Raw genomic sequence first — 57,671 nt, 5'->3', positions numbered from 1 at the left:
TTAAAACATAGAGGTGCCAGGTAAATCACTGTCTGATGGAATGGTTAAATTACATAAAATTTTACAGTCGTATACAAGTTTTGATATAGTGATAGCATGCTGTTGTGGAGGAATGCTAATTTTTATCTGCAAAGCACGCAACTTTGAGGTTCCTGCCAAGTACAATTCGTATATAAGCGGGAACCGGACGTATTGTGCAGGAGGGGTGCACGTTATGACGGATACCCAGTTAATTCGTGAAGTCAAGAATGGTAATGTAGGGCGATACAACGAGTTGATGCATCGATACGAGCGTAAGATCCTCGTCTTTATTTATCATATGCTGAGGAATTCCCAGCAGCAATTATTAGCAGAAGATTTATGTAACGAGACGTTCTACAAAGCATACCGCAGCCTTCATTCATTCCGTGAAGTGGAAGCCACGTTCTCCACCTGGCTCTATACGATTGCACGCAACACCGTTCTAAGCGAGCTTCGCAAACATAAAGTAGTGAAAATTTCTCTTGAGAATTGCGGACATACCCCTCAAACTTCCTTTGAATCTTTGCCGGAGCAAATGATCATACGCAGTGAGAAGGTTTCGATGGTGCGCATTGCTATTAACAGACTGCCTGAGAAACAAAGGTCTGCCTTAATTCTGCGTGAATATGATCAGCTTGAATACCAGGAAATCGCTGTGATTCTTGGACAAACGGTTAGTTCGGTCAAATCTTTGTTGTTTCGCGCAAGGGCGAGTGTTAAGATTCAGCTTGAGCCGTATTATGCAGAAAAGTGGCTGGATACGAGGGGATGAACGGGCTATGAGATGTCATTACGTGAGGGCATGGCTCGCAGGCGGTGCTGAGGGTTTCATAGACAATCCCAAAAGCAGGGCCGTAAAGCGACATGCAAAAAAATGTTCCAGTTGCGCCGATGATTTGCGCGTATGGAAAGAGGCTGGCGAACTTATCCGCTTGGTACTTAGGGAAGAAGCGCCCCAGCCTCCCCATAACATCGCAGAAGCGGTTATGAAGAGAATAAGCAAGCAGAATACCCCGTTACACCGGGGTAATGACCCCCTCCAGGAACGGAGCGAGGAACTGGACGAAACGCAGTTTTTTTTGCTATGCTGATTCTTGTTTGCGCTTTCGGACTAAGAGAGATTGTTTTGGGGGGATATTGAACATGACAATGGTTGGTTTAATCCGGCATGGCAGTACCGAATGGAATCTTCAGGGCCGAACACAAGGTGCGCTGGATACGGATTTGACGGAGGAAGGCAGAGAACAGGCCAGACAGCTTGGCAGAAGATTAAAGGCCGAGCCCTGGGATTTTCTCATCTCCAGTGATCTCCGCCGGGCGCGCGAGAGTGCGGAATTAATAAGCGCGCTATCCGGTATTCCTTTGATTAGAACAGATTCAAGACTGCGTGAGAAAAGCTTCGGCCAGCTCGAAGGAACGACGCTTCAGGATCGGATCGGGCGATGGGGGCCGCAGTGGTCCGATCTGGATCACGGCGGGGAGACAGATGAGCAGGTCAGGGACCGCTGGATGGCCTTCTCCGAGGATTTGTTTGCCGAATTTCCCGACAGCCGAATTCTCCTTGTTAGCCATGGCGGTTTTATTGGACGTGCCTTGGAGACAATGAATCTGGAGCGCGCGGATGAGCCGCTGACAAACGCTTCTCTGACTCTTGTGAAAAAAGGCGGACAGCTGTGGGAATGTTCATTATATAACTGTACAGTCCACCTGAAATGATTCGAAATCAAGACACCGGCATAACTGCTTTCCAGCAGTTATGCTTTTTTTTGTGGCTAAACGTTTAAAATAGGTGATTTTTCCCATACTGATTACTACAAATGGCAAGCTGCACAGCATATGAAAGCTCGGAATAGTGATTATGTCAGACGGAAACCAAGAGAGAGGAGGTGCGCACTTGAATTTGGCCGATATGCTCAGCTATGCAGACATTCATGATCTGAACCGGATCGCGGACACTTATGCTTGCGACTGCAACATGCATTCCAAGAATGAGCTGATCCAGTCTATTCTGAACACAGTGGGCAAAAGAGAGGTATTCGAGCAGCGGATAGAAGATTTGACGATGGAAGATGTCCGGTTTTTGAATACGCTTTTGTTTGACGAACGGGGTTCCTTCAGCCTGGAAGAACTTGTCGCACGCGTCCAGCAGGCGAAATTTCTGAAAGAAGACAAAGAAGCTTCGAATCCCCGGGACACCATCGCTAAGTTCAAAAAGCATGGCTGGCTGTTTCACGGCTTTTCGCAGCAGACGAAATATTTGTTTCAGGTTCCCCATGACTTGAAGCGGCGTTTCGGCGATGTGCTGACGAGAAATTACAAGAGCCGCCTCTCTTACTCAAGCAATCCGCATGCCTACAGAGATGAGCAGACCCTGCTAGGAGGAGATGTCCTTCATTTGCTCCGGTTTGTCCGGGATCAAGAGGTACTCCTGACTCACGACGATACGATGTACAAGAGGCAGCTTGCCCAGCTGCTTGATGGGATGGCTGTGAACGAGGAACCTGTAGGCAAAACGGCTTGGAGGTTCGGATATGGGCGTAAATTCAAAGAATATCCGAACCGGTTTTCTCTGATCTACGACTATTGTTACTTTCAAGGGCTGCTTCAGGAACAGAGCGGGGTTCTGAGGATTACGGAGAGCGGGGCCGGGGTAGCGGCAGGGGGACTCCGGGCTGACCCGGCCGAGCTGTACCGCTTCTGGCTCCGTCTATACAAAGGCCCCATCTACAACCTGCAGCCGATCGTACAGTGGATCTCCCGTCTGGCAGTAGACTGGGTTAGTACAGCCTCCATGGCAGAAGTCCTGTGTCCGCTGATCCGGCCATTCTATTATGACACCCCGGAGTCTATCTTCGAGCAGAGGATTATCCGGATGATGATGCATCTGGGACTACTTGCAATAGGCGAAGAGGACACAGCGGGTCAAGTCATCCGCATGACTACACAGGGAAGATTAATTATTGCCGGCAACAAAGTTGCTGATGAAGATGCTATTGAATTGTAACGATGTCGCTTAAGCCGCTTGTATCTGCTCGCCTATGGCGAGACGGCGTTGACGATCTCCTGTGCTGCTACTATGATGAGGACAACAAAGTGAACAAGGAGTGAACCTCGCTATGCTGCATCCTTATCAAGGTATTCTGCCCGTTGTAGCACCAACCGTTTATATCGCCCCAGGCGCACAAATAATAGGAAACGTTAGGGTCGGAACTGATTCTAGCATTTGGTTCAATACGGTTCTGAGAGGAGATTTAGCTCCAATCATCATCGGAAACAGATGTAATATTCAGGACGGCTGTATCGGTCATGTGAATACAGATCAACCTCTGATTGTGGAGGACGATGTATCTGTAGGACACGGAGCCATCATTCACGGGTGCCGCTTAGGCAAAGGCACATTAATCGGAATGGGGGCGATAGTACTAAACGGTGCCGACATCGGTGAATATGCTTTAGTAGGGGCAGGTTCTCTCGTAACAGAAGATACGATTCTTCCTCCATATACTTTGTCGCTTGGTACTCCGGCCAGAGTCGTCAGGGAATTAACTGCACGAGATCTTGAAAGGATGAAACGGACGACAGACAATTATGTGATCAAAGGAAAAGAGTATCGGCTGGAACCGGGGAAATAACAATCCTATCGCTGCTCTTATCTGGTGCGGACGATACTTGGAGGTAGATCCCTATGGGAAGAATGAATGTTTCTAATGAGGCGCTGCTAGGTCTGGTTGCGGAAATGGTTATGGATGACGCTATACGGACATATAAAGAAAAGAATCTCTATCAGCAGATTGATAGTGCTCTTGCCGAAGGAGACGAAGCCTCATTTCTAGCGCTGACTGCCGAGCTTAAATCCATCCAGTCCCCAGGTTAACGCACTTTTATGCTTTTCGCGCCAAGGGTTTACTCGCCTATCTGAATGACCCGCTTAGCTGCTTACACTTAAACTCCCGATGTACAGAAGTTGTTCATCCGTCAAGATGAACCGCTGTGCAGCCGGGGGTTGTTTTTGTTGATCTCTTGCATAGAGATCTGCTGGGCCTGAAAGTGAGGCCTGTTAGTACGGGGTGAAAGTACGGCTGAAAGTGCGGGGCTCGGTGAAATTTTTTTCTTGTCAGACAAGACAACCAAAAAATGCCCGGATGTGTTAAAGTAACACTAGCGCACGATGAGGAGTGAATGATGAATGAAATTCAGCGAAATTACGGAGAAAGAATGGCCGGGACTTCAGCTTTATCTGGACACCTGCATCCTTCCGGTAACCGGAATGACCGGCATGGAGCAGCCTTGGGAAGCGGGAGATGCCCTGGAGCGTCTGCGCGATGTTCTCGACGGCATTGAATTCCCTTATAAAGGAAGAGTGGTCACCTATCCGGCTCTGCATTACTGTGAAGGCAATGAATCCGGCAGAGCGTATATAGAACAAGTTTGCAGAGGGCTGCGCAGCGCCGGATTTGCTTATGTCGTCGTGGTTACGGCTAAGCCTGAGATAGCGGAGCTTGTCCTGCAGGAGGCGGATTTGCTTTTGTCCGTTCCGGAAGAGGCTCTGCGAGAGCAGGGGCGGGAAGCAAAGCGGATCGCCGGCGAGAAGATTACGCAGCTGTGGATGTCCAAAAAATAATTTCGGATCTTTCGTTATTTTTCGAAAAAATGGCAAAGATAAAAATGTTGAGGGTTTTCCATCACGGGAATGTGACAATTTCGTTAAATTTGCCAAAAAAGTGAACTTTCCACCAAGAAGACCAGGCGTCTTCGTTCTTGACGCCCTACAGGTCGTAGGATATTATTAGAAATGTCCTAGTCTATGAAGTGTAAGATAATGTCGAACGACACGTGATATAGGTTCGCTTTGTCATGCCGACAAAACGAATTGCTTAGGGGGGTAGCACGCGAAATGAGTGAACGCAACAATTCAAATGAGCACCACGGAAAGAAGCCCAAAGTACGGACTGAAATGTCCCGCCGGCAGTTTCTTTCGTATACGCTCGGCGGCACAACCGCTTTCATGGCGGCTGGTATGTTGGCACCGATGATTAGATTCGCCGTGGATCCAGCTCTGAAACACAAGGGCGAAGCCGATTGGGTGAAGGTAGTCGAAGAAGCGAAAGTAACCAACGAGCCCCAGTCGTTTGCGGTACAAGTCCATCAAGTTGACGGTTGGTATGAGAGTGAAGTCGAATTGACCGCTTGGATCAGTAAAGGAACCGACGGGAAAATTTTCGCCCTGAATCCGACCTGCAAGCACTTGGGCTGTACGGTCAACTGGAACACGAATCCGCAGTACAAAAACCAGTATTTCTGCCCATGTCACGGTGCGCATTACACAGCAGACGGCAAGAATCTGGCCGTAGCTCCAGCACCACTGGACGAGTACAAGGTAAAAGTCGAGAACGGCTTCGTGTATTTGGGTCAGCTGGGAGCTAATACAAGGGGATAAGGGAGGGCGTAACGTTCAGATGTTTAAAAATATGTACAACTGGATCGACGAACGTCTAGATATCACGCCGATCTGGAGAGATGTAGCGGACCATGAAGTTCCGGAACACGTCAACCCGGCTCACCATTTTTCCGCGTTTGTTTATTGCTTCGGCGGATTGACGTTCTTTATTACCGTTATTCAAATTCTGTCAGGTATGTTCCTGACGATGTACTACACACCGGATATTATCAACGCCTATGCCAGTGTAGACTATCTTCAGCATCAGGTTGCCTTCGGTGTTATCGTACGCGGTATGCATCACTGGGGTGCTTCACTTGTAATCGTTATGATGCTTCTACATACGCTTCGCGTGTTCTTCACGGGTTCTTATAAAGCTCCTCGTGAAATGAACTGGGTAGTCGGCATGTTAATTTTCTTCGTAATGCTCGGTCTCGGTCTGACGGGATATCTGCTTCCTTGGGATAACAAAGCATACTATGCGACCCAGGTTACGATCAAAATTGCTGCATCCGTTCCAGTAGCAGGTCCTTACATCCAATCGCTCATGCAAGGTGGAGACATTGTAGGTGCGCAGACGCTGACGAGATTCTTCGCGCTTCACGTGTTCTTCCTGCCAGCGGCTCTCCTAGCATTACTGGCCGGACACTTCTTGATGATTCGCAGGCAGGGAATTTCCGGACCGCTATAAAATGAAAGGAGGGCATTGAAGTGGCGCATGACCAAAAAAATGGTAAAGTTGATAAAGTCGTTTATGTAGGCGACTCTCGCGTTCGTAAAACTGTAAAAAATAATGTTCCACCCGATTATTCGGCTTACCCGGGTAAATCCGAGGCCTTCATCCCTAACTTTCTTTTGAAGGAATGGATGGTTGCCGTTGTATTCTTGGTCGGAGTATTATGTCTCGTAATTTCCGAACCGGCTCCGCTGGGTTATCCCGCAGATCCGAAAAACACCGCTTTCATTCCAATGCCGGACTGGTACTTCCTGTTTATGTACCAACTCCTGAAATACCCGTATACATCTGAGAATTACGTTGTATTGGGAACTCTGGTTATTCCGGGCCTGATGTTCGGCGGTCTGCTCCTGGCTCCATTCCTGGATACAGGCAAAGAACGCCGCTTCTACAGACGCCCAATCGCTTCTTCTCTTGCTCTTCTTACCCTGATCGCATGTGTATACCTTACAGTGACTTCCTGGCACCATTACCAAGAAGAGCTGAAGGCTTCCGGTACGGTTCCGGAGCATATCAAGCGTGAAGAAGAAATGAAAGAGAAGAAAGCCGCAGGGCAGCCGGCCGGCGGCGGTACCTCTGCACCGAAAGCCGCAGGTATCGTAGCTGCCGATGATCCGGCTGCCGAAATTTACAAGAAAGCTACTTGTATTTCTTGTCATGGCGGCGATCTGAAAGGTGTTCCTTCCAGTGGATTCCCTGCGCTTCGCGGTGTGGGCGATAAGCACGACAAGGATCAAATCATGGACATCATCAAGAATGGCCAAGGCAAAATGGCAGCCCAGTACAACGATAACATCGCCAAAGGGTTGACCGACGATGATATGAATAAACTGGCTGACTGGCTTGCGAAACAGAAGAAAGCCGAATAAGATGTCTAAGAACCTGACCGTACGCAGACGGTCAGGTTTTTTTGTAAGGAAAAGAAAGGGCCGTAAACCCATATGGAATATCAAGGGAGGTCATCATCAGACATGAGCCAATCAATCTTATGGTACCGGGGAATGGCTCTGCTTACCAGCCGTCCGGTTCTGTGGTTATTATTCGCCGTTAATGCACTTGGTACCGTATACGGCTATTACTGGTACAAAGGACAACTAGAAGAAACGTACTTGTATGAACCCTTGTGGTATCTGCCATTTGTTCCGGACAGTCCGACAGCAAGCCTGTTCTTTACGTTAACCTTGATTTATTTGCTGGTTGCAGATAGGAACAAGGGGCTGGGACTAGGTAAGCGGTCTGTTCTACGGGGTTTCGTCGAAGCATTCGGACTTATTACTTCCGTCAAGTACGGAATTTGGGCCGTGGCTATGATTTGGTCCGGCTATGCTATGGGGGATACGATTGTATGGCAGGATTGGATGCTTACGCTTTCGCATCTAGGCATGGCGCTTGAAGTGCTGTTATTTGCGGCCTATACAACCTATTCGGTTTCTTCCATTGTACTTGTTGCCATCTGGATTTATGCAAATGACTGGATGGATTATGAACAAGGCATTTTTCCGAGGTTGTCCGAAGTGCTGCTTCCGCATTTGGATAGTATTCAATGGTTTACTATCGGTTTAAGCACTATATCCATTGCCATCGCATTCTCTGTACTCCAATTTCAAAAACACCGCAGATCCAGGGTCTAAATGTGGACATCCCTCCATAAGATGTGTTAGGAGGGATGTCCACATGTTGTTTTATTCCGCTAAGCGGATCATTGGGTTATGTGTATGGGTTGCGATTCTTACAGCAGTGATTGGCTGCTCTCCTGCAAGCAGGGAGGCCCTGCCCGCGGCAACTGTGTCTCCGAGTCAAACCCAAGCAGCCGAATCCCTTAATCAGGAGGCTGAAGAACTGTACAAGCTTACCGAGCAGGGGAAGACGGATGAAGCGAGAATACGGCTCGAGCACCTGGGTGAGCAAGCGACTAAGCTTACCTATGACGGGGCGATTACCATAGAAGGTTTGCATGCCTTAACGGAAACCATTTCTAAGGCTAAACGTACGTTTGCAGCGACTGATTTCTCACAAGACGAGGCTCTGCTTGCTTCCGCCAAGATCAGACTAGCCGCAGATGCCTTAACCCACCGCAATCAGCCTATGTGGCTCCAATACTACAAGCTGGTTAAAGATGACTTGGAACGGCTTGAATCCAATATCCGAGCTGGCAAAAAACTTGAATCCTTGCTTGACTACAGCAAGCTGTACCGGCATTATTCGACAATCCGGCCTGCAATCCTGATTAACCGCTCTCCGGCCGATGTCAACAAGATGGATTCACTGCTCGTTTTTTTGAAAAAAGGATTAGCTGAAGACCAGTTAGACAAGGCTGCGCTTCAGACCGCAATGGAGCATGCGCATAAAACCATCGACGGACTATTCGGCCGTTCTGAACGGGAAGCCTTCCTTCCACTGCCGGACACACAAGATCCCATTATATGGTCGATAGGAATCGGAACCTTCATAATCGGGATACTCTTATTCGCAGGATGGAGAATGTTCCGGTTAAAACCTGGTTATGAACGTATAAACCATAAAAAAAGGGAGGGCTTCTAATGGACTTTGAAGCCTTCCCCAAGTACTTCATGAACTTCCCCGATAATGATGAATGCGGCCGGATCGGTCTTGCGTATTAATTCCTTCAGTCGGCTCATCTGCTGCCGATACACGACGCAATAGACGACTTCCTTGGCTTGCTGAGAAAAGGCTCCTTTGGCTGGAAACAATGTGACACCGCGATCCAGTTCCTCCGAGATCATTCTGGAAATTTTCTCGGGCTCGTTCGTGATGATGGTAAAGGCTTTGGCCGAATGAGCGCCTTCCGTGATGTAATCAATCATTTTGGAACCGATAAATACGCTGACAAGGGAATACAAGATCTTTTCCTTAGGTATGTATAGCAGAGAGGTGCCGATTACAATGAGGTCAATCAACAGAATCATTTGGCCTACACTCCAGCCTTTCCACTTGTTGCCCAGCTGGGCGAGGATATCAGAACCGCCTGTCGTACCCCCGAAGCGGAATACGATTCCGAGTCCAAGACCGATGGTGAAACCGGCATAAAGGGCGGCGAGCAAGTAATCCTGTTTGGTGATAAAAGGAACAAGCCAGCCTTTTCCGATCATAACCTCCATGACCCACAGGAAGAAAGAGACGGAGAGCGACCCGAAGATGGTGTAGACCATAGCTTTGGAACCGAAACTGCGCCATCCCAGATAGAACAGGGGGACGTTCAAGACGAGTGTAGTTATGGACGGAGGCAGGCCCAAAGCGTAATGCAGCAGCAGGGAAACACCGGTTACTCCCCCCTCCATCAATTCATTGGGGATGACAAAGTAATGGACGCCAAATGCGAAGATAGCGGTCCCTAAGGCGATTGGCAAAAAATGCTTAAAAGAAGCAAGTATGCTTTCCCTAAAGGCCATAGATGGCTCCTCCTTCCGAGGGGTTTATTTCTATTGTATTCTTTTTATTCGGGAAAATCTGTAAAAAATAAGGTTGTATCTCCTGGAAGGTGCGCAAAGACCAAACTGGTATAAAAAAACAGGCCAGGTTGAGTAACTAGGCCTGCATTAACCTTTAAAAGGGATCGTTCTTCTTCCTGTATAAGTACGTTTACCCTTAACGGCAGTGATTCTTACACAAGATTTAATAAAAATTTTTCTTGCGGGTTTTACCCATTAGGCCAGTTAAGCCAAGAACACCGAGAAATCCCATCCAATCCAGCTTACGGCTTCCCTTCTGGGCCGACGGAGAGATTTTGCTGTCAAATTGCATCATGTTAACATTATTGGGCTTGGCCGGAGGATAGCTTCCCGGTTTGGGGGTCGCAGCCGGCAAGGGGTCAGCCCGATTCGTACGGATACCTCCAGGTGAAAATTCAGCCGGATCGTAAGGGCCGTTTGAACCGCCTATACCGGAATGAATGGTTTGGGAGCCGTAGGAAGAGCGGTCTTGAACATAGGCAGCGGAGTTTCCTGCTGAACTGCTGTACCCAGTGCCGGCCGCTTGAACCGGTGCCGTAGAGAGTATTCCACAGCCAATAAGGGCCGCTGCGACCAAACTGAATAACCGTTTCATTAAGAACACCTCCTGTTGTGCGATTTTCTCTTCATTGGTTTACCCTGCGTCATGAATGTCATGCAAGGAAAAGTCCTCTAAAACAGGGTTTAGACAGGTTTGGCGAAAGAGCTTCAAGGTGGCAAGATATAGAAACTGAAATTGCAATACAAACGAGTCTATAATAAGATGTTGATTAGATTGAAGTCTGGTGTCAGAAAGAAGGGGTAGCTATGACAGAACGTTCGCTGAAGGACATGCAGCAGGAAGTGGACGCATACATATCGCAATTTAAAGAAGGTTATTTCTCTCCACTCGCCATGCTTGCCCGTATGTCTGAGGAAGTCGGTGAGCTTGCGCGTGAAGTTAATCACGAATTTGGAGAAAAGCCTAAAAAATCTTCCGAAGAAGATAATTCCATCGAGCTTGAGCTCGGTGATATTTTGTTTATTACCATTTGCTTTGCAAATTCACTGGGAATCGATTTAACAGAAGCCCATCATAAAGTCATGCATAAGTTTAATACACGAGATGCCGACAGGTGGACGAAAGTGAACACCGATTCGGAATAGATCTCATATGCTGTACCATCCCCCGAAGTATACGGTTTAGAAGGAGGGTGGGAAGATGGATGGGGAAATTCAAATCCAGAAGGCGTATGAGTCTATTCTCAGTAATGACTTCGAAGGAGCGATCGAATGGTTCGAGAAGGCCATCGAGGCGGAGCCGGATAACGCTTCTTATCATTATAAGCTATCGTTTACTTATGCCAGAAATATCAAAATCTCTAAAGCCCTTCAGCATGCGGAGACCGCTTCAACACTTGAACCTGATAATGAGACCTATCTGTATCATTTGACAACGCTGAAAGCGAAAGCACTGGTAGCGGAGGCTGATAAATACCTCCAGCAGACGGTTGAACAGTTTCAAACTGCCGTTGCTTTGTTGAAGCAGGCGGCTGCGCTTGACCCCCTTAGTGTGGAAGCGCAGGTCGGGCTTGCAGCCGCATACGCCGGAATAGACGATTATTCGTCTGCTCTTGTGGCTGTAAAGGAAGCACTGCGGTTAAATCCGCAGCATGAGCTGGCCGCGGCGATGCTGAAGCAGTACCGCAAGCGGCTGCGTTAACTTCGTAGAACAAGAACTCTGCCTAAGATAGAAAGGATTGGATAAATAATGGAACCAATTAAAGTAGCTGTAGCTGGCGCAAGTGGGAGAATGGGACGTGAAGTTGTCAAAATGGTACTTAGCGACCCGAAATTGAAGCTGGTAGCTGCCGTTGACCGGTCATCCGGACCGGTAGATGCCGGCACATTAGTCGGACAGGCGCCATGCGGGATTAAGATGTCCAACGATCTGGAAATGGCCCTGATCGAGTCCAAAGCCGATGTCCTCGTCGATTTTACAGCTCCGCAGAGTGCGGCAGCCAATACGTCATTGGCCATCCGCCATGGCGTCCGTCCGGTTATCGGAACCACCGGTTTCACCCCTCAGGAAATTAAAGATCTGGATTCGGAGTGTCAGGCAAAAAACATCGGCGGTCTGATCGCGCCTAATTTCTCCATCGGTGCCATTCTCATGATGAAATTCGCTGCTCAGGCGGCTAAATATTATCCACACTTAGAAATTATTGAGTATCATGGTGATCAGAAGCTGGACGCTCCCTCGGGAACGTCAGTTAAAACCGCTGAAATGATTTCAGAGATCCGAGAAGAGATAAGACAGGGTAATCCCAATGAGGAAGAAAAACTCGAGGGAGCAAGAGGCGCTTATTATAACGGCTTCCGCATCCACAGTGTGCGCTTGCCGGGTGTTTTTGCCCAGCAGGAAGTGATTATGGGCGCCCACGGCGAATCTTTGAAGATCCGTCATGATTCCTACGAAAGATCGGCTTACATGCCTGGAGTAAATACGGCCATTCTTAAGGTTATGACCTACAGCGGCATGATCTATGGTTTTGAGCATTTTATTGATTAAACAAACAGTTGCCTGCATGACATACATATAGACAGCCTCAAGGAGGCAGGGAAGGGAGAAGCGACAATGATGAATATTGCGCTAATCGCACACGACCGGAAAAAAGATGAAATGGTTAATTTCATAATTGCCTATGAATCTGCTTTTACCGGACACAAGCTTTATGCAACAGGGACGACCGGACAGCGGATTATGGACAGTACGAGCTTGGTCATTCACCGGTTTATGTCCGGTCCGCTTGGCGGAGATCAACAAATTGGTGCTCTCGTGGCACAGAATGAAATGGATCTGATCATCTTTCTCCGCGATCCTCTGATGGCTCAGCCTCATGAGCCGGATATCACCGCTCTTCTTCGGCTTTGTGATGTGATGGGTATTCCTCTTGCGACCAATGTGGCGACGGCTGAGCTGCTGGTGCGGGCTTTGCAAAGGGGAGATTTTGCCTGGAGAGAGCTTGTCCACAAGTACAAGCCGGGGGAGGCTTAATGGAAACGGTCGATATTCTCGTATTTGGCGCCCATGCAGATGATGCAGAAATCGGGATGTCCGGTACGATTCTAAAACATACACGTGCCGGCATAACCGTCGGCTTGTGTGATTTAACACGTTCGGAGATGTCTTCGAACGGAACGGTTGATAATAGACTCGTGGAAGCCGATAAAGCGGCCGACGTACTCGGGGTGTCTCTTCGGAGCAATTTGGGGTTACCTGACCGGGGGCTGTCCGCAACCAGTAAAGACCAGATAGATGCAGTGACGCAAGAAATTCGGCTCCGTAAGCCGCGAATCGTGTTCGCTCCTTATTGGGAAGACCGCCATCCGGATCACATTGCCTGCTCACGGATCGTACAGGAAGCGGTATTTAATGCCAAATTGCGCAGATACCTTCCGGACACCGAAGCGGTTCAAGTCGAAAGTCTTTATTTTTATTTTATAAACGATACAGCGGATCCGGATCTTGTGGTGGATATTTCGGAAGTGTACGCGGGCAAAATACATGCGCTGGAAGCTTACAAATCTCAGTTCACAGCTCCTGAAATCGGCAAAGATATCGTCGCTACACCAATCAATCAGAATTATTTGCAGCGGGTAGAGGCCAGGGATGCTCTGCTCGGCCAGAAACGAATGTACACCTATGCAGAAGGGTTTATGTCTAAACTGCCTTACTCCGTCGATTACTTTCTGCCCAAGAAAGGAAATGAAATATGAAGGACAAGCTCAAAATAGGGATTACCTGCTACCCGACACTTGGGGGCTCCGGTGTAGTGGCGACCGAACTTGGCAAATTACTGGCTGAAAAAGGCCACGAAGTGCATTTCATTACGCACAGCATGCCGTTTAGACTGGGGAAGTTCCACCGCAACATTTATTATCACGAGGTTGAAGTCAGTGATTATTATGTTTTCCGGTATCCCCCGTATGACTTATCCCTGGCCAGTAAGCTGGCTCAGGTGGCTCAAATGCAAGGCCTGGATCTGCTTCATGTGCATTATGCAATTCCGCATGCAGTCTGCGCGCTTCTTGCCAAACAGATGGTGGGTTCTCAGCTTAAAGTCGTGACTACACTTCATGGTACCGATATAACAGTACTGGCACAAGACCATTCCATAAGTGATCTGATCCGTTATGCGATCAACGAGAGTGACGCTGTGACTGCTGTTTCCAACGATCTGATCGAGGAAACCAGGGAAACTCTCGATATTTCCAGAGAGATCGATCTTACATATAATTTTGTAGATAAGCGGGTTTATTATCCGCGAAGCGTAGAGACGCTCCGTAAAGAATTTGCGCGCGATGATGAGAAAATTCTGCTCCACATCTCAAATTTCCGTCCCGTTAAAAGGGTTCTAGATGTGGTCGATGTATTTGAGCGGGTGAGCAAGGATGTGCCAAGCCGGCTCTTATTTGTGGGAGAAGGTCCTGAACTCTCCAAGGTCATCAGTCATGTGAAAGAGCTGGGATTATCCGACCGGGTTACGTTTTGCGGCAAGCAGGATGATGTTGCGCAGCTGATTTCATTGGGTGATGTGATGCTTCTCCCTTCTGAGAAAGAAAGCTTCGGTCTGGTGGCCCTGGAAGCGATGGCTTGCGGCGTGCCGACTGTCGGCTCTCAGGCAGGGGGAATTCCTGAACTTATTACGCACGGTGAAACCGGATTTCTGACTGAAATCGGGGATACGGAGCGGATGGCGGAGCATGTCAGAGAACTTTTGACGAATGATCAGCTCTATGAACAAATGTCCGCAGCATGTCTGAACCGTGCGCGCACAACGTTCTGTAATGACCGGATCACGATGCAATACGAGGAAATCTATTACCGGGTTCTCGGAAGAGAGATTCCCGAATCCCACCGGATTGAGAAAGCGCAGTGTGAGGTTGATTAGCATCTCTTTCGGTTACGCAAGGGTGAACCATAAATGGCAGATAACCTTCAGGAAATGATGAACGAAGGGCGAGAAGTGCTGACCGAGCTGCAAAAAGCAGGGCATCAGGCTTATTTTGTGGGCGGATTTGTAAGAGACTTGACGCTCGGACGCTCCATCAAAGACATAGATATTGCGACCTCAGCCCTTCCGGAAGAGGTGATCGCTTGTTTTCGGCGAACCGTGCCGACCGGGCTGCAGCATGGAACCGTAACGGTAATTGCGGGAAAGCACACCTTTGAAGTCACGACATTCCGTAAGGAAGGGGAATATGAGGCCTTCCGCAGGCCTTCCGGGGTCGAGTATATCGATGACTTGCAGGAAGATCTGAAACGAAGGGATTTCACCATCAATGCGATGGCGATGAATGCGGACGGGACGCTGATAGACCCGTTCGGCGGCCGGCAAGATCTGGCGGGCAGCCTGCTGCGCTGCGTCGGAGAAGCGGCTGAACGCTTCGGTGAAGATGCTCTGCGCATGCTGCGCTGTATCCGCTTCGCCGCGCAATACGGCCTCCAGATTGAGGAGGCCACATGGACTGCGCTGCTCGTACAGATTCCGCTCCTGAAGCATATCGCGATGGAGCGGGTGCGCGCGGAGCTGCAGCGCATGATCGGCGGCGCGGACCCGTCACGCGCTGCGCGGCTGCTGCTGGCGAGCGGCTGGTGGCGGTATGCCAAGACGCCGCTCGCGCTGCCTTATGCGGCTTGGGCGGATGAGACCGCAAGCGCCGCAGTTGCCCATCTGTCCACTCTTCAGGAAGAAGAGGACAGATGGGCGGTCCTGCTGCTGCTCATCGGCTCGCAGCAGCAAGAGGCTGTCAGAGCGGAGCTGCGCGCTCTGACGTTCCCCGGCGAGGATATTGCGCGCATCGCGCATATCCTCGCGGTACACGCGCTTCTGCTCCGCGGGGGCGATGCAGAAGCGGCAGAGCGGCCGGAGGATGCGGCCGCTCCGGAAGCGCGCGCGGCGCGCTTCAAGCGTGCCGTGCTGCGTCACGGCACGGAGGCCGTGCGCGGCTGGCTGCGCGCGGCGGGACTGCTGCACCTGGCTTGGGTGCAGCGGGAGGCCGCGGGCGGGGGCCAGGCAGCCCGGGCCGGCGAGGCGGCTTATCCGGCCGATGCTGGCGCCGGATCGCCTGGCAGCGAGGAACGCTCGGCAGGTTCCTCAACGGAACTAGACGAACATGCGGGTACCCGGAGCCGCATGGATATTCCCGTTCATTCAGCGGGTTTAACCGGTATGATCGAAGGCTGTAACGATGTTACGGAACTGGGGCTGTCCGTACAACCGGCTCCAGGTCGCGATACATGCGATATGGGCGGGCTAACGGAGCCTGCCGCTGCTGCCGCTCTCACCGGTGAAGAAATCGCTTATGCGGCTCAGGCGGCTAAGCTGGGGGATCTCTTCTGTTTCATCCAGGAAGGTGCAGCGGAATATCTCTTGAACGGTGAGCGGTGGATAGCGGACATGCCGGTATACGGAGTCAAAGATCTGGCTGTCGGAGGAAGCGAACTCATGGAAGCCGCGGGGCGTAAAGCAGGCCCTTGGCTGGGAGAAGTATTGAATTCCCTTACGGAGCGGGTTGCGCTCGGCGAACTGAATAATAACAGGGAAGCGCTGCTGAAAGCGGCTTTTCCTGACGCATAGAATGTGAGTTGAAAAAACCATGTCGGTACGCAAGCAAATTTTGGAGCTGTTTCGTCTTAATCGAGGCTCTTATTTGTCAGGTGAAGATATCAGTCGTGAATTGGGGTGCAGCCGTACGGCGGTCTGGAAGCACATTGAAGGGCTTCGTCAGGAGGGGTATCGTTTCGATGCCGTCACGCGCAAAGGATACTGCCTGATTGAGGAGCCGGAGCGCATCGAGGAGAAAGCCATTGAAGAAGCGCTGCAGACTTCCTTTATGGGCAAGAACATTGTGCTTCTAGACGAAGTAGAGTCAACCATGAACGAAGCGCACAGGCTGGTGGCTGAGGGGGCGAATGAGGGGACCCTGGTTATCGCAGAAGAACAGACCTCAGGCCGCGGCAGGATGGGGAAGAAGTGGCACTCTCCCAAAGGAAAGGGCATTTGGATGAGTCTGATTCTCAAACCCCGGGTTCCCGTTTATTTTGTCCCTCAGCTGACGCTTCTGACCGCGGTCGCTTTGTGCAGAGCTGTCCGGCGTGAAACCGGCATTGATATCGGAATCAAATGGCCCAATGATCTACTCGTGCGGGGCAAGAAAGTAAGCGGCATTCTGCTGGAGATGAGCGGGGAAGATGAACGTCTTAAATATGTGATTGTAGGGACTGGGATTACAGCTAATTTAACCGAAGAGGATATACCGGAAGAACTTACTGCCGTTGCCACTTCTTTAGCCATCGAAGCAGGAACGCCTGTCAAGAGAGAAACGTTGATCGCTGCTTTTCTGAACGAACTGGAGACTCTGTATCAATTGTATATGGAAAACGGATTTGCCCCGATTCGCACGATGTGGGAGGCTATGAGTGTTACTCTGCACAACCAAGTCCGCGTCAAGACTGCACAGGGCGTCATCGAAGGCAGAGCGGAATCGCTGGACGAAAGCGGAGCTCTAGTCGTGCGGCAATTGGATGGTGAGAAGGTGCGGGTATACAGCGGCGACGTGGATATCCGTTAAAGCCACCTGTTCAAATGCAGCCGGATTTGGTATACTGTCACCGTAAGGCGGTATCTTATAGAACTGCACTTGCGTTGGTTAACCCGTCACATAATTGCATAAAGTACGTTTGTGTTTTCTGATTCTGCTCTGAGCCTGAAGGACCGAGACAGAAGGATCACGATTGACGATTCTTTGACTATGCGCCCTTTCGGTTATTTTGCCGAAGGGGTTTTTGATGCGCAGAACCGGTTTAACTGGCTTGGACGGAATGGCACGGTTTTATTTTGTTCCACATACTACAAGAAAGCGTGGGATTTATATGGCGCAAGAGCGCAAACCGGTGACAACGGTCAAGCTGCAAAAAATGAAAGCAAGTAACGAACCGATCGCGATGGTTACCGCATACGACTTTTTATCCGCCCGGTTGGCGGACGAAGCAGGTGTGGATATGATTCTGGTCGGAGATTCGTTAGGGAATGTGATACAGGGACAGGAATCGACTCTGCCCGTCACACTCGATGAAATCATCTATCATACGAAAATGGTAACACGCGCGGTCAAATCAGCTTTTGTTATAGCGGATATGCCGTTTATGACTTACCATGGCAGTTTGGATCATACGCTTCATAATGCTGGACGTATCATGCGCGAAGGACTGGCTAAGGGTATCAAACTTGAAGGCGGGGAAGAACTCGCTCCAGCCGTCAAAGCGCTGACACTGGCTGGCGTTCCGGTCATAGGGCATCTGGGTCTTACTCCCCAGTCTGTCCATGTGATCGGGGGCTACCGCGTACAAGGTAAAAATTCGGAACAGGCTAGGAAGATGCTCAAAGACGCCAAAGCATTGCAGGAAGCGGGTGCAATTGCGGTCGTTCTTGAGTTGATTACGGAAGAGCTCGCGGAATGGATCACGAATCAGTTGTCGATTCCTACGATTGGGATTGGTGCAGGCGCTTCCTGTGACGGACAGGTGCTTGTCTTCCATGATATGCTGGCCTATGACCCGGATGACCGCCGCAAGAAATTCGTTAAGGTATATGCTGAGGTAGGGCGGGCCATTCGGGATGGGTTCGGAGACTATGTGAATGATGTGAAAAGCCGTAAATTCCCTTCGGAGTCGCACGGGTTTAAGGGCGATAATGAGGTTCTACAATATTTGTACGGGTCGACATTGAAATAAAGGCAGACGCAAGGTCTAAAGGAGAGAATTACGTTGGAAGTTATTCAAAGCATCGCTCTGCTCAGGAGCAAGCTGGAAGAGAAGAGAGCAAACCTGGGAACGGGACTGAAAGCTCCCGTCGGTCTGGTACCGACGATGGGCTACCTTCATGAGGGACATGTCAGCCTGTTGAACGCTGCCCGTGAAGCTTCAGAAATCGTCGTATTAAGCATTTTCGTTAATCCCTTGCAATTCGGGCCTAATGAAGATCTCGACCGTTACCCGCGGGACACGGAGCGCGATTTGAAGGTGGCGGAAGCGGCGGGTGTGGACTTTGTCTTTTTGCCGCAGGTGGAAGAAATGTATCCGGGTTCCCGATCCAGCCGCACGAAAGTATCCGTTTCGGAGATAACTTCAGTGCTTTGCGGAGCTTCGCGGCCCGTGCATTTTGACGGCGTGACCACCGTTGTCGCCAAGCTGCTGAACATTGTGCAGCCGGACAAAGCTTTCTTCGGCTTGAAGGACGCTCAGCAGGTCGCTGTCATCAGCCAGATGGTGAATGACCTGAACATGCCTGTAGACATTGTAGCCTGCCCTATCCTGCGTGAGGAGGACGGACTTGCCCTCAGCTCCCGCAATGTATTCTTATCCCCTGAGGAGCGTGAACAAGCTCTTGTGCTCAGCCGCTCTTTGAATCTTGCCAAGACCTGGGTGATGGAACATCCTTCTTTCGCTGTAGAAGATCTCCGGAAAATGATTCAGGACTTTATTACAGCCCATTCTTCATTGGCTGAAATCGACTATGTCGAAGTGCTGACCTATCCGCAGCTGGACAAAATCGATACAGTCTCTTCAGGCGAAACCGTTACGCTAATCGCAGCTCTGGCCGTCAAATTCGGCTCGACTCGTTTGATTGATAACCTTATCTTATCTTTGGGGAAGTGATCTGTCATGTTCAGAACTATGATGAAAGCTAAACTGCACCGCGCTACCGTGACGGAAGCGAATTTAAATTATATTGGAAGCATTACGATTGATGAAGACCTGCTGGATGCCGTCGACATGCTCCCGAATGAGAAGGTCCAGATTGTGAACAACAATAACGGTGCCCGCCTGGAAACCTACATTATTCCGGGACCCCGCGGCTCTGGCGTGATTTGTCTCAATGGAGCTGCAGCCCGTCTTGTACAGACGGGGGATACCGTTATTATTGTCTCTTATGCCATGATGACTGAAGAAGAAGCACGCCGCCATAAACCGGCCGTGGCCATTATGGGTCCGAACAATAAGATTGCTGAACTGTTAAAAGAGGAAATGCATTCAACCGTTCTGTAACGGCTGGTACCTTGCATGAAAAGACCTTCGGCAACGCAGAATGAGTGTACGACAGCAAAGCCGAAGGTGGGATGTGCATTGTTCAAACACTTATTCGCCACAATGAATGACGTTCTGGATGATATTCTCCGGCAGCTGCCGAGTGCCTCGGGCGCTTTGAGGGCCGAGCTCCAGCAAGAGCTGCAGGCTCTCAAAGCGATAAGCGATGACTGCATTGAGCAGTGGCTATTGTTTGAAGAAAAACTGGGACTGACGCTGGTATTTCCGGATGAACCGCAACCGGAACCGCCGGCGCCTCTGGAACATCCGGTTTCTGCTCCTGCAAAAGAACCCGTCCCGGTTGAAGGGAAATCGGCGCAGGAGTTTATCCGCGGCCAGGGCTATTACAAGCTGCTCATGTATGATCAGGCTATTCATGAGTTCGAGATGCTTGTTAACCGTGAGCCTGATTTTCTTCTTGCGCGGGCTTATCTGGCCATGGGCTATTTGCGCAAAGGGAACACAGCGGAATCGGCCCGGCACTTTAGTCTGCTTGTGGATTTGACCGAGAATGCTCAGATGAAGGCTTTGTCTTACAATGCTATGGGCTGCATCCAGTTTCAGAACCGCAATCTGGAACAGGCGCTGGAATATTTTAAGAAAGCCTATCATGCCGATCCGGAATGTCTTGAACTTTTATCCGCTACAGATGATTAGGGCTGCCGGGGGCTTCATAAGGAGATAAAAGATCGTTTTCCCTCCGACCGCTCAATTGTGGTATGATAAGAGAGAAGCTGGGAAAGGGAGAAGGCTTGAACTTATGAAATTTGCTGTTTTGGATTTTGAAACGACAGGAACCGGTCCTGCAGATGAACTGATACAAGTAGGGCTGGTTATTATAGATGATATGGAAGTAACCGACAGGTATACTTCCCTGGTAAATCCAGGGGTTAGTATACCTTCTTCGATTACGGAACTAACAGGCATTACCGATGAAATGGTGAAACATGCACCGAAGCTGGATGAGATTATGGGTGAAATGTATCCCTTCTTATTCGATTGTGTGCTGGTCGCTCATCATGCTGCCTTCGATTTGGGTTTTCTTCAGCGTGCGCTTCGCAAAACAGGCTATCCTGACTTCAGCGGCCGGGTGCTGGACACGATCGATATGCTCCGGATTATGTATCCTTCCCTGCCGACTTATCAGCTTGGAATGGTGGCAGGGGCTTTCGGGATCGCACATGAGCGTCCTCACCAGGCGGACAGCGATGCCGATGTAACAGCGGAAATTTGGATCCGGAGTGTTAACAGGCTATTTTCTTTGCCGCTCTTAACGGTACAAAGGCTGGCGCATCTGCTTCCGGCGGAGAACAGTGATCTGGGCTGGTTTCTTTCAGAAACCGCGCGTTACAAAGAGCATCAGACACCGCTGGACCAAGATGCCCACCAATACTTCCGGCAGTTTGCTTTGAACGTGGAGGATTGGGGAGATGAGCCTCCTGTACGTGATGAGAGCGACGTTCTGGAGCTAAGTCCGGATTTTGATGAAGTGTATGAAGAGGTCAAAACCGCTCTGCAGAAGAAATTCGAGCATTTTGAAAGCCGCGAAGCCCAGGAAATGATGATTCACGAAATAGAATCCGCCTTTGAGGAAGACCGGCATTTAATGATTGAGGCCGGTACCGGCACAGGTAAATCGCTGGGATATTTAATTCCTTCCCTGTACTACGGGATTAAGAATGACGAGAAAGTGGTTGTCAGTACTCATACTATTAATTTACAGGAACAGCTTCGGGAACGGGACGTTCCGCTGCTGCACGATATTTTTCCGATCGGTTTCCGTGCCTCCGTCTTGAAAGGCCGCAGTCATTATCTGTGCTTACGCAAGTTTGAGAACCAGATCAATACAATGGATTTTGATCCGGGCAAAGAAGACGCCATTACCGCCGCTCAGATGGTGGTATGGCTAAGCGAGACCAAAACAGGCGATGAGGAAGAGCTGCACTTCGGCAACAAGGGAGCGGCATTCTGGCACACGGTTTCCAGTGATGCCGAATCGTGCCAGAACCGGCAGTGCCCATGGTTCAAGAAATGCTTTTACCATCGTGCACGGCATGAAGCCAACAATTCTGACGTCGTGATTACGAACCATTCCCTGCTGTTTACGGACATGAAGGCGGAGAACCGGGTTCTACCCGCCTACAAGAGGCTCGTGCTGGATGAGGCTCACCATTTTGAAGAGGTCGCCAGCAAGCATCTCGGTAAAGATCTGCATCACCTTGGGCTGACGAACTGGCTGCTGTTCTTATTCAAGGACAGCAAGAACGGACAGCTTCCAATGCTCCGCACCAAGCTGCAGCGATATAACGATGATTACCGGGCAGCCACCTGGATGAGCGGGATCGATCATCTGTATCCCAAGCTGATCACGATTAAGGAAGAATGGGACTTCTTATGCGAGAGGTTATATGAACTTTTGCAGACGAATGCGGAGCCGGGACAAATCGACCCCGGGCAGCTCGTTATGCGTCTCAAGAAAGATTCGCTGCCTTCCAACTGGAAGGACCTGATGGCGCTGGAAGATAATTTGTACCTCCATCTGCAAGAGGTTCATAAATCGATCGATTCGATGGTCCAGGATATGAAGGAAGTTCAGGAGGAATACGATCTCCAGAGCTTTGTTACGGATCTCAGCGGCGTCGGCAAAGAACTTCAGAATATTAAAGAAACTTTACGTTTCTTTATGAAACAGTCGGACGACCAGTTCGTTTACTGGATAGAAGCGGGAACTTACAGTAAGAGCCGATCCATCAGTCTCATCAGCGTTCCGATGGATGTAAGTCCGCTGATCCGGGAACATTTTTTCGAGAATAAAGACAGTGTCATTATGACCTCTGCGACCTTGTCGGTTAATAAGTCATTCCAGTACTCGCTGGATCAGTTTGGTCTGAAACAGCCTGCCGAGCCGAATGAAGAGTCAGGCAAGGCTAAGCTGCGCACCGTTCTGCTGCCTTCGCCGTTTCAATACCGTCAGCAGGCGCTCGTCTGTATTCCCAGAGGGTTTCCTGTAATCAAGGGCCGAAGCGGCGAGGAGGAGTTCCTGCAGGCTCTGACAGACTCCTTGACGGAAGTCGCGATAGCGACCAAAGGTCGGATGCTGATCCTGTTCACGTCTAACCGTATGCTGAAGCAAGCCCATGCCGTCCTCAAGAGCAATTTGAAGCCTCATGGCATTCATGTGCTCGGACAAGGGGTGGACAGCGGCAATCGGAGCAAGCTGACGCGTTTGTTCCAGGACCACGGAGCCTGCGTATTGCTAGGAACGAATTCGTTCTGGGAGGGTGTCGATATACCGGGAGACGCTTTAACCTGCCTGGCTATTGTCCGGCTGCCTTTCCAGCCGCCGAACCATCCCCTTGTTGAAGCGAAGAGCGAGAATTTGAAGAGACTCAATCAGAATCCGTTCATGAAGCTGTCGGTACCACAGGCGGTTATTCGCTTTAAACAGGGGTTCGGACGACTTGTCCGCCGCTCATCCGATAAAGGAATTGTTCTTATTTACGATACCCGTGTCATCGAAACACAATACGGCAAACATTTCCTCTATTCACTGCCGGGACCCAAAATCGAGCATATGCCGGTTGAGGCTATAGTACCGCGAATTCAGGAATGGATGGGAGAGAACACGGTTGAAGTCAATTAAAATATCCGAGGCAGTCGTTAAACGGCTGCCGATTTACCTGCGGTTTCTAAATGAACTCGCTATGAAGAACGTACTCACCGTTTCTTCACAGGATTTGGGACAGAAACTAAACCTGAACCCCGCACAGATCCGCAAAGATTTGGCCTATTTCGGGGAGTTCGGCAAGAAGGGAATCGGCTATGACGTCAATTATTTAATTGAGAAAATCCGTCAAATTCTTAAGCTGGACAGGCAGCTTCCGGTTGCCCTTGTCGGAGCAGGTAATTTAGGCAGAGCGTTGTGCAATTACAATATCTATCTACGCGATCAGATGAAAATCGTCGCTATCTTTGATGTTTCGGCCGACAAAATAAATCAGACGATTAACAATATGAACGTCCAGCCTATGGAACATCTGGCCGAGACTATCCGCGCAATGAAGATCCGCATCGGGATTATTACCGTACCGGCTGCGGAAGCTCAGAATGTAGCCAATGAATTCGTTAAAGCGGGAATCGAAGCGATTCTAAACTTTGCTCCCTCCATTCTGAAAGTCCCGCCAGAAATTCGTGTGCATCATGCGGATTTTACAGCAGAGCTTCAGAGCCTCGCCTATTACCTGGCGGACGATTCGGAAGCGCAGGAAGAACATTAACGCAGGATGCATACAAAAAACCGCCGTACAGCCCTTCTTCGGGGCTATACGGCGGTTTTTTGCAGCACGAGCTGCTTGTTTCTTATAGAAATAACTTAAACATCACGGTATAGATCAGGTAGGACAATACGACACTGATTGGAATCGTAATGACCCAGGTGATCAGCATCTTCGTAACGGTTCCCCATTTCACTTCGTGAAAACGAAGCACCGAGCCTGTTCCGATAATGGAGGATGAAATGACATGTGTCGTCGAAAGAGGCATCCCCATTAAAGTAGATGACTGGATTACGATTGAAGAGGTCAAATCAGAAGCAAATCCGTTAATCGGCTCGATTTTGGTCAGGTTTCTGCTGACGGTTTTGATAATCTTATAACCGCCGATAGAGGTGCCAAGTCCCATTGCGGTAGCCGCGGCGATTTTTACCCATAAAGGAACGTCCGTGCCTGTATGTACATCTGCTGCTACCAGACCGAACACGATAATTCCCATTGCTTTCTGGGCATCGTTGCCTCCATGAGAGAAAGACAGGAGTGCAGCCGAGATGATCTGGAAAAATTTGAAGACCCGGTTTAGCTTGGAACGCGATTTATTGCCTGTCCAGATGACAATATACTTGATTAACAGCATGATCAGGAAACCGGCAACAAAGGCTGCAATGGGCGACAAAATCAGAATAAGGACGATTTTGCCGATTCCTCCCCATTTCAGAGCTTCGATACCAGCACCCGCCATAACAGCTCCGATCAACGATCCGATCAGCGTATGGGAGGAAGAGGACGGGATGGCATAATACCATGTAAGCAGATTCCAGAATATCGCAGACAATAAGGCCGCTATAACCATATACTCTCCGTGTGGGAGGTCGTTCGGTTCAGCGATTCCGCTGCCGATGGTTTTGGCTACGCCGGTTGACAGAACTGCTCCGACAAAGTTAAGGATTGCCGCCATAATGATGGCCGTCCTCGGGCTTAGTGCACGGGTCGAAATGGACGTTGCCACAGCATTGGCCGTGTCATGAAAGCCGTTAATAAAGTCGAATGCAAGTGCTAGAAATACAATTGCAATCAGTGTAATGATTACTGAAGTGGTCATGAAAAAAATCCTCCTAAGCGTTTACGGGGGCTGGGCTTACGAGTAGCGCAGCACGACGCTTTCCAAAATGTTGGCGACGTCTTCACAAGCATCGGTGGTTTCTTCAAGACGTTCATATAGTTCTTTGAGCTTGAAATCTTCGTAAGGATCGCTCTTTTTCAAGAAAATTTCCCGGATTCCTTCACGCATCAGACGGTCCGCTTCATTCTCAAGCGAATTGATTTCAAGTGTATGTTGGGGAATCTGCATGTATTTTTTCTTGGAAAGCAATTTAAAGGCATCCAGCATATGTTGACAGCTGGATACAATGACAGCGGAGAATTCCTGCATAACTATATCGGTTTGTCCGATATTGAGGTAATCGAAACGAGCGGCAGTCGCTTCGATTCCATCGAGAACGTCATCGAGCTTGGATGCAAGCTCCATAATATCTTCACGATCGATCGGAGTGATGAACACTTTATTCAGTTCTTTAAAGATTTCATGGGTGATTTGATCACCTTTACTTTCAATTTCTTTGATCGACTGAAAAAAGTCTGCCGGAATCTTGTCTCCCATCATCGCGTTTCTGAACATCTGGGATGCATGGAGTGTATTTTCTGCCGCTCGGATGAGCAGGTTTAAAAAATCGACCTCTCCTTTTCTACTGCTAAAAAGCGATGCCATTACGGTTCCTCCTATAATTTCAAATGTAAAGATTCCGTGAAGTTAAGTATAATGTGTGTAGAAAATTGTAGCTTAAACTCACAAACTTAAAAATATCATAATATTTCCCCAGAAATCAATGACTGAGTAGTCGAATTTTCGAACCTGGGGCCCTGCTTGATTTTAGATAGGTGACGTTGTACATTGAAAACATAAGAATAACTGCCTATTTCGGCAGTTTAAACGGAAATGAGGATACTTTGTGAAAAAAACAATTATTATTAACGGGACTTTCGTTACCGGAAGGACCGAAGAGAACGTTTTGGAAGGCTGTATGGTAATCGAAGGAAATCGACTTACATATATAGGAAAAGAAATTCCGGAACCTCTTGAGAATTATGACGAAATTATCCGTGGCGAGCGTAAATTATACATGCCGGGCCTCGTAAATACTCATGGACATGCAGCGATGACTCTTCTTCGCGGATATGGGGACGACCTAGCCCTCCAGGTGTGGCTCGAAGAGAAGATGTGGCCGATGGAGGCGAAATTCGGACCTGCTGGTGTGCGCAGCGGAACGCTCCTCGCCATTCTTGAAATGATCAAAGGCGGAACGACGACATTTGTCGACATGTATGATCATATGAATGAAGTCGCGCAGGCGGTATCCGTTTCCGGGATGAGAGCCTGCCTGACCCGTGGTGTCATCGGACTGTGTCCCGAAGATATCCAGGAGTTCAAGCTGAAGGAAGCGATCGCATTCGCCAAAGACTGGAATGGAGCAGCCGGCGGCAGAATTACAACCATGATGGCCCCTCACGCCCCTTACACTTGTCCGCCGGACTATATCGAGCGTTTCGTACAGGCTGCCCATGATCTGGACCTGCCTATTCATACGCACATGTCCGAAACGAAGAGAGAAGTAGAGGCCAATGTGGAGCAGTACGGACTCAGACCCGTGCAGCATCTCGAGAAGCTGGGTGTCTTTACGCGGCCTACGCTGGTTGCGCACGGCGTTCACCTGACGGATGAAGAAATCGCAATCCTGGCAAAGTACAATGTCGGGGTGTCCCATAACCCGGGCAGTAATTTGAAGCTGGCGAGCGGTGTAGCAAGAGTTCCGGAGATGCTTCGTGCCGGGATTCAGGTCTCGCTCGGTACAGACGGCGCCGCAAGCAATAACAACTTGGATATGTTTGAAGAAATGCGTCTGGCGGCCCTTATTCATAAAGGGGTTTCCGGTGATCCCCTGGCCGTTCCGGCTGCCGAGGCTTTCCGCATGGGAACTTCAATGGGAGCGAGCTCGATCTGGCTTGACGATATCGGAACGCTCGAAGCCGGGATGAAAGCTGATTTTATCGCACTGGATCTGGACCAGCCGCATTTGCTCCCTCGTACAGACTATGTTTCCCATATTGTATACTCCGCATCCGCTCATGATGTTGTAGACGTATATGTGGACGGACAATGTATTGTCCGGGGCCGGGAATGCCTGACGCTGGATGAGGAGAAAATCAAGCGTGAGTTTGAAGACACCTTCACCCGACTGACCAAAGGCTGATCTTGCTGCGCAATAGAAAGGAAGGGATGAAGTGCTGAGGAAAGGGATATGGATCGGCTTGTTTGTTCTTCTGACAACAGGCTTTCTGGTGAACCGGTTTTATGTCAGTGTCCAGACCGACTATTGGCAGACGAACACCAAAGCCGTACAGACTGCACTGGCCAGTACTAACTTGGGTCAGGCAGAGAGAGTAGAGGCTTTCCACGGTTCACGTTCTTACCAGATTATCTATGGAAAAGACAAACAAGGCAGCGGCATGGTCGTATGGGTTCCTATAAAGGAAGACAAGTCGGAGCCGGCCGCTCAAGAACTTCATGTGGAAATGACGGATGGAGCCGTGACGGAAGAAGCGATTACCAGCGCCCTGCTGCAGAAGAACCCTAAGCTTGATATTATGCGTGTCAACGCAGGAGAATATAAAAACGAATACGTTTGGGAAGTTTTCTATAAAGACGAGAATGACCGGCATTACTATGATTATTACAATTTCAGAACCGGCAGTTATATTGACACTTTCAAGCTCAGCCTTCAATAGGCTGAGCTTTTGTCAATTCGTTAATTTGTCAACAATTCCAGCTCTTTTTTTGCTCATTGATTCTGGGATATGATATACTTCTTGTATAGCATTTGCTAAATACTAGTGATATAGAAAGGGGGGGCGTAAGTTTGCGCAAAATACGTCTCTTGCCCATCCTGTTAAGTGTCGTTGTCTCTGCCTTCTTTCTTTTTGGCGGCTGGTTCGCTTATCAGACTTATGCGATTGGCAAGCCGTTAGGTAATATTGTCAAAGAAACACCGGGGGTGGAAAAATCCCAGGTCACATATAATGATCAGGAAGTCACGATCCGTCTGTCCCTCAAACCTGACGTGAGTTTGAGAGAAGTCTACAATCATATTACAAAAGAAGGCGAAACGACGATCGGAAGCCGTGAGGTCAAACTTTCGGTAAATACTGCGGAATCGCCCGAACTTGAGAAATGGTGGGCCAGCGCACTATTCGATGTGGCACAAGCAATGGAAACCCGTCACTATGCCGAGATACCGGCTGCGCTTGAGAAACACTCCAATGGAAAAGGTTTGCAGGTCAAAACCGAAATGGACGACAAAAACGTCTATGTTCATCTGAAGAAAGACGATCACGATAAATATATAATTCTTCCGAGAAATCCCGAAAAAGTTGGGGTGTTTAAATGATTAAATATATCAAAGAAATTTTGATCGGCGCGGTACCTGTCTTCTTTATCTTTCTGACCTTTATTGGAATTAATGTCGTTCCGCTACTATTCGCCGTCGCTCTCGTTACTGCGGTATTCTTCATGATGAAAAACAAAGGCGGATCCGGCATCGGAATCGGTGCCGGTTCGGGTTCCCGAAACCGCAGCCGACAGCCCGCCTATTTGAGCTTCGACCAGATTGGCGGTCAGGAACGTGCGAAGAAAGAACTGGTGGAAGCGCTGGATTTTCTCGTGAAGCAGGAAGAAACGAAGAAATTAGGCATCCGTCCCTTAAAGGGGATCCTGCTTACCGGGCCTCCGGGAACCGGTAAAACACTGATGGCTAAAGCAGCTGCCCATCATACAAATTCGATTTTTATCGCAGCTTCGGGCAGTGAGTTTGTTGAAATGTACGTCGGTGTCGGTGCTTCCCGCATCCGTACACTTTTTCAGGAAGCGCGGACCAAAGCGCAGAAGGAAAACAAGCAGAATGCGGTTATTTTCATTGATGAGATTGATGTAATCGGCGGTAAGCGCGATGGCGGACAGCAGCGTGAGTACGACCAGACCTTAAACCAGCTGCTGACCGAAATGGATGGACTTCATACCAATACGACACCGCGCATTCTGATAATGGCGGCAACGAACCGGAAGGAAATGCTGGATTCAGCCCTCCTGCGCCCGGGCCGGTTTGACCGCCATATCGATGTGGAACTGCCTGATAAGAAAGGCCGCCTGTCGATTCTGAAGATTCATGCGGACAACAAGCCGATGGACGAAGGTGTAGATTTGGGCAAAATTGCAGAGCAAACATTCGGATTCTCGGGTGCACAGCTCGAAAGCGTCCTCAATGAAGCAGCTATCTATGCGCTTCGCGGACAGCAGGACAAAGTACTGCAGAAGGACCTGCTTGCCGCTATTGACAAGGTTATGATGGGAGAGCAGACCGACCGTGAATCGACGCAGGAAGAGAAAATCAGAGTGGCTTACCATGAACTGGGACATGCTATCATAGCCGAGCTGGTACGTCCGGAATCGGTCGCTCAAGTATCTTTACGCCCGCGCGGCAAAGCACTCGGATACGTCCGCCACAACCCTCCGCAGGATCAATATCTGTATTCCCGCGAGGCGATTGAAGATCAGATTATGATCGCGCTTGCCGGAGCGGCAGCCGAAGAAATCATTTACGGCGGACGCAGTACGGGGTCTAGCAATGATTTTGAGAAATCAATTGATATGGTTCGCACGATGATAACTTCAGGACTGACATCGCTTGGTATCGTCGATCTTAAGATGATTCCGCAGCAGGTACTGATGGATGAGAATAACAAGATTCTCGACGGTCTCATGGAACGTACAAAGGAACAACTGATCATACACCGGATTGTTTTCGAACAATCATTGGATATCCTTCTGAAGGAAGAAGTAATCTCGGGCCAGCAATTCCGGGAACTCCTGGAAGGAAGCAAAAGACATCTAGAGCCTGTGCTTGCGTAATAAGATAAATGGCCTCCCGCATAACCTGCTGTCGCTACTTGAGCGATGGCAGGTTTTTCATTTTATATGAATCCGTGAACCCAATCATGAAGATAATCCCGGTATATCCTGTAAGGGGTTTCATTTAAAAGGTTAAAGGATAAACGTATACTAAGGAAAATAAACGACATATTGTCTAAAAAAAGAGAAATTTGTCGAATTTGATCTTGCCTAACTACAGCCTTCACGGGTATAATATTAAACTTGCCAGCCGCATTTCATACGCAGATTATGTCTATATGAAGACATGCATTTGAACGTTTTGTGTATACTACTGTAATGATCTTATAAACATTGTAAGATGAACGTAGAAAGAGAATATGTAAGACACCCCTAGAATAACTGGAGAAGAGGAGATTAGGGATGCATTATAAAAAAATTGGCGTAATTGGCGGCGGAACGATGGGCCAGGGGATAGCGGAAATGTTGGCTGGAAAAGGCTTGGAAGTCGTTCTTATTGAACATACCATCGAAAAAATGGAAAATTCCTGGGCGATGATCGAGTTGAGCCTGGACAAGCAAATGGAAAAATGGGCCATTACGGCTTCGGAGAAGAAACTGATTCTTTCCCGTATACATAAAACGATTGACCTCAAAGAGTCGGCATCATGCGACATGGTCATCGAAACGATTTCGGAAGATCTGGAACTTAAGAAAAAATTATTCCACAAACTTGACGAAATTTGTCCCAAAGAGTTGATTTTGGCTTCGAATACGTCAACGCTCAGTCTGACTGAGCTGGGATCAGCGACCAAGAATCCGGAACGGGTAATTGGGCTTCATTTTATTCATCCGGTTGCAAAGATAGATTTGGCGGAAATTATCCGGGGCCTCAAAACATCGGAGGACACGTATAAACTGACACGCAATTTTGTTGAAAACGTTATTCAGAAAACATCTATCAAAGTATACGAGTCCCCCGGATTCGTTACTTCCCGCCTCATATGTTTGTTAATTAATGAAGCGGTTCATACTTTGGCAGAGAGAGTTGCTTCAGCTGAAGACATTGATCTGGCTATGCGAAAAGGTTATGAATTCCACTATGGACCGCTGGAAATGGCCGACCGCTTCGGACTGGATTCGGTATTGGCCGCTCTGGACCGCATGTTCAGGGAATTCGGCGATGTCAAATACCGCCCTTCGTTCCTTTTGAAGCAGATGGTGCATGCCGGACATCTTGGAGTGAAAACAGGGGAAGGGTTTTTCCGCTACGATAAGGACGGTGACCGAATGTGAATGTACTCGTAATCAATGCAGGAAGTTCTTCTGTTAAATATCAGTTATACAATATGAACGATGAATCGGTCTTGGCTAAAGGCCGTGTAGAGCGAATTGGACTGGACTCCGCCATACTGACTCACGAACCCGAAGGTAAAAGCGAAGTCCGGGAAGTAAGCGAAATTCTGGAGCACACGACTGCGATTAAGAAAGTGCTTGATATGCTTGTTCATAGGGAGTTCGGAGTTCTTCACTCGATTAAAGAAATCGATGCCGTAGGACACCGTGTCGTACACGGGGGCGAATTTTTTTCAACCTCTGTGCTTGTGACAGAAGAAGTGAAAAAGAAAATCAAACATTTGTTTGATTTAGCGCCGCTTCATAATCCGGCTCATATGCTCGGCATAAATGCCGTAGAGGCTAATATGGGCGATGTGCCGCAAGTGGTTGTCTTCGACACGGCCTTCCACCAGTCTATGCCTCCGGAAGCGTACATGTATGCCATCCCGAAGATCTGGTACAGCAAGCACAAGGTGCGCCGGTATGGATTTCACGGAACTTCCCATCAGTATGTGAGCGAGAGGGCTTCGAGGTTCTTGAATAAACCTCTCGACAGCTTGAAGATCGTGTCCGCTCATATCGGCAACGGAGCGAGCTGTGCGGCCATTCTCAACGGCAAGTCGATTGATACGAGCATGGGACTCACTCCGCTGGAAGGTATGATGATGGGGACCAGAAGCGGGGACCTTGACCCGGCAGTGGTTACCTTTGCCATGGGAAAAGAAGATCTGACGCTTAATGAAGTCAACTCTATGCTGAACAAGCACAGTGGATTGCAGGCCATTTCGGGTCTTAGCAGCGATATGCGTGAAATTACGGAAGCGATGGATGAAGGGGATAAGAACGCAAAACTTGCGTTCGATATGTACGCCTACCGGGTTCGTAAATATATCGGCGCCTATGCCGCCGCCTTGAACGGGATTGATATTCTGATTTTTACTGCGGGGGTCGGCGAAAACTCGGTCATCCTGCGTAAAGCCGTATGTGATGGGCTGACCTATCTGGGAGTGGAGCTTGATGACCACCGCAATGAAACAGGACGCGGCATCGAAAAACGCATTTCATCGGACTCCTCTGCAGTGGACGTGCTGGTTATCCCGACGAACGAGGAATGGATGATCGCCCGTGATACGTATGAGCTGGTGATGATGTAGAAGGAATTCTTTTTGGGTCCCGAATATAGTACAATAGGAGTGGAATCAAACGGCCATTGAGCCGTTTTTCCATGTCAGCCTTAGGAGGTAGACGACAGATGAGTGAAACCAAAACAACTAGTACCATCCATGAAGTGAAGAATCACGTGGGACAGTCCGTAACAATCGGCTGCTGGCTGAACAACAAACGCAAAAGCGGCAAAATTCAGTTCCTGCAGCTTCGAGACGGTACGGGATTCATACAGGCCGTTGTAGTAAAGAGCGAAGTCCCTGAAGAAGTATGGGAATCGGCTACGAAGCTGACCCAGGAAAGCTCCATGTATATAACAGGTTCTGTTCGTGAGGAACCCCGCAGTAAGAGCGGATTCGAGCTTACCGTGGAGCATGTGGAAATTATTCAGATTACACAGGATTATCCGATCACACCCAAAGAGCACGGTGTGGACTTCCTGATGGATCACCGGCATTTATGGCTTCGTGCACCGCGCCAGCGTGCTGTTCTTGTCATCCGTGCCGAGATTATCCGTGCAATCCAGCAATTTTTCGATGACCGCGGATTCCAGCTTGTGGATCCTCCCATTCTGACGCCATCCTCTTGCGAAGGCACTACGAATTTATTCCATACGAAATATTTCGATGAAGACGCCTATCTGACTCAAAGCGGTCAGCTGTATATGGAAGCGGCAGCAATGGCTCTGGGCAAAGTGTACTCTTTCGGGCCGACCTTCCGCGCGGAGAAGTCCAAGACACGCCGTCACTTGATTGAATTCTGGATGATTGAGCCGGAAATGGCCTTTGTGGATCACGAAGAAAGCCTGCGTGTTCAGGAGCAGTTCATTTCACATGTGGTCCAAACGGTTCTTAACAAATGCCGTGCCGAGCTGGAGACGCTGGGCAGGGATATATCGAAGCTGGAGAAGATCCAGGCTCCTTTCCCGCGTATCACTTATGATGAAGCGGTTGAATTCCTGCAAGCAGCAGGTCACGAATTCCCTTGGGGTGAAGATTTTGGAGCCCCGCATGAGACTGCCATTGCGGAGAAGTACGAGAAACCTGTCTTTATTACGCATTATCCAACCGGGATAAAAGCGTTCTATATGAAGCCCGATCCGAATCGTCCGGAAGTGGTATTGTGCGCAGACATGATCGCTCCGGAAGGTTACGGTGAGATTATCGGCGGCAGCCAGCGGATTGATGATCCGCAGCTGATGGAAGAGCGATTCAAAGAGCATGAGCTTTCCTCGGAAGCGTACCAGTGGTACATGGATTTACGCAAATACGGTACGGTTCCTCATTCCGGCTTCGGACTAGGGCTGGAGCGCACCGTGGCTTGGATCTGCGGGCTGGAGCATGTGCGTGAAACCATCCCTTTCCCGCGTCTGCTGTACAGACTGTATCCATAACAATACCGCTATGAAAAGGCCTGCAAAGAGAAGTAGGAGCTTAGTCAATATCTTTGCGGAGTATAGAACCTGACTGCCCAGCATGAATAGAGGTGGATGGATTTTTGAAACCGAATGATACCGAACGCAAGCAGATGCAGCGGGCTATTCTTGCCGGAATGACCTCAGGCACGGTAGCGGTTCCCCATCTGCTCCTGAAATATTACCACCGCATGAAGCTGAGTGAGATTGAAGGAATGCTGCTGATTCATCTGATTGCCTTCCAGGGGAATGAGAAGAAAGACTTTCCGACTCACGACGAAATACTGGCCCGGATGTCAGCACCGGAAGATCAGGTCATTCAGGCGATCCAGAAGCTGGTTAACGACGGAATACTCGGAATCGATGAGCACATCGACTCCCACACCGGTATTCAATCGGAGCGCTACAATCTGGGACAGATGTTCGAGAAGATCGCCGCATTCTATGCCGAGGATCTGATTCTGGAAGCGGCCGAACGAGCCGAGCTCCAGAGACTTGAATCCGATAAAAACGGTGAAAAGAATGTGTACATGATTTTTGAAGCTGAATTCGCACGACCGCTGACACCGATGGAGCTGGAGACGATTACGAGCTGGCTCGATCGGGACGAGTACAAGGAAGAACTCGTTCTTGCCGCGCTCAAAGAGGCGGTGTTTGCCGGAAAAGTCCATTTCCGTTATATTGACCGTATCCTGCTGGAATGGAGCCGTAACCGGATTTTTACCGTCGAGCAGGCCAAAGAATTTACGCAGAAATTCAGAGGCTCGAGATAAAATGGGTCCGGCCGGCAACTGCTGGATTATGTTAGCTCCTATACAAACAGACTGCCCTTCTACAGTAGTAGAGAGGGCAGTCTGTTTTGTATACCGGTTATACCGGCAGCGGCTATTTATTTGGTGAGGAGATGCCAGCGGTACACATACTCGAACAGAAATTCAAATGCTTCGAGGTGGCGTTTGGCCTCAAAAACGTTGGCGCCCCAGGCGTATATGCCGTGATTGCGGAGGACGATGCCGGGAATACGCGCAGCGATTGCGCCCGGCACGAGCTCGGCAATACGGGGAATGTCGGCATAATTGGGAAGGACGGGGATTTCAATGCGTGCATCTTCTTCCCAGATATTCAAAGCTTTAATTAGCTCCACGCCTTGTACCGGAATAAAGCCTTGTTCACCGTACAGCTCAGAGACGAGGTTATTAAACATCGTATGTACGTGCAGGATCGCTCCGGCACCCGTATGCTTGTAAATCTCACAGTGAATGAGAGTTTCGGCTGAAGGTTTCAGCTTGGTCGCCTCAACAGCTGTTCCCTTCTCGTTCACGAGCAAGAAATCCTCAGGCGAGCGGACCGACTTATCTTTACCGCTTGCGGTAACGGCAAAAGTAAATTGTTCCGGAGTAAACTCGCCGACACGGACGGACAGATTGCCGCTGGTACCCGGGAACCAGCCTCGCGCGGCAAGATTCGCTTTAATATCGCTAAGCTCTGTGTATGCCTGTTGTTTCTGTTCCAATGTCAGTTCAGTTCTCATGCCTCGGTCGTCGCCTCCAAGTCGCGTATGATATCATGAAAGGTTTCAAAAGGATGATAAGGCCTGTCGAGCTCCTGGCACAAATCAATAAGCTGGGCGCGCGCATAGACCGTTTCCACAAGTTTGGCCCCCTGGAAATCCGTGATACTATCTCCGATCAGGATCCGCTCGTACTGGTCTGCCGGATAGGAGCGGATAATGGTTGTCTTGCACATCCCGCAATCGGCCACACACTCATTGTCACATACGTGGGGCCATAAGATCTCGATCGTCTCACCGTCAAAAGAGCTTGCGTTGCAGAAAATATCGTCCCGCGGAATATCAAACGGCTGCAGCAGCGGATACACGAAGAAATCGATTCCCCCGCTTGTAACCAGGAGTTTGATGTTGTTTACTTTGCAATAGGTTACAAATTCAGCAAATCCGTCACGGATGGCCGCGTTGGAAATGGCAAAATGAACGACTTCTTCTTGAAGGGAAGAAGGGAGCAGGCGGAACATCTCGCCGACAGCTTGCCGTACGGATATCGCTCTTTCTTGTAAGAGACGATTAACGATCTCCTCCCAGCCGGGAGGATTGAAATGTTTCATAATGGCGACGATATTGTCGTTCTTGGTGATCGTGCCGTCGAAATCGCAAAAAATAACTTTTTGTTTCAAGATTTAACCCCCCAAGCTTCTATAGCTGCTTTCAGTTCTGGATGGTGCTTGGCTGCCTCCTCCAGGGTCTCGTTGCGGAGCGTCGCGTCAATCGCTTGACGGAAGGCTTGTCCGCCCGCGATCGTTCCCATCGGGTGACCGTGAATCCCGCCTCCGGCGTTCACGATAACATCGGTGCCGAAGTCTCGCAGGATAAGCGGCACAAGGCCCGGATGAATTCCGGCAGACGGTACGGGGAAAGAAGCCCTGAGAGCCGGGCTGCCGGCTTGCGTATCCCTCTGCTCAGCATTATCCGGTGTGGAAGCCTGCTGAGCGTTGTGCGCCCTTTCTGTGCTTTCCATGGGACTGTACAGATAATCCCTCGGGATGTCTGGAGTCAGCAGGGCATGCTTAATCGCCAGATTCTCTTCCCGAGGCATGACTACAGAACCGTAAGGGGATGGGAATAGTACGAGATCCGCGCCTGCTACACGCATTAATTTACCCAGCAGCAGGGAAGCGGAAATGCCATACTCGGGTGAAGGGTACAGCGCCCCGGCCATGGCCGGATGTGCCATGATAGGAACCGTTATGTCCGGGTCGGCACTCAGTTCACTCAGCGTATCGAAGCCATAGGCGAGTACATTGAATAATAGTGCGTTAGCTCCCGCTTCGATAGCTTTTTTAGCCTGATCGGCGAGTTTGGATGTAGAACCTGTCAGATTCGTCGCATAAAGCAGCTTCTGCCCTGTACGTTCGCTTGCTCTTGCGGATTCTTCCATACATACTTTTACACGTTTCTCTATAGGTGTGAGCGGGTTTTCGAACAGAATCTCATCGTCTTTGACTAAATCGACGCCGCCGGCTGCCTGACCGTAGAATTGTTCCCGGATCCCGTCCAAGTCTTGCCCGATGACCGATTTAAAGATGCTCATCAGAAGCGGACGGTCATAGACGCCGAGCAAATCGCGGACTCCTTGCATTCCGAATTTCGGACCGGCAAACGCGGCGAGAAATTCTGCGGAGAACGACAGATCCGTGAGCTTAATTTTGCCGTCCATGGACAGTTTGCCGAACACGGTGACGAGCAGGGCGGGCAGATCGCGGCTGAAGTTAAGATCCGGGTAGGCGATCCGAATATCCGCACAGCGTCCCGAACCGGGGGTCAGCTCACCCGGCTCATACACCGTTACCGAGACGACAAGACCCAGATGCTGCTTCATTTGGGCCTTGCGGGCTTCCGGCAGTTCTGTCCAGCTTCCAACCGTAAGTCCGACTGCAATGCTTTGCGCTTTTTTATTGAAATCCGCTTGTTCATCATAACAGCGGTATGTAGCCAAGCAATAAGATGCCATTTGGTTTCACCTGCTTAATTCTTATTTCCAATAGCGGTACGTAATCTGGGAGCCTCTCTTATTTGAGATGAGGAGCAATCTCGGCTCCCATTTCTCTGGCCCGTTTTGCCGCACTGGATACTGCACCTGCGATCGCTTCCCCAAACTTGTAATTCTCCAGCGTCTTTAGTGCCGCCAAAGTGGACCCGTTAGGGGATGTGATTTTACGCCGGAGTTCGGCCGGTTCTTCACCGGTCAGCTCCATCATGCGTACTGCTCCGAGTACGGTCTGCATGGTCAGACGGCGCGATTCTTCCGCACTCAGGCCGCCTTCCACACCTGCTTTAATGAGCGACTCCATAAAAGAATACACGTAAGCCGGCCCGCTTCCTGAAATGCCCGTAACAATCTCGATATGTTCCTCTTCGACGACGGAGACAATTCCTACCGACTCAAACAGATTGATCGCAAGAGACTGCTGCTCTTCGGTAACGGTGGAGGAGAAGCTGATTCCCGTTGCGCCCAAGCCGATCGTAGCGGATGTGTTAGGCATTGTACGGACAATCGGAACCGCTTTTTCAAGCAGCAGTTCCATTTTATGAATCGTTAAGCCTGCTATAACAGAGACGAGCAGCTGCCGCTCTGAAAGAAGCGGCTTCAAATCGGCGAAGGAGGATTCAACGTCCTTGGGCTTCATGCAAAGAACGACGATGTCAGCGCTTCGGATGCGTTCTTGCTTCGTTTGAAGGTCGCTGCTCGTTTCTACTTTGTACAGCTCTTCCAGCTCTGAAAGACGCTGCGCATTTTGACGATTCGATACGAAGATTTGCTCAGGTTTAGTAATTCCGCGCTGAATAAGTCCTCTGAAAATGGCTTCTGCCATGGAGCCTGCTCCGACAAATGCGATGCGCTGGTTGAACGTGCGGTTGCTCATCTGCTTTTTCTCCTATCTAATGTGAGTTATTCGCGAATTTGGCCGTCTCCGTAAATCCGGTACTTAGTCGATGTGAGAGCAGGCAAGCCCATCGGTCCGCGTGCGTGAAGCTTCTGGGTGCTGATTCCGATCTCGGCGCCGAATCCGAATTCGAATCCGTCTGTAAAACGCGTAGAGGCATTGTGATAGACAGCCGCCGCGTCTACTTCGTGCAGAAACCGCTGGGCATGGCTTTCATTCTCGGTCACAATACATTCCGAATGCATGGTGCCGTGTGTGCGGATGTGCGCAAGGGCATCATCCAGATGGCGGACGATTTTTACGTTGAGGATATAATCATTGTATTCGGTATCCCAAGCTTCCTCGGAAGCGGTTTGGATGGCAGGGACAAGCTTGCGTGTATCCGGACAGCCATACAGCTGAACACCCAGCGCGGTCAGCTTATCGGCCAGCGCAGCCAGATGCAGCTCTGCAAAATGGCTGTGAACCAGCAACGTTTCCATCGAGTTACACACAGAAGGGCGCTGGACTTTGGCATTGATCGCTATTTTCTCCGCCATGTCCGGCTTCGCGCTTTCATCAACGAAGGTATGGCAGATTCCCGCGCCTGTCTCAATGACGGGAACGGAAGCATTCTGGACGACTGTCTGAATGAGGGAAGAACCTCCCCGCGGGATCAGTACATCCAGCAGTCCGTTAAGTTTCAGCATTTCGTCCACGGAGGAACGGTCCGGATTTGAAATAAGCTGGACAGCCATAGGAGGCAGATCGGTACCGGTCAGCGCAGCTTGGAGTACCTCGACGATCCGCTCATTGGAGCTTAAAGCGGAGGAACCGCCACGCAGCACAACGGCGTTGCCGGTTTTGAGGCAAAGTCCGGCTGCATCGACCGTTACGTTCGGACGGGCTTCGTAAATAATCCCGATCACGCCGAGCGGAACGCGGATCTTCTCGACACGAAGTCCGTTAGGACGAACGAATGACTCGAGCGTATCCCCGATAGGATCCGTAAGCTCTGCAATCTGCCGCAGCCCTTCCGCCATGCCTGCGATGCGCTCCGGATTAAGAGCAAGTCGATCGAGCAGGGAAGAGGAGGTCCCGGATTCCTGTCCGCGTTTCAAGTCCTTGGCGTTTGCTTCTATAATGGATTCCTGCTCGGCGATTAATGCTTCTGCCATGCGCAGCAGGGCCGTATTCTTCTGTCCCGTGGTTAAGCTTGCGAGTTTGGCCGAGGCTTCTTTGGCCAAGAGGGCTTTTTCTCTAACTTCACTCATGGATATTCACTCCTTATCGAATGTTGGTCTTGCCATACAGGGACGATCCGGCTAAAGCGCGCCGGAAGCCGGATAGCTCTGGAGAGTGATCCACTCGTCCCGGTGGATCACCTCAATGCGGGCAACTTCCACGCGGCGCTGGACTTCCTCTGTGCTCAGTCCCATGACCGCCTGCAGCTGCCAGGCGGCATAGTTGACAATGCCGCGGCCGATGCCGGTGCCTTGCGCGCAATAAACTTCGATTACATCACCTGGATGAAAGTCTCCCTCCACAGCAGTTACACCTGCCGGCAGCAGGCTTTTGCCGCCCTCGAGAAGTGCCGACCGGGCTCCTGGGTCCACGGTTACCTTTCCCTGGGGGACGGAGTGGAATCCGACCCACTGTTTCTTGATAGACAGGGTATGCATAGAAGCGGCGAAATAGGTGCCTCTCCCGCTCTCCGAAGCTGCCAGGCGGATATCTCCGGCCTCCGTGGCCCGGCCTACGAAGACGGGGATGCCGCCCCGCATGGCAATGCGGGCTGCTTCGATTTTGGAGCGCATCCCTCCGGTGCCGACCGAACTCCCGGCCCCACCGGCGATGCGGTACAGCTCGTCGCTGATCTCATCGACCCGGTCGATGCGTCTTGCATCCTTGTTCTTGCGCGGATCGTCCGTGTAAAGCCCATCCATATCGGTAATGATGATGAGCTGGCCGGCCTTCAGAAGATTAGCCACAAGCGCTGAAAGCGTATCGTTGTCGCCGAATTTTAATTCATCGACCGACACGGTGTCATTTTCATTGATGATGGGGATAACTTTACGCCGGAGTAACTCCTCCATCGTTGCGGTAGCGTTGCCTACGCGTCTGCGGCTCGTAAAATCATAACGCGTCAGAAGAATCTGAGCCGCTCCGATTCCATGGGTGCTGAGAGCTTCCTGATAGGCTTGCATGAGCAGAGCCTGCCCGACCGAAGCGGCGGCCTGCTTCTCGTGAAGCAGCTTGGGGCGTGTTTTGTAGCCCAGGGAAGAGAAGCCGGCCGCAACGGCACCGGAGGTTACGAGCACTACCTCGTATCCTTGCTGCTGCAGAGCGGATAATTCGGCGGCGAAGTAAGCGATCTTCTCCTTGTTCAAGCCGCCGGCTTCCGAGGTGAGGGAGCTGCTGCCTATTTTTACAACAATGCGCTGCATGAATGTCACTTCCTTAAGAAACAGTGCCCCTTACAGGGGAGATTGAATGAAATTAGTAAGGAGGGAAGTATGCAAAAAAGGCCTCCGTCCTCGTAAGGACGAAAGCCTGGGCTTCCGCGGTACCACCTTAATTGATGTGCATAGGAAATAATCCCACCCGGGCAGGCGTCAGATCCTTGAATTCTCTCTTTGCAGCATCAGCCGGTATATGGGCTGGGCCGTCATAGAAGAAGAATTGACAGGCAGGCCGCTGGCGGATGCACATCCATCTCGTTCCCTTGATAACAGAAGGGGGCTGTTCAGCTCATCGCTGACCGTTCCGGGGCGGGTTCGGGAAAGCTGCTGCAAAAGCTCTTTCAGCCGGGGAGCTTTTCTCTGGGGCATAGCGGGCATTCCTTACTGTTCCCATCATTACGTTCAATATGTCTTATTAGAATAGCATGCTGGCTTTAGTTTTGTAAAGCGCAGAGGCCCCCTGACAAGGAGCCTCAGAAATCTCTCATTATTCGAATAAATGCAAGGCTCCGATCCGCTGAACAGCCTCCACCAGGCGATCTTCAGGGGTGAGGAGTCCGAGCCTGACATAGCCTTCTCCGTGTTTACCGAAACCGATGCCCGGCGCTACGACGACTTTGGCTTCCCGCAGCAGAAGATCGGAGAATTCGGCGGAGCTGTATTTCTTGGGCACCGGCAGCCAAGCGAAGAAAGAGGCTTGGGAGGGAGCGGCTTCCCAGCCGATTTGATCCAGCGCCCCGAACAGGGCATTGCGGCGGCTCTCATACATCGAGCAGAGCTCATGTACGCAGTCCTGAGGACCGGTAAGCGCAGCAGCGGCAGCGGCTTGGATCCCTCCGAACAGGGAGACATACATGTGATCCTGCATAAGATTGATGATGCGGATCACTTCGGGGTTGCCGAGGGCAAAACCCACGCGCCATCCTGCCATATTATAGGTCTTGGAGAGCGTATAGAATTCTACGCCGACTTCTTTGGCTCCGGGCCGCTGAAGAAAGCTGACGGGTCTTTTGCCGTCAAAACCGATGGCTCCGTAAGCGAAGTCGCTTGCTACGACGATGCCGTTCTTAGCGGCGAATTCGATTGTATCGTCATAGAAAGAGGCAGGTGCTGCCGCAGCCGTAGGATTGTTCGGGTAGTTGATGAACATGAGCTTGGCCCGCCGGACGTCTTCCTCTGACAGGGAGCCGTAGTCCGGGAGGAAGGCATGGTCTTCACGCAGCGGCATGAAGGCCATCTCTGCGCCCGCGAGCGCTACTCCAGACCAGTAGTCGGGGTAGCCAGGATCCGGCACGAGGCAGACATCGCCTGGATTCAGTAAGCACTGGCTGATTTCGACAAGGCCGGTTTTACCGCCGAAGAGAATGGCGACTTCCGTCTCCGGATCGAGATGGACGCCGTAATCTTCCCGGTAACGGGCGGCGATGGCTTCCTTGAGGAAAGAATAGCCGCTGAAGGGCGGGTATTTGTGATACAAAGGATTCTCCGCCGATTCCTGAAGTGATTTTACGATATGTGGCGGTGTGGGGCGATCAGGATTGCCTTGACCGAGATTAATCACATCATAGCCGAGCGATATTTGTTCATTCGCTTTACGTACCAGGCCCGCAAAAAATTGTGCAGGCAGGCCGGACATCCGCTCCGCCGGTTGGATTTGAAAGCCGGTGTTTGTGCGTCCGGCATGTGCGATGGGGCTGCTCGCAGCCTCGCCTGCAGATTGGTTATTGTGGTTCATGTTCCATAGCCTCCATCATGCTGTATCCGTAAGGGTTTCCCAAGAATATCCCTACTTTATCATGATTCCAATAGGTTGTATACCACTCGGAATTGACAGATATGAGAGCCGTAAAGTGGTTGGGGCAGGTTCTGACGAAAGCGCGTATTTAGAAGGTCGCTGCCGTCTGTGTATGTGTGCCCTCATCCAATAAGTTCTTTCCGTTGCCACTGCCTGAGTTGCCTGCCAATAACGTACCGGAGCTTTTAGCTCCTTTGATACGGATGGCCGTTTCTTTACAACCCACTAGAATATTACCGGAGAGGACGCTGTCGCGTGAGTTTGCTTCACCTCTTGATTCGATGCAAATCCCGTCAAGCGTGCAGTTTCGAACAGAATTGCCTGAAGAAATGGTGCGTAGAGCATTCTGCAGTACGACTGCGCTGCCTGTTAAATGCCGCAAATCATTTCCGGTGATTGTATTGTCAGCCGGGAAGAGCTTGCCGTTTTCTTGATCTCCCTCAAGCACGATTCCGATTCCATCCATATGCTCCATACTGTTCTGTGCAAGGTGGTTAAGAAGAACATTGCGGGTTAATCTGATAGCTGTGCAGCCAGTCTTGGAAGCATTCTCATTTGTAATGTGGTTGGCTGTAATGCGATTGTGCGAGACCGGTTTCTTGGCATCATCTGATTGGATGACGAAAGCGCTGCTGTCAAAGAACGAGACACGGTTTCCCTCTATCGTAGACGCCGAGCAGCCATCTCCCAACCAAGCCGCGGCTGTAGATACGCTGCGGAATGTATTGTAGCGGATGAGATGTCCTTCGCCTCCTGCACAAAAGACGGCTGTGCCGTAGTGAGGTTTACCGGGCATATTGCCCAGAATAATATCGAATTCGTTATTTTCAATAATACAGCGAGTACAGGACCGCAATAGAATCGGACTGTAAACGGTATGAAACCGGCAGTTATAGATGCGGACACTGCTCGCCTGCAGTAGCGAAACTGCGCTGTCTTCATTGAAAGCTTTGGACCCGGCAGAGCCGCCCTGGATCGAAAGATGGCCGATTTCAATGCTGCCGGCGGGAGGCAGAGCGGTAAATACGCAGCCCGTGGCTCCGATTAAATGCGTGAGTGCGGCCCCGGCACCGATCAAATGTACGCCGCTTTGGAGTTGGACGGGTTTGGTCAGCAAATAGGTCCCGGCCGGAATGTAAACAAAGCCGCCCGTTCTGGCGGCAGCGGTGACGGCCTGCTGGATGCCTGTCCAGTCTTGATCCCCGTAGCCGCCCTGCCCGAGTGCGCCATACTCTTTTACATCGTGAATAAGGGTATCTGCTCCGCGTGCCTTAACGACTGCCGGAAGTGAACTCGCTGCCAGAACCGCGCCGGCTGCACCTAATGAAGCAAGCAGTTTTCTGCGGCTCCAGGTAGGGGGTGGTTGAGAATTGGAAGTCATTTTGTACGCTCCTCTCTGTATATAAATCGTTAGAATAGGTAACTTAATTCGCCTTATTCCATGTTTTTCCTCCCGGGCGGCGATTGTAAACTAATCATTGATCTTAAGAGGATGTTGCTCTATCATAAAGGCAAACTATCACCGGAACCGGAAAGGGTGAGCTTAGTGGAAACCATACATACGAATGAACAGAAGATTAGACTGGCATTGCTGCAGATGGATATAGCTATTGGAGAACCGGCGACAAATGCAAGAAAAGTAGAGGAGATGCTGAGTCGAGCTATCCAAGCGGAGAAGAAACCGGACATTATCGTTCTGCCGGAAATGTGGAACACCGGGTATGCGCTTGATCGTATTCATGAACTTGCTGATCCGGACGGAAAGCAGACGGCGGAGTTATTAAGTGAGTTTGCCCGCAAACATGGGGTGCAGATTGTCGGCGGATCGATTGCGGAAAGAATCGGCGATAAGGTTAAAAACACCATTTACGGTTTTGACCGGAACGGCGTGAATCACTTGTCCTATTCAAAAATTCATCTGTTTCGCTTAATGGACGAGCATTTGGCTTTAACGCCGGGAGAAAGCAGGGGAATGTTCGATATCGACGGTATTCCGGCAGGCGCCATCATTTGTTATGATATACGGTTCCCGGAATTGACACGCCGTCTTGCCTTGGAAGGGGCGCAAATGCTCTTCGTACCGGCGGAATGGCCGCATCCCCGCTTACATCACTGGCGCACTCTGCTCATGGCGCGTGCCATTGAGAATCAGATGATTGTGGTTGCCTGCAATCGTGTCGGAGAAAGTAAAGGCACCTCATTCTTTGGTCATTCCATGGTAATTGATCCTTGGGGGAATGTACTTGCCGAAGGCGGGGAAGAGGAAGAAATTGTCTATGCGGAAGTCGATCTGGGAGAAGTAGCGCAGGTACGGCGTACGATTCCAGTTTTTGAAGACCGTAGGCCAGGATTATATGACTAATAAACTTTAATATCAAAAATAACTCAAAAGCCACAGCTCTTCTTTTCTTGAAGAAGGACTGTGGCTTTTGAGTCTTTTCTAAGCTAACGATCTATTTATGAGGCCATGACTTGTTAAACGGACGACCTGCGTCCTGTAAACAGAGTAATGACGAACAGGATCAGGAATAGGAAGAAGAGTACTTTCGCAATTCCCGCAGCTGCACTCACAATTCCGAAGAAACCGAAGATTCCGGCAACGATGGCAATAAGCAGAAATATCATAGCCCACTTTAACATAAGTATCCCTCCCTGCGTTTATAAAATGTATTCAAGTTCTATCCATTATCGAGTCTTTCATGCTCAACCGCTATGAAAGTGTTCTCGTTATCGTGTTAGAGAAGCTTAGTAATTACTTAGAAAGCATAAGTTATGGCAATAGAATGTCGATGTTTAAATAAGGCAAGAAAATGTGATAGACTTAGAACAGGTTACTGTTCTGATTATCACGGCCGCTCATGTAAATGCCCGTTGGGGGAAGAGTCGTTTCTTCATCCAGGGGTCCTTTACTATGATTATAGTTATCGCCGTCACGATCCGTATAAGCAATTACGAGGATCTTTCCTTTGTCGAGCTCTTTTTCATAGGTGTTGGCTTCGGATTCGCTAAGTCCGAGAGATTCGATTTTGGCACGCAGTTCGTCCCCTTTAGAACGGAAGAGATTGGCTACGGCATTCATGAAACCTTCCTCAGCCACACCGATCTCATTGGTGTTGGTCATTTCTGCCACACCTTCGGTACGATCCGTATCGTGTGTCAGTACATAAATTTCGTCCAGATTATATCCTTCTGCCTGTAAGTTCTTCACTTCCCGCAGAGCTTGTTCTTCGTTACTTGCTAATCTCACTTTGGTTTCCATTATGTTTCTCCTCCTTATTGGAATCAGCCGCTGTAGTAAGTGGTTAAGGTGCGGCCAATTGCTTGTGTTTCAGTATGTCTTGCTGTCTGGCATGACTATTATTAACCTGGCACCCCATACCTGAAACAAAACAATTGACAAATTAAAAGATTTGTGAATTATCAAAACTTACCTGATTCAAAGTTAAGTTTTGAGGGTTACTTTACTTGAGGATATTTTATATAATAGGTAGGTATTCGATAGACTTACCCCAATTTCTATTAAGTAAATGCTCCCTAAGTAGGAATATACGGTACCCGATACGCGCCTAATCATTCCACATAAAAGGAGAAGAATTCACTGATGAGCATCATGATTGTTGATGATAATCCGGTCAATCTTATTGTGATCGAGAAAATATTGAAAAGCGCGGGCTACTCCGATATGCACCGCGCTTCTTCTGCAATGGAACTGTTTGATATGCTTTGTATCGAGAATCCCAGCACGTCTGATTTGCAGATCGATCTGATTCTGATGGATTTGATGATGCCCGAAATTGATGGAATCGAAGCTTGCCGGAAGCTGCAGCTGATTGAGGAACTGAAAGACATTCCTATAATTATCATTACAGCGATGGGAGACTCCATTAAACTTGCTGAGGCGCTCGAAGCCGGGGCTATTGATTATGTGACTAAGCCGATTAACAAAATTGAACTGGTTGCCAGAATCAAGTCCGCACTCAGGCTTAAATATGAGAAAGACTGGCACAGAGAGAATGACAACCGCATCCGCTCTGAACTGCAGCTTGCTAAAAACGTGCAGAGCAGTGTGTTAAGCCTCCCTGTCGTCACAGATAAAATCAAGATTGAAGCCTATTACAACCCTTCTTATGAATTGGCGGGTGACCTTTACAACTGGTATTCAATTGACGAAGACCGGTACGGTGTTATGCTGCTTGATATTATGGGACATGGAATCTCCTCATCCCTTGTCTGTATGTTCATTTCTTCTGTACTCCGGGATACCATTACCAAGTATGCGACGCCAGAGCTTGTCATTGCCGAGCTGAACCGGTACATGAACCGGCTGCATAACGATCAGAATCATTTGAATTATTATTTTACAGCCATCTATCTATTAATCGACACGAAGAACAAGACCATTGATTATGTTAATGCAGGTCACCCGCCAGGATTTTTAATGGAAAAGAACGGCGAAGCGGTCCCGTTAACGCAAGGCACGTGCGCGGTCGGTTTTTTTGAAACGATGGATATTAATCCGGGCCGTCTGACCTATCAGGACAGCACCCGTATTCTCTTATATACGGATGGCTTGTTGGAAGAGATTGAAGAAGATCCGACCGTCATGCCTGAGAGTCTCATAGAAGAAGTTAGAGCGAATGGGGATAAAGGCCTGAATGCTGTCGTGAACGGTGTGCTGAACGAAGATACACAAAGCAGCCACGCTGACGACATCTGCCTGCTGTGGATAGACATACATTAAAGTGCCTTGTCGAGGCGAGATGCTGAGTAGAGAAATCGAACCTCACCCTCGCCTCTTCATTCTATAGAGAAGACCAAAGGGGAGAAGAGAAGCAAATATGAAAATATCAACGAAACTAATGACTGGCTTCGGTCTGCTGCTTGTTCTCATGTTCGTACTGGCTGGCTTGGGAATGTCGCGCCTCAGTGCCGTTAATGAGAGCATGGACGAGATGTTTGTGAAGCGCTACGAGAAAGTCCGTCTTGCCTACAGCGCGAGATCTGATGTAAACACAATTTCCAAGTATATGGCCAATCTTCTGCTCAATCCCGACCCCAATATGCCGGGAGCCAAGGACAATGTAGAAAAGTCACTGCTCTATCTCGAACAATTAAATCAAGGAATTGCACAGCTCCTTGCCAATACAAAGACAGATGCGGAAAAGCAACTTGCCTACACCACCTCCCAGAACGGGGAGAAATTTACCAATTATGTTAACCAGGCTTTGGAATTATACAAACAGGGAAATGTGGAAGCGGCTAATAAGCTGCGTAATGCCACCGGAGTACTCTATCAGGATCAGGTTATTGCGAATCTGGATCAGATAACGGATTATCACAATGATAGTGTAGTAAGCGGGGTTAATGAATTCCGAAGCTCCAACAGCCAGACATTAATGTTCACTGCTCTTATCACGATAGCTGCCCTGATCATCGGTCTGGGCGTCATGTACTGGATTATCCGCAGTTTGTCTAGAGGACTTGCTTTGCTGACCCGGATGATTCAAGGTTTTGCTAACGGCAAATTCGATCCCGGTTACCGCATTGAAGTCACAACGACGGATGAATTCGGTAAGGTGGCGGATGTTTTCAACGGCATGGCGGACGGATTGGAAACACTGATGGGCAATGAAAGAGCGCTTAGTAAAATCAATGAAGAGCAGGCTTGGCTGAAGTCCAATGTCGCCAATATGAGCGTGCTCCTTCAGGATCAGACCAATATGCACGAACTGACCAAAAGCTTCGTGACCCAAAGCGCCCGGATGATCGGCGCCTCTTACGGGAGCGTCTACTTGCTGGAGAGAGAAGGCATGCGTTCCAGTCTTGTGCTCGCTGCTTCTTATGCTTTTGATGGAGATACGGATAGCAATCCTGCCGAAGAGTTTGCACTCGGTCAAGGCTTGGTGGGGCAGGTTGCCTCAGACGGCCAGCGTATTCTTATAGAAGAAGAAGTGGACCAGCAAGTGATGATCCGTTCTTCTTTCGGACAATTGGATGCTAAATATTTGATTGTAGAACCTGTTGAAGCTGATGATGAAATTTGTGCCGTTGTCGAGTTTGCGGGTCTCAAGAAGCTCAGCGAAGGACAAATAAACTTGCTGGAACAGTTGAGCGAGAATCTGGCGGTATCCGTTTCCCGGATCCGTTCGCGTGAACGGGTTGAGGAACTTCTGCGGATGTCCCAAGCTCTGACAGAGGAGCTGCAGAGCCAGTCCGAGGAACTTATCTCTCAGCAGGAAGAACTTCGCACGTCTAACGAAAAGCTCGAAGAGCAGACCAAAGCGCTCAAAGCTTCCGAAGAACTGCTTCAATCCCAGCAGGAGGAGCTTGAACAGAACAATTCCGAACTGCTTCGCAAGACCAAGCAGCTCGAAATTCAGGTTCAGGAAACGGAGCTTGCGAATCGCCAGATTGAAGAAGCGAAGGAAGCCATTGAGAAGCAGGCCTTTGAGCTGGCAATGGCATCCCGGTACAAATCTGAATTCCTGGCCAATATGTCGCATGAACTGCGGACTCCTTTGAACAGTATGCTTATTCTTTCCCAAATGCTTGCGGAGAATAAGGAAGGAAATCTGAAGAGCAAACAGGTGGAATATGCCGATACGATTCATTCCTCCGGTTCAGATTTGCTCAAACTGATTAACGACGTACTCGATTTATCCAAGGTGGAAGCCGGGAAAATCGACATCCAGACGGAATATGTGCTTCTTCCGGAAGTTATGGAAACGATCGAACGGTCATTCGATCAAATTGCCCGTAAGAAGGGGCTTGGCTTCGAAGTGAAGCTGGACAGCCAAGTTCCGAGAATGCTGTACACGGATAACATGAGATTGGAACAAATTCTTCGCAATTTGCTGTCAAATGCGTTCAAGTTTACATCTCAGGGCAGCGTGCTTCTGCATGTGTATCCTGTAGATGAGGGCGAGTCTCAGATTGCCTTCTCGGTAAAAGATACCGGCATAGGTATTCCGGAAGAAAAGCAGCTGCTGATCTTCGAGGCCTTCCAGCAGGCCGACGGCACAACCAGCCGCCAGTTCGGCGGAACAGGCCTGGGCTTATCCATCAGCAGACAGCTCGCTTCCCTGCTTGGGGGCAACATTGAAATTTGCAGCCGCGAAGGCGAAGGCAGCACCTTTACTCTCTTTATTCCGAACCGTCAGGTCTCGGAACGTCTCGGGGGTACGCGTGAAGCGGCAGCAGCAGGTCAAGAACAGCAGGAAGCTTTCGGCAGTGAGAACGAAGGCCAACGGACTTCACAGGCGCAGCCATTATCCATCCCGATGCCCAAACCGCCGAAGCCGGCTTCTAAGTCTTCTCAGCGTGAAGTAGAGGATGACCGGGGTACGATAGAAGAAAGCGACAAAGTTCTGCTGATCGTTGAGGATGATGTCCACTTTGTCCAGGTGCTTGTAGATATGGCCCGCAACCGCGGATTCAAAGTGCTCGTTGCCATGCAGGGCGATATTGGCCTCCAGATGGCAAGAGAGTATAAGCCGGACGGTATTCTGCTGGATATCCAGCTGCCGATTGTTGACGGCTGGTCCATCCTTGTGCAGCTTAAGAATAATGCGGATACCCGCCATATTCCGGTACATGTGATGTCCGTGGTAGATGAGGTTCATCAAGGTTTATCGATGGGGGCTATCGCCTATATGCGCAAGCCTTCCAGCAAAGACCTGCTTGAGCAGGCATTCAGTGATTTGGAAGGGTTTATTGATCAGAGTCTGCGCAAGCTGCTTCTGGTGGAGGACGATCCTGTCGAGATTAATAATCTCATTGAGTTGATCCGTCACGATGATGTTATCATTGACGTTGTGTCCAGTGCGGATGAAGCCATGGAGAAGCTGCAGGAGCAGCACTTTGACTGCATGGTGCTTGACGTGGGACTCGCAGATAAAACGGCGTTTGACCTGCTGGATCAAATTAAGGGCGACGAGAATCTTCGCCGTTTGCCGATTGTGATGTATACTCAGAAGGAATATGATAAGAAAGATGAAATGCGGCTCAAGAAATATGCCGAATCGATTATTATCAAGAATGTAAAGTCGCCTGAACGCCTTCTGGATGAGACAGCTCTCTTCCTGCATCGGGTGGAAGACGGGCTCCCTGAGGAGAAGAAGCAGATTCTGCAGCGTCTTCACAGCAGTGAAGCTGTGTTCTCAGGAAAGAAAGTGCTTCTGGTTGATGACGACATTCGCAACGTATTCGCCCTGTCCAATCTGCTTGAAGGATACAACATGAAAGTCCTGTTTGCAGAAACGGGACGGCAGGCTTTGTCCATCCTGGACAGAGAGCCGGATATCGATCTTGTGCTGATGGATATTATGATGCCGGAGATGGACGGATACGAAGCTATGCGTGAAATCCGCAATATGCCGCACTTTGATCATTTGCCGATTATTGCACTGACAGCCAAAGCTATGCGGGACGACCGCGAGAAGTGTATTGCCGCGGGAGCATCGGATTATATTACGAAACCAATAAATAATGATCAATTGATGTCTCTAATTCGCGTTTGGTTGTTTAAATAAGAGTAGGAACAAATGCGAAACCTCTGAATAGGACAGATGATAAGTTCAGCAAGATCTTTTCGGAGGAGAGGGAGAGAAACAATGGATTCCTTTACGAACCTGGATCAACTGCCCGTACTTTCAGGACTTCAAGCTGAACATGAACGCATTGAGATTAATCTGCTGCTTGAAGGTATTTTTCGAATATATGGTTATGATTTTCGCAATTATTCTTATCCGTCTATCCGCAGAAGGATCTGGCACCGTATCTTAGCGGAGAAGCTGGCTACGGTGTCCGGCCTCCAGGAGAGAGTGCTGCATGATCGCGAATGCCTCGAAAGGCTGCTGTCGGATCTCGTTATCCATGTTACCGAGATGTTTCGTGATCCCGAGGTTTTCACTTCCTTCCGACAGGATGTAGTTCCGATGCTTCGGAAGTACCCCGCTATACGCATCTGGCATGCGGGCTGTGCAACGGGTGAGGAAGTATACTCCATGGCGATCCTTCTACATGAAGAAGGATTATATGACCGCACGCGCATCTATGCGACGGATATCAATGAAGAGGTACTCAAGAAAGCGGAGAAAGGGATCTATCCGCTCCGTAATATGAAGGACTATACGAGGAACTACTTGCAGGCTGGAGGCAAGGAAGCCTTCTCGAAGTACTACGCGGCCTCGAAGGATTCAGTAACGTTTCAACCTTTTTTACGGGACAACATCGTATTTGCCCAGCATAATCTGGTCACGGATCGGTCATTCAACGAATTTCATGTGATCTTATGTAGAAATGTGCTCATCTACTTTAACACTCAACTGCAAAACCAAGTGCATAGTCTGATTTACGGAAGCTTAAGTCTATCTGGTTTTCTGGTTCTGGGCGATAAAGAAACGATCACTTTCACCAAGCATGCGTCCGCGTACGAAGCCGTCAGTACAGCCAACAAGATTTACCGGAAGGTGCAGTGACGCTGCATAGGATGAGGAGACGACTTGGAGGAAGGGGTTTCTTAAATTGAATTTGGACGAACCGATTAAAATTCTGATGGTGGATGATCAGCCAGAGAATCTGCTTGCTCTAGAAGCGGTTCTTGCGGAGGAGAATTACCATCTGGTCAAAGCAGGCTCCGGTGAGGAAGCTCTCCGGTGTCTGCTGCATGATGATTTCGCGGTAATCGTACTCGATGTCCAAATGCCGGGAATGGACGGCTTCGAAACCGCCAAATGGATCAAATCGCGGGAGAAATCCAAGGATATTCCGATCATTTTTATCACGGCGGCCTCCCATGAAAAGGAGCACGTGTTTACGGCATATTCGGTAGGCGCGATCGATTACATCGTTAAACCTTTTGTTCCACATACACTCAAAGCCAAGATTGAGGGCTTCGTTAATTTGTTCCTGGTCCAGAAGAAGCTGCAGCATCAGTCTCAACTGCTTAACATGCGTACCCAGGAGCTTCTGAATGCCAAAGAAGCGGCAGAGTCAGCTAACCGGGCGAAATCCGAATTTTTGGCTCTAATGAGCCATGAGATCCGTACCCCGATGAATGGGGTAATGGCCATGACGGATCTTCTGCTGGAGACCGAACTCAACGAAGAGCAGCGGGAATATGCGGACACGATCAGCCGCAGCGGCGCTGCACTTCTTCATATTATCAATCAGATTCTGGACTTTACTAAGCTGGAATCTTCCAAAATGGAAATGAGCGTAGAGCCCTTTGACCTTGCGGTTTGCATGGAGGAGACAATGGATCTGTTCTATGGAGAATGCCGGAAGAAAGATTTGAATTTGAAAAGAGTTATTGAACCGGGAGTGCCGGAACATCTGATAGGAGATGAGATGAAGCTCCGCCAAGTCCTCATCAACTTAATCGGGAACGCGGTTAAATTTACAGAGGATGGCGACATTACGGTTCACGTATCCAGGATTGACAATCATTCACTGGAGGGTTCCAAGCTCTTGCTACAGTTCAGTGTTAGGGATACAGGTATAGGAATACCGGTTGAGAAAAGAAACCGGTTATTCCAGCCTTTTACACAGGTGGATTCCTCCATGACCAGAAAATACGGAGGTACTGGCCTGGGGTTGGTGATCTGCCAAAATCTGGTTGAATTAATGTCGGGATCTATAGAAGTTCATTCTGAAGAAGGCCAGGGGACCGAATTCATTTTCACCATTCAGGTGGAGGAGTTGCTGGCATCCTAACCTGTTGTTTCGTATCAAGCTTTGCAGCCGTAGCAATACGGCTGCAAAGCTTTTTTTATTGGGCAATTAGAGACTACCGGCGCTATTTATCTGATTCCTTGGGCCGGCTGAAAGTCCTGACAAAGGGGGATCGGAAGATAAAGGCTCCGGTTCCAGTATCCTTGATGCAGCCGGTCAGGTTGCAATTTCAGACTTTCGGGGATTCTACAAACACAGCGCCTCCTGAATTTTTTGTGCATGAAATACGAAATTTTACAATGAATTTAGGCATAAGATGATTACAATTCCGCGGCACGGGGTATTTAATGTTTAGACAAGTTTCATGAAACGTATGATTAACAATTAGTGAAATAATTGCCTATAGAGATATGAGAAATGACAACTATGAAAGGGACAGGTGAAATGAAGATGAGAAAAGAAAGTGTAGCCCTATTATTAGCAGGAGGCGAAGGACGCCGGTTGGGAGCTCTTACCCATAATACGGCCAAGCCCGCTGTACATTTTGCAGGTAAATATCGGATGATCGATTATGCACTGAGTAATTGCCGTAATTCCGGAATTGACACGATCGGCGTCGTTACCCAATACAAACCGGAGTCTCTACATCAACATATTGGAAATGGAACGGCATGGCTAAATGAACCTGACAAAGGCAGTATTGAATTACTTTGTTCCGATCAGGAACATGTTGTAGGAAACGAATATACAGGCACTGCGAATGCCGTATATCAGAATCGTCATTTTATTGAGAAACACGATCCTGAATTTGTCGTCGTTTTATCGGGTGATCATATTTATCAAATGGATTACAGCGAGATGATTCGTCAGCACAAAGAACGCGGATCTGAAGCTACAATCGCGGTTAAACCGGTAGGTTGGGATGAAGCAAGCCGCTTCGGCATTATGAATGCGGATGAAACAGGCCGTGTGGTTGAATTTGAGGAAAAACCAGCTCAACCCAAGAGCAATTTGGCTTCCATGGGCATTTACGTATTCAACTGGGATTTCTTGAAGAAAGTGCTTGAGCGTGATGATGCAGCTGAAATTTCTTCCCATGATTTCGGTAAAGACGTCATTCCTATGATGGTAGAAGAAGGTGCATTCGTTCATACCTTCTCTTATGAAGGATATTGGAAAGATGTCGGTACAATCGATAGCTTGTGGCAGGCACAAATGGATCTGCTCCATGAGTCCCCGCTTCAAAGTGAAATTGACTGGCCGATGTACACGGCGCAGATCGCGAATGTGCAGCCGCATATTGACCGTGCAGCCCGGGTAGACAGCTCGCTGATCAGTGAGAACTGTGCAGTGTACGGCAGTGTAAACCATTCTGTGGTCTCCCATGGCGTTTACATCGGTAAAGGCAGTGTGTTGACGGATTGTGTTATCATGCCGAATGTCAGAATCGGGAATAACGTTAAGCTGCACAAAGCTATTATCGGCGAAGGCAGTGTTCTATGCGATGGAGTAACGGTCGGTAAAGCTGATGCAGAGAGCATTAGTGTAGTCGGAGATCATGAAGTTATGTACAAGGTTAATGAAAAGCTTCCTAAAATTTACTTGCCTCGTCTTGAGCGCATCGGATAAGGAGGAAAGAAGAATGCAATCCATTATTGTAGTTGACAATGAGAAGGAAATTCGCGAAGTGATCCGGCAGCTGCAAGCTGCAGGCTGCGAGCCGCACTGTATCCATATTCTTTCAGATGAAAACGTCGATACCGAGCAAATGCTCATGCCCCGTTATACAAGCCGGATCGGTTTCTCAGCGGAGCAAATGGGCTATACGATGGCGACTATATTCCGCGGCAAAGGAGCGGCGATCCGCTCCAAGCTTATCTCATTGGGGCTGGCAGGTACGGCAATCGGTTACTATGCGGATGAAATTGCACGGCGCCGTATCGTGGTAGTGGCATCGCCAAATACGGATACGTATGCATTTAATCCGCTGTATGCAGACGAGCCTGCGGCAGCAGCTTCTTGGATGGCTCCTTAATCCCTATGAGGCTTTGAGTGGAGATAAGAACCAGCTTGAAGATCAACAATTAACGACGGCCAGTCAATCCGAAAACCACAACGTCTTAGGAGGGAACCCGGATGAACAGGAAATCACTAACAATTGGACTGTTAGGAGGCATATTGCTCTTTAACGGAGCACAAGGGCTAGAGCAGCCTGCTTCCGCGGATACCAGTGTCCCAAAGACTACCGAGCACAATTTTGCGCCAGCGCCAATGAATTCAGCTGTCCGGACAGTGAATTTACCCGGCTCAGGGAGTGAGAGTGGGCAGTTAGTTGTTGAATCAACAGTTGAGTCTGTCTCGGCTCATACAGCCGCAAAGCCAGATTTAAAGCAAATTAACGGTATATCCTTAACGGATGATCTGAATACAGTCCTTAAGCTTAAGGGACAACCGGAACGTCAAAGTTCGGATGAATTCTTTGGAGACACCCAAATTTTGCATTATTCCGATTGCACCATTGGGGTTAGTGAGTACGGGATTGAATATGTTGAAGTTGGCTCCGACCAGAACCAGGTTATTGTAGATGGCATTGTTTACAAGAATGATCGTCAGGTACTCGAAGATGCCCTGGGAGAGCCTTATTTTACAGCAGAAGATGGCCTTGTTTATACGCAAGATAATCAGGTTTTGAAGCTTTTCATTAACCCGGAAACGAATCAATTGGAATCTATTCATTTTTTTCCGAAATCCAGCGAATAAAACACATGGTTATACGTAACCTTTTCATAAATGGAACAAGCCCAGCTGTAGTGGAGCTTGTTTTTTTGTGTTGTATGAGGAGACCGGGCCTGCTAACAAAGCAAGGGCGGTCGAGAGGGATTCAATTACGGATCAGTACGGAGCAATTACGGGATCAATTAAGGAATGAGTCCTTAGGTAATCCCATCTAACGATTAGGCCATACAGGGTTGCTTCATGTTCTTTAGGCTTATGCTGCTATGTCGCTCACTTATGTCTACTTAGCTGAATTGAGGAAGGTAGGATTACCTGCTTGGTACCCTTGCTTTAAGGAAGAGAAATGCTTATATTCTTATTTATACAAAGAAAAACCAGCCTATAAGGCTGGTCCCAGATTGCAGACAAACTCCTTTGTTCCGAATGGAACTCAGGAGTTTGTCTTGTTTGGAGAAATAAAAAACTCAAAAATGCAGTAAGTTTCTGTTTTGAGCCACCGGTTCTCCAAAGCCAGGTGGCTAGTTTTTTGAGGTTCATGCACGCGAAAACGAGCATCGCCTGCATGGATACCTTCCGCAGTCCTCGCAAGGTGGTCCATCGCATGCCATGCTTTTCTTTNAGCCACCGGTTCTCCAAAGCCAGGTGGCTAGTTTTTTGAGGTTCATGCACGCGAAAACGAGCATCGCCTGCATGGATACCTTCCGCAGTCCTCGCAAGGTGGTCCATCGCATGCCATGCTTTTCTTTCATGTCTGCAAATACGCGTTCAATCGTTTCTTTGCGCTTGGAATAGATCCGCTTGTTCCGTTCTGTATGACGCAGATGCTCTGCTTCTTCAAGGTAATCNTGGTCCATCGCATGCCATGCTTTTCTTTCATGTCTGCAAATACGCGTTCAATCGTTTCTTTGCGCTTGGAATAGATCCGCTTGTTCCGTTCTGTATGACGCAGATGCTCTGCTTCTTCAAGGTAATCCGCCCAGATATGACGGCTCACTCGCTTCTTAAAGTCCTTGCTTTCCGTACATTGTTTCAAGAAAGAACAAGACTTGCATCGCTCCGGGTTAGAACGGTACATCTGGTAGCCGTCCCGGTTCGTCAATTCGTACGTTAAAAATTCGTTGCTGGGGCAAATGTAAGCGTCGTAGTGCTCGTCGTACACATATTCGTATTTCTTGAAGAAACCATCCTTCGTTTGTGGACGCNCTGGTAGCCGTCCCGGTTCGTCAATTCGTACGTTAAAAATTCGTTGCTGGGGCAAATGTAAGCGTCGTAGTGCTCGTCGTACACATATTCGTATTTCTTGAAGAAACCATCCTTCGTTTGTGGACGCGTGTACGGCATAACCGGGCGAATGCCGTCATCCATGAGCAGCTTGCTGATGTACGGCGTCTTGTAACCGGCGTCGACCGCCACGGCTTCCGGTTTTCCGANTGCATCGCTCCGGGTTAGAACGGTACACCTGGTAGCCGTCCCGGTTCGTCAATTCGTACGTTAAAAATTCGTTGCTGGGGCAAATGTAAGCGTCGTAGTGCTCGTCGTACACATATTCGTATTTCTTGAAGAAACCATCCTTCGTTTGTGGACGC

56 protein-coding genes and 3 pseudogenes are annotated in these 57,671 nt (G+C 49.4%); 41 read left to right on the top strand and 18 right to left on the bottom strand.

All coding sequences use genetic code 11. From position 1 onward, the window contains the following. Nucleotides 1-214: 214 nt before the first annotated feature. From EDM21_RS10920 to EDM21_RS10870, 11 genes are all read left to right on the top strand, one after another. Nucleotides 215-793, top strand: coding sequence for an RNA polymerase sigma factor (locus tag EDM21_RS10920; protein WP_157335462.1), 579 nt, complete (start codon nucleotides 215-217; stop codon nucleotides 791-793). A gap of 371 nt (nucleotides 794-1,164) precedes the next feature. Beyond that, a complete protein-coding gene (locus EDM21_RS10915) occupies nucleotides 1,165-1,737 on the top strand; it encodes a histidine phosphatase family protein (protein WP_157335460.1) in 573 nt (190 codons plus the stop codon). Nucleotides 1,738-1,915: 178 nt separating this feature from the next. Beyond that, nucleotides 1,916-3,025: a hypothetical protein gene (locus EDM21_RS10910; RefSeq protein ID WP_157335458.1), complete on the top strand. Its 1,110-nt coding sequence runs from the start codon at nucleotides 1,916-1,918 to the stop codon at nucleotides 3,023-3,025. Nucleotides 3,026-3,137: 112 nt separating this feature from the next. Next, nucleotides 3,138-3,653 (top strand): gamma carbonic anhydrase family protein, encoded by a 516-nt coding sequence (locus EDM21_RS10905; protein WP_157335456.1) that lies wholly within the window; start codon nucleotides 3,138-3,140, stop codon nucleotides 3,651-3,653. A 53-nt stretch (nucleotides 3,654-3,706) separates the two neighbouring features. Beyond that, nucleotides 3,707-3,895: an IDEAL domain-containing protein gene (locus tag EDM21_RS10900; RefSeq protein ID WP_157335453.1), complete on the top strand. Its 189-nt coding sequence runs from the start codon at nucleotides 3,707-3,709 to the stop codon at nucleotides 3,893-3,895. A gap of 312 nt (nucleotides 3,896-4,207) precedes the next feature. After that, the gene (locus tag EDM21_RS10895) at nucleotides 4,208-4,642 is read left to right on the top strand and encodes a DUF2487 family protein (RefSeq protein ID WP_157335451.1); all 435 of its coding nucleotides are present in this window, start codon (nucleotides 4,208-4,210) and stop codon (nucleotides 4,640-4,642) included. Between the two features lie 273 nt (nucleotides 4,643-4,915). Then, nucleotides 4,916-5,458: a ubiquinol-cytochrome c reductase iron-sulfur subunit gene (locus EDM21_RS10890; protein WP_068775420.1), complete on the top strand. Its 543-nt coding sequence runs from the start codon at nucleotides 4,916-4,918 to the stop codon at nucleotides 5,456-5,458. 19 nt (nucleotides 5,459-5,477) lie between these two features. After that, nucleotides 5,478-6,149, top strand: coding sequence for a menaquinol-cytochrome c reductase cytochrome b subunit (qcrB, locus tag EDM21_RS10885; protein ID WP_068775421.1), 672 nt, complete (start codon nucleotides 5,478-5,480; stop codon nucleotides 6,147-6,149). Between the two features lie 20 nt (nucleotides 6,150-6,169). Then, the gene (locus EDM21_RS10880; RefSeq protein ID WP_166541944.1) at nucleotides 6,170-7,063 is read left to right on the top strand and encodes a c-type cytochrome; all 894 of its coding nucleotides are present in this window, start codon (nucleotides 6,170-6,172) and stop codon (nucleotides 7,061-7,063) included. A gap of 102 nt (nucleotides 7,064-7,165) precedes the next feature. Beyond that, nucleotides 7,166-7,825, top strand: coding sequence for a DUF1405 domain-containing protein (locus tag EDM21_RS10875; protein ID WP_157335449.1), 660 nt, complete (start codon nucleotides 7,166-7,168; stop codon nucleotides 7,823-7,825). Nucleotides 7,826-7,868: 43 nt separating this feature from the next. Further along, a complete protein-coding gene (locus tag EDM21_RS10870; RefSeq protein ID WP_157335447.1) occupies nucleotides 7,869-8,735 on the top strand; it encodes a sporulation protein YpjB in 867 nt (288 codons plus the stop codon). Here the strand turns inward: EDM21_RS10870 and EDM21_RS10865 are convergent. Both EDM21_RS10865 and EDM21_RS10860 read right to left on the bottom strand, forming a co-directional pair. Beyond that, a complete protein-coding gene (locus EDM21_RS10865; protein WP_157335446.1) occupies nucleotides 8,732-9,604 on the bottom strand; it encodes a YitT family protein in 873 nt (290 codons plus the stop codon). The genes EDM21_RS10870 and EDM21_RS10865 overlap by 4 nt on opposite strands. 223 nt (nucleotides 9,605-9,827) lie before the next feature. After that, nucleotides 9,828-10,259: a hypothetical protein gene (locus EDM21_RS10860; protein ID WP_157335445.1), complete on the bottom strand. Its 432-nt coding sequence runs from the start codon at nucleotides 10,257-10,259 to the stop codon at nucleotides 9,828-9,830. Nucleotides 10,260-10,471: 212 nt separating this feature from the next. Here EDM21_RS10860 and EDM21_RS10855 point away from each other — a divergent pair, with 212 nt between their 5' ends. The 14 genes from EDM21_RS10855 (at nucleotide 10,472) to EDM21_RS10790 (ending at nucleotide 24,073) form a co-directional block, all read left to right on the top strand. Further along, nucleotides 10,472-10,810, top strand: coding sequence for a nucleotide pyrophosphohydrolase (locus EDM21_RS10855; protein WP_157335444.1), 339 nt, complete (start codon nucleotides 10,472-10,474; stop codon nucleotides 10,808-10,810). Nucleotides 10,811-10,865: 55 nt separating this feature from the next. Further along, a complete protein-coding gene (locus EDM21_RS10850; RefSeq protein WP_157335443.1) occupies nucleotides 10,866-11,366 on the top strand; it encodes a tetratricopeptide repeat protein in 501 nt (166 codons plus the stop codon). Between the two features lie 48 nt (nucleotides 11,367-11,414). Next, nucleotides 11,415-12,215 (top strand): 4-hydroxy-tetrahydrodipicolinate reductase, encoded by an 801-nt coding sequence (gene dapB, locus EDM21_RS10845; RefSeq protein WP_157335442.1) that lies wholly within the window; start codon nucleotides 11,415-11,417, stop codon nucleotides 12,213-12,215. 66 nt (nucleotides 12,216-12,281) lie between these two features. Further along, complete coding sequence (gene mgsA, locus EDM21_RS10840) at nucleotides 12,282-12,701, top strand: methylglyoxal synthase (protein ID WP_201280777.1); 420 nt, start codon at nucleotides 12,282-12,284, stop codon at nucleotides 12,699-12,701. After that, complete coding sequence (gene bshB1 / locus EDM21_RS10835; RefSeq protein WP_157335441.1) at nucleotides 12,701-13,423, top strand: bacillithiol biosynthesis deacetylase BshB1; 723 nt, start codon at nucleotides 12,701-12,703, stop codon at nucleotides 13,421-13,423. Before mgsA ends, bshB1 begins: the two co-directional genes overlap by 1 nt. After that, nucleotides 13,420-14,598 (top strand): N-acetyl-alpha-D-glucosaminyl L-malate synthase BshA, encoded by a 1,179-nt coding sequence (bshA, locus tag EDM21_RS10830; RefSeq protein WP_157335440.1) that lies wholly within the window; start codon nucleotides 13,420-13,422, stop codon nucleotides 14,596-14,598. The genes bshB1 and bshA overlap by 4 nt, the downstream gene beginning before the upstream one ends. Before the next feature lie 33 nt (nucleotides 14,599-14,631). Then, nucleotides 14,632-16,287, top strand: coding sequence for a CCA tRNA nucleotidyltransferase (locus EDM21_RS10825; RefSeq protein ID WP_157335438.1), 1,656 nt, complete (start codon nucleotides 14,632-14,634; stop codon nucleotides 16,285-16,287). A gap of 19 nt (nucleotides 16,288-16,306) precedes the next feature. Then, entirely contained in the window at nucleotides 16,307-17,281 is a 975-nt protein-coding gene (locus EDM21_RS10820; RefSeq protein WP_157335437.1) for a biotin--[acetyl-CoA-carboxylase] ligase, read from the top strand. A 301-nt stretch (nucleotides 17,282-17,582) separates the two neighbouring features. Beyond that, nucleotides 17,583-18,443 (top strand): 3-methyl-2-oxobutanoate hydroxymethyltransferase, encoded by an 861-nt coding sequence (gene panB / locus EDM21_RS10815; protein WP_157335732.1) that lies wholly within the window; start codon nucleotides 17,583-17,585, stop codon nucleotides 18,441-18,443. Between the two features lie 33 nt (nucleotides 18,444-18,476). Continuing rightward, nucleotides 18,477-19,367, top strand: coding sequence for a pantoate--beta-alanine ligase (gene panC / locus EDM21_RS10810; RefSeq protein WP_157335435.1), 891 nt, complete (start codon nucleotides 18,477-18,479; stop codon nucleotides 19,365-19,367). Between the two features lie 6 nt (nucleotides 19,368-19,373). Further along, on the top strand, nucleotides 19,374-19,757 hold the full coding sequence (panD, locus tag EDM21_RS10805) for an aspartate 1-decarboxylase (protein WP_157335433.1): 384 nt from the start codon (nucleotides 19,374-19,376) through the stop codon (nucleotides 19,755-19,757). A gap of 78 nt (nucleotides 19,758-19,835) precedes the next feature. Continuing rightward, nucleotides 19,836-20,453 (top strand): tetratricopeptide repeat protein, encoded by a 618-nt coding sequence (locus EDM21_RS10800; RefSeq protein ID WP_157335431.1) that lies wholly within the window; start codon nucleotides 19,836-19,838, stop codon nucleotides 20,451-20,453. Nucleotides 20,454-20,508: 55 nt separating this feature from the next. Further along, the gene (gene dinG, locus EDM21_RS10795) at nucleotides 20,509-23,439 is read left to right on the top strand and encodes an ATP-dependent DNA helicase DinG (protein WP_268893072.1); all 2,931 of its coding nucleotides are present in this window, start codon (nucleotides 20,509-20,511) and stop codon (nucleotides 23,437-23,439) included. Then, nucleotides 23,426-24,073, top strand: coding sequence for a redox-sensing transcriptional repressor Rex (locus EDM21_RS10790; protein ID WP_157335427.1), 648 nt, complete (start codon nucleotides 23,426-23,428; stop codon nucleotides 24,071-24,073). Before dinG ends, EDM21_RS10790 begins: the two co-directional genes overlap by 14 nt. 82 nt (nucleotides 24,074-24,155) lie before the next feature. Here EDM21_RS10790 and EDM21_RS10785 read toward each other — a convergent pair whose 3' ends face one another. Both EDM21_RS10785 and EDM21_RS10780 read right to left on the bottom strand, forming a co-directional pair. Continuing rightward, a complete protein-coding gene (locus EDM21_RS10785; protein WP_157335425.1) occupies nucleotides 24,156-25,169 on the bottom strand; it encodes an inorganic phosphate transporter in 1,014 nt (337 codons plus the stop codon). Nucleotides 25,170-25,205: 36 nt separating this feature from the next. Beyond that, complete coding sequence (locus tag EDM21_RS10780) at nucleotides 25,206-25,835, bottom strand: DUF47 domain-containing protein (RefSeq protein ID WP_157335423.1); 630 nt, start codon at nucleotides 25,833-25,835, stop codon at nucleotides 25,206-25,208. 241 nt (nucleotides 25,836-26,076) lie between these two features. Between EDM21_RS10780 and EDM21_RS10775 the strand changes: the two genes are divergently transcribed. From EDM21_RS10775 to EDM21_RS10740, 8 genes are all read left to right on the top strand, one after another. Next, a complete protein-coding gene (locus EDM21_RS10775; protein ID WP_166541943.1) occupies nucleotides 26,077-27,375 on the top strand; it encodes an amidohydrolase family protein in 1,299 nt (432 codons plus the stop codon). A gap of 31 nt (nucleotides 27,376-27,406) precedes the next feature. Further along, entirely contained in the window at nucleotides 27,407-27,910 is a 504-nt protein-coding gene (locus EDM21_RS10770) for a cell wall elongation regulator TseB-like domain-containing protein (protein ID WP_166541942.1), read from the top strand. Nucleotides 27,911-28,041: 131 nt separating this feature from the next. After that, entirely contained in the window at nucleotides 28,042-28,569 is a 528-nt protein-coding gene (locus tag EDM21_RS10765; RefSeq protein WP_157335421.1) for a hypothetical protein, read from the top strand. Then, nucleotides 28,566-30,086, top strand: a complete 1,521-nt coding sequence (locus tag EDM21_RS10760; RefSeq protein WP_157335419.1) for an AAA family ATPase — start codon at nucleotides 28,566-28,568, stop codon at nucleotides 30,084-30,086. Before EDM21_RS10765 ends, EDM21_RS10760 begins: the two co-directional genes overlap by 4 nt. A 402-nt stretch (nucleotides 30,087-30,488) precedes the next feature. Next, entirely contained in the window at nucleotides 30,489-31,361 is an 873-nt protein-coding gene (locus EDM21_RS10755; protein WP_157335417.1) for a 3-hydroxyacyl-CoA dehydrogenase family protein, read from the top strand. Beyond that, on the top strand, nucleotides 31,358-32,557 hold the full coding sequence (locus EDM21_RS10750) for an acetate/propionate family kinase (RefSeq protein WP_166541941.1): 1,200 nt from the start codon (nucleotides 31,358-31,360) through the stop codon (nucleotides 32,555-32,557). The genes EDM21_RS10755 and EDM21_RS10750 overlap by 4 nt, the downstream gene beginning before the upstream one ends. A 98-nt stretch (nucleotides 32,558-32,655) precedes the next feature. Further along, nucleotides 32,656-33,960 carry an asparagine--tRNA ligase gene (asnS, locus tag EDM21_RS10745; protein ID WP_157335415.1) on the top strand — a complete coding sequence of 435 codons (1,305 nt, stop codon included), beginning with the start codon at nucleotides 32,656-32,658 and terminating at the stop codon, nucleotides 33,958-33,960. A 104-nt stretch (nucleotides 33,961-34,064) separates the two neighbouring features. Next, nucleotides 34,065-34,754 carry a DnaD domain-containing protein gene (locus tag EDM21_RS10740; RefSeq protein WP_157335413.1) on the top strand — a complete coding sequence of 230 codons (690 nt, stop codon included), beginning with the start codon at nucleotides 34,065-34,067 and terminating at the stop codon, nucleotides 34,752-34,754. Nucleotides 34,755-34,870: 116 nt separating this feature from the next. Here the strand turns inward: EDM21_RS10740 and EDM21_RS10735 are convergent, their stop codons facing one another. From EDM21_RS10735 to EDM21_RS10695, 9 genes are all read right to left on the bottom strand, one after another. After that, nucleotides 34,871-35,512, bottom strand: a complete 642-nt coding sequence (locus EDM21_RS10735) for a methylthioribulose 1-phosphate dehydratase (protein ID WP_157335411.1) — start codon at nucleotides 35,510-35,512, stop codon at nucleotides 34,871-34,873. Beyond that, a complete protein-coding gene (locus tag EDM21_RS10730) occupies nucleotides 35,509-36,174 on the bottom strand; it encodes a 2-hydroxy-3-keto-5-methylthiopentenyl-1-phosphate phosphatase (RefSeq protein ID WP_166541968.1) in 666 nt (221 codons plus the stop codon). The genes EDM21_RS10735 and EDM21_RS10730 overlap by 4 nt, the downstream gene beginning before the upstream one ends. Next, a complete protein-coding gene (locus EDM21_RS10725; RefSeq protein WP_157335407.1) occupies nucleotides 36,168-37,505 on the bottom strand; it encodes a 2,3-diketo-5-methylthiopentyl-1-phosphate enolase in 1,338 nt (445 codons plus the stop codon). The genes EDM21_RS10730 and EDM21_RS10725 overlap by 7 nt, the downstream gene beginning before the upstream one ends. A 58-nt stretch (nucleotides 37,506-37,563) precedes the next feature. Further along, nucleotides 37,564-38,418, bottom strand: coding sequence for a pyrroline-5-carboxylate reductase (gene proC, locus EDM21_RS10720; protein WP_157335405.1), 855 nt, complete (start codon nucleotides 38,416-38,418; stop codon nucleotides 37,564-37,566). A gap of 26 nt (nucleotides 38,419-38,444) precedes the next feature. Next, nucleotides 38,445-39,692, bottom strand: a complete 1,248-nt coding sequence (locus tag EDM21_RS10715; RefSeq protein WP_157335403.1) for a glutamate-5-semialdehyde dehydrogenase — start codon at nucleotides 39,690-39,692, stop codon at nucleotides 38,445-38,447. Nucleotides 39,693-39,743: 51 nt separating this feature from the next. Then, complete coding sequence (proB, locus tag EDM21_RS10710) at nucleotides 39,744-40,865, bottom strand: glutamate 5-kinase (RefSeq protein WP_157335401.1); 1,122 nt, start codon at nucleotides 40,863-40,865, stop codon at nucleotides 39,744-39,746. 168 nt (nucleotides 40,866-41,033) lie between these two features. Next, nucleotides 41,034-41,249, bottom strand: a complete 216-nt coding sequence (locus EDM21_RS10705) for a hypothetical protein (RefSeq protein WP_157335399.1) — start codon at nucleotides 41,247-41,249, stop codon at nucleotides 41,034-41,036. A 118-nt stretch (nucleotides 41,250-41,367) separates the two neighbouring features. Next, nucleotides 41,368-42,615, bottom strand: a complete 1,248-nt coding sequence (locus EDM21_RS10700) for a pyridoxal phosphate-dependent aminotransferase (protein WP_157335397.1) — start codon at nucleotides 42,613-42,615, stop codon at nucleotides 41,368-41,370. A gap of 148 nt (nucleotides 42,616-42,763) precedes the next feature. Continuing rightward, entirely contained in the window at nucleotides 42,764-44,056 is a 1,293-nt protein-coding gene (locus EDM21_RS10695; RefSeq protein ID WP_157335395.1) for a glycosyl hydrolase family 28-related protein, read from the bottom strand. Nucleotides 44,057-44,221: 165 nt separating this feature from the next. On the opposite strand from EDM21_RS10695, the gene EDM21_RS10690 reads away from it, so the two are divergent. Then, nucleotides 44,222-45,037, top strand: coding sequence for a carbon-nitrogen family hydrolase (locus tag EDM21_RS10690; RefSeq protein WP_338043969.1), 816 nt, complete (start codon nucleotides 44,222-44,224; stop codon nucleotides 45,035-45,037). 113 nt (nucleotides 45,038-45,150) lie between these two features. On the opposite strand, the gene EDM21_RS10685 is transcribed toward EDM21_RS10690, so the two are convergent. Continuing rightward, nucleotides 45,151-45,315 carry a DUF1328 domain-containing protein gene (locus tag EDM21_RS10685; RefSeq protein ID WP_157335393.1) on the bottom strand — a complete coding sequence of 55 codons (165 nt, stop codon included), beginning with the start codon at nucleotides 45,313-45,315 and terminating at the stop codon, nucleotides 45,151-45,153. A gap of 181 nt (nucleotides 45,316-45,496) precedes the next feature. Then, nucleotides 45,497-45,934: a YflT domain-containing protein gene (locus tag EDM21_RS10680; RefSeq protein WP_157335392.1), complete on the bottom strand. Its 438-nt coding sequence runs from the start codon at nucleotides 45,932-45,934 to the stop codon at nucleotides 45,497-45,499. 342 nt (nucleotides 45,935-46,276) lie between these two features. Between EDM21_RS10680 and EDM21_RS10675 the strand changes: the two genes are divergently transcribed. The 7 genes from EDM21_RS10675 to EDM21_RS10645 all read left to right on the top strand — a co-directional run bounded on the left by EDM21_RS10675 (nucleotide 46,277) and on the right by EDM21_RS10645 (nucleotide 56,109). Next, nucleotides 46,277-47,416 (top strand): fused response regulator/phosphatase, encoded by a 1,140-nt coding sequence (locus EDM21_RS10675; RefSeq protein WP_157335391.1) that lies wholly within the window; start codon nucleotides 46,277-46,279, stop codon nucleotides 47,414-47,416. Between the two features lie 97 nt (nucleotides 47,417-47,513). Beyond that, on the top strand, nucleotides 47,514-51,206 hold the full coding sequence (locus EDM21_RS10670) for a response regulator (protein ID WP_157335390.1): 3,693 nt from the start codon (nucleotides 47,514-47,516) through the stop codon (nucleotides 51,204-51,206). Between the two features lie 81 nt (nucleotides 51,207-51,287). Beyond that, entirely contained in the window at nucleotides 51,288-52,154 is an 867-nt protein-coding gene (locus tag EDM21_RS10665; RefSeq protein ID WP_157335389.1) for a CheR family methyltransferase, read from the top strand. A 46-nt stretch (nucleotides 52,155-52,200) separates the two neighbouring features. Then, a complete protein-coding gene (locus tag EDM21_RS10660) occupies nucleotides 52,201-53,391 on the top strand; it encodes an ATP-binding protein (RefSeq protein WP_157335388.1) in 1,191 nt (396 codons plus the stop codon). Between the two features lie 408 nt (nucleotides 53,392-53,799). Next, complete coding sequence (locus tag EDM21_RS10655) at nucleotides 53,800-54,978, top strand: glucose-1-phosphate adenylyltransferase (protein WP_157335726.1); 1,179 nt, start codon at nucleotides 53,800-53,802, stop codon at nucleotides 54,976-54,978. 13 nt (nucleotides 54,979-54,991) lie between these two features. Then, nucleotides 54,992-55,384, top strand: coding sequence for a YflT domain-containing protein (locus tag EDM21_RS10650; RefSeq protein ID WP_157335386.1), 393 nt, complete (start codon nucleotides 54,992-54,994; stop codon nucleotides 55,382-55,384). A 101-nt stretch (nucleotides 55,385-55,485) separates the two neighbouring features. Then, nucleotides 55,486-56,109, top strand: a complete 624-nt coding sequence (locus tag EDM21_RS10645) for a hypothetical protein (protein WP_157335385.1) — start codon at nucleotides 55,486-55,488, stop codon at nucleotides 56,107-56,109. Between the two features lie 306 nt (nucleotides 56,110-56,415). Here the strand turns inward: EDM21_RS10645 and EDM21_RS25230 are convergent. From EDM21_RS25230 to EDM21_RS25220, 3 pseudogenes are all read right to left on the bottom strand, one after another. Then, nucleotides 56,416-56,703, bottom strand: a pseudogene (locus EDM21_RS25230) (transposase); the annotation flags it as partial. Then, nucleotides 56,619-56,921 (bottom strand): annotated as a pseudogene (locus EDM21_RS25225) (transposase); the annotation flags it as partial. The pseudogenes EDM21_RS25230 and EDM21_RS25225, both read right to left, overlap by 85 nt. Continuing rightward, nucleotides 56,831-57,286 (bottom strand): annotated as a pseudogene (locus EDM21_RS25220) (transposase); the annotation flags it as partial. The pseudogenes EDM21_RS25225 and EDM21_RS25220, both read right to left, overlap by 91 nt. Between the last annotated feature and the right edge of the window lie 385 nt (nucleotides 57,287-57,671).

It is taken from the genome of Paenibacillus lutrae, from assembly GCF_009757775.1.
In the GTDB taxonomy this organism is placed as follows: domain Bacteria; phylum Bacillota; class Bacilli; order Paenibacillales; family NBRC-103111; genus Paenibacillus_F; species Paenibacillus_F lutrae.
This window is presented reverse-complemented; position numbering and strand designations above follow the sequence as displayed.

Bases quoted from the DNA above. Each gene is read 5' to 3' on its own strand.
- EDM21_RS10780 (WP_157335423.1), bottom strand. From the start codon at position 25,835: ATGGCATCGCTTTTTAGCAGTAGAAAAGGAGAGGTCGATTTTTTAAAC.
- EDM21_RS10895 (WP_157335451.1), top strand. From the start codon at position 4,208: ATGAAATTCAGCGAAATTACGGAGAAAGAATGGCCGGGACTTCAGCTT.
- EDM21_RS10650 (WP_157335386.1), top strand. From the start codon at position 54,992: ATGCAATCCATTATTGTAGTTGACAATGAGAAGGAAATTCGCGAAGTG.
- EDM21_RS10920 (WP_157335462.1), top strand. From the start codon at position 215: ATGACGGATACCCAGTTAATTCGTGAAGTCAAGAATGGTAATGTAGGG.
- EDM21_RS10905 (WP_157335456.1), top strand. From the start codon at position 3,138: ATGCTGCATCCTTATCAAGGTATTCTGCCCGTTGTAGCACCAACCGTT.
- EDM21_RS10825 (WP_157335438.1), top strand. From the start codon at position 14,632: ATGGCAGATAACCTTCAGGAAATGATGAACGAAGGGCGAGAAGTGCTG.
- EDM21_RS10785 (WP_157335425.1), bottom strand. From the start codon at position 25,169: ATGACCACTTCAGTAATCATTACACTGATTGCAATTGTATTTCTAGCA.
- EDM21_RS10680 (WP_157335392.1), bottom strand. From the start codon at position 45,934: ATGGAAACCAAAGTGAGATTAGCAAGTAACGAAGAACAAGCTCTGCGG.
- EDM21_RS10670 (WP_157335390.1), top strand. From the start codon at position 47,514: ATGAAAATATCAACGAAACTAATGACTGGCTTCGGTCTGCTGCTTGTT.
- EDM21_RS10735 (WP_157335411.1), bottom strand. From the start codon at position 35,512: ATGAGAACTGAACTGACATTGGAACAGAAACAACAGGCATACACAGAG.
- mgsA (WP_201280777.1), top strand. From the start codon at position 12,282: ATGATGAATATTGCGCTAATCGCACACGACCGGAAAAAAGATGAAATG.
- EDM21_RS10760 (WP_157335419.1), top strand. From the start codon at position 28,566: ATGATTAAATATATCAAAGAAATTTTGATCGGCGCGGTACCTGTCTTC.
- bshB1 (WP_157335441.1), top strand. From the start codon at position 12,701: ATGGAAACGGTCGATATTCTCGTATTTGGCGCCCATGCAGATGATGCA.
- EDM21_RS10855 (WP_157335444.1), top strand. From the start codon at position 10,472: ATGACAGAACGTTCGCTGAAGGACATGCAGCAGGAAGTGGACGCATAC.
- EDM21_RS10675 (WP_157335391.1), top strand. From the start codon at position 46,277: ATGAGCATCATGATTGTTGATGATAATCCGGTCAATCTTATTGTGATC.
- EDM21_RS10865 (WP_157335446.1), bottom strand. From the start codon at position 9,604: ATGGCCTTTAGGGAAAGCATACTTGCTTCTTTTAAGCATTTTTTGCCA.
- EDM21_RS10900 (WP_157335453.1), top strand. From the start codon at position 3,707: ATGGGAAGAATGAATGTTTCTAATGAGGCGCTGCTAGGTCTGGTTGCG.
- EDM21_RS10665 (WP_157335389.1), top strand. From the start codon at position 51,288: ATGGATTCCTTTACGAACCTGGATCAACTGCCCGTACTTTCAGGACTT.
- bshA (WP_157335440.1), top strand. From the start codon at position 13,420: ATGAAGGACAAGCTCAAAATAGGGATTACCTGCTACCCGACACTTGGG.
- EDM21_RS10655 (WP_157335726.1), top strand. From the start codon at position 53,800: ATGAGAAAAGAAAGTGTAGCCCTATTATTAGCAGGAGGCGAAGGACGC.
- EDM21_RS10850 (WP_157335443.1), top strand. From the start codon at position 10,866: ATGGATGGGGAAATTCAAATCCAGAAGGCGTATGAGTCTATTCTCAGT.
- proB (WP_157335401.1), bottom strand. From the start codon at position 40,865: ATGCAGCGCATTGTTGTAAAAATAGGCAGCAGCTCCCTCACCTCGGAA.
- EDM21_RS10755 (WP_157335417.1), top strand. From the start codon at position 30,489: ATGCATTATAAAAAAATTGGCGTAATTGGCGGCGGAACGATGGGCCAG.
- panB (WP_157335732.1), top strand. From the start codon at position 17,583: ATGGCGCAAGAGCGCAAACCGGTGACAACGGTCAAGCTGCAAAAAATG.
- EDM21_RS10715 (WP_157335403.1), bottom strand. From the start codon at position 39,692: ATGAGTGAAGTTAGAGAAAAAGCCCTCTTGGCCAAAGAAGCCTCGGCC.
- EDM21_RS10870 (WP_157335447.1), top strand. From the start codon at position 7,869: ATGTTGTTTTATTCCGCTAAGCGGATCATTGGGTTATGTGTATGGGTT.
- asnS (WP_157335415.1), top strand. From the start codon at position 32,656: ATGAGTGAAACCAAAACAACTAGTACCATCCATGAAGTGAAGAATCAC.
- EDM21_RS10820 (WP_157335437.1), top strand. From the start codon at position 16,307: ATGTCGGTACGCAAGCAAATTTTGGAGCTGTTTCGTCTTAATCGAGGC.
- EDM21_RS10890 (WP_068775420.1), top strand. From the start codon at position 4,916: ATGAGTGAACGCAACAATTCAAATGAGCACCACGGAAAGAAGCCCAAA.
- EDM21_RS10705 (WP_157335399.1), bottom strand. From the start codon at position 41,249: ATGCCCCAGAGAAAAGCTCCCCGGCTGAAAGAGCTTTTGCAGCAGCTT.
- panD (WP_157335433.1), top strand. From the start codon at position 19,374: ATGTTCAGAACTATGATGAAAGCTAAACTGCACCGCGCTACCGTGACG.
- EDM21_RS10875 (WP_157335449.1), top strand. From the start codon at position 7,166: ATGAGCCAATCAATCTTATGGTACCGGGGAATGGCTCTGCTTACCAGC.
- EDM21_RS10700 (WP_157335397.1), bottom strand. From the start codon at position 42,615: ATGAACCACAATAACCAATCTGCAGGCGAGGCTGCGAGCAGCCCCATC.
- EDM21_RS10645 (WP_157335385.1), top strand. From the start codon at position 55,486: ATGAACAGGAAATCACTAACAATTGGACTGTTAGGAGGCATATTGCTC.
- EDM21_RS10695 (WP_157335395.1), bottom strand. From the start codon at position 44,056: ATGACTTCCAATTCTCAACCACCCCCTACCTGGAGCCGCAGAAAACTG.
- EDM21_RS10860 (WP_157335445.1), bottom strand. From the start codon at position 10,259: ATGAAACGGTTATTCAGTTTGGTCGCAGCGGCCCTTATTGGCTGTGGA.
- EDM21_RS10725 (WP_157335407.1), bottom strand. From the start codon at position 37,505: ATGGCATCTTATTGCTTGGCTACATACCGCTGTTATGATGAACAAGCG.
- qcrB (WP_068775421.1), top strand. From the start codon at position 5,478: ATGTTTAAAAATATGTACAACTGGATCGACGAACGTCTAGATATCACG.
- dapB (WP_157335442.1), top strand. From the start codon at position 11,415: ATGGAACCAATTAAAGTAGCTGTAGCTGGCGCAAGTGGGAGAATGGGA.
- EDM21_RS10915 (WP_157335460.1), top strand. From the start codon at position 1,165: ATGACAATGGTTGGTTTAATCCGGCATGGCAGTACCGAATGGAATCTT.
- proC (WP_157335405.1), bottom strand. From the start codon at position 38,418: ATGAGCAACCGCACGTTCAACCAGCGCATCGCATTTGTCGGAGCAGGC.
- EDM21_RS10685 (WP_157335393.1), bottom strand. From the start codon at position 45,315: ATGTTAAAGTGGGCTATGATATTTCTGCTTATTGCCATCGTTGCCGGA.